The sequence below is a fragment of the Streptomyces sp. NPDC022552 genome, from assembly GCF_055561875.1.
Genome location: NZ_JBVHGJ010000012.1, coordinates 34130 through 91800, shown reverse-complemented (window position 1 = coordinate 91800; position 57671 = coordinate 34130). Strand labels below are relative to the sequence as shown.

Genomic DNA, 57671 nt, shown 5'->3' with positions numbered 1-57671 from the left:
GCCGTCGTTGGAGACGGCCACGACACGCAGTTCGGGCATGGGGACCTCCCGGGTGGTGCCTGCCGACGTCACGTGCGTCGCTGCTTCCGCTAGTCGAGTGTGGCCTGCCCGGGTGCAGCCTGCCACAACCTTGCCGAGTTGCCCGGCGTGTCGGGCCTGGACCCTGGAACGCCGTTATGGCACGGTTACCCATCTGCGACGCAGAGTGACCGACGGTCACGCTCCGCAGCGGGCTACCGCGCGATGCCTTGGCGCCGCCGGTTCGAGTGCCGCTTTCGGCCCCCTCCCCGCGTCCCGGCACCCATGAGGGAGCCGTGACCCAGGGATCGCCACAGTACTCCATTCGGGCCACCTGGGTGGACCGGCGCGCCGCCCAACTTCTCCGGGGGTACGGGAGTTGAGTCTCCGCGATCTCCGCCTCCGCGTGGCGCTCTTCACAGAAACAGCAGAAACGGAACTTTTCCCTTCGCCCATTTGTCCCTTGTGGGTATGGAGCAGGAGAAGAACGGTGGGAAGAAGAAGCTCGATCTGAGCATCGCTCAGGTCTCGGGCTCCGCGGTCGCCGCGGTCGTGGCGGCCAAACTCGCCTCCACGCTCGGCGTGTACGGGACGATCCTGGGCGCGGGTGTGATCAGTGTCATCGCGACCTGCGGCGGCTCGGTCTTCCAGCACCTCTTCAAGCGCACGGGGGAGCAGATACGGGAGGTCGCCGTTCCCGTCGAGCCGTCGAAGGCCCCGGCGCGCCGGGCGGCCCCCGACCGCACCCAGGTGCTCATGACCGTCGGCGGGCCCGCCGCGCCCCCGTACGACGAGGAGTTCGGCCGGGCGACCACGCACGGCACGCGCGTCCGGGGCTGGAAGCGCTCCGCCGTCGGCGCCGCGCTCGTCTTCCTGGTGGCCATGGGAGGCATCACCGCCTACGAACTGATCTCCGATCAGGACTTCAGCGGCACGAAGGGGCGGACCACCTTCGGCTCCGTCGTCCGGGGCGACGGGGAGACCCGGAAGGAGACGCCGTCCGGCGACGAGCCCTCGCTCCAGCAGGGGCGACAGCGGCAGGAGGGCGGCGCCACCACCCCCGTCGGCGACGCGACGCCGGGCGCAGGCGAGAGCACCCCCGACCCCACTCCGACCCCGTCGGGCTCCACCGGCGGCGACCCGATGCCCACGCCGACCCCCACTGCGCCCGCGACGACGACACCGTCCGACCCGACGCCGACCCCGACCCCGCCCGCGACGACGGGCACGCCGTCCACCGGCGCGGGCGCTCCGGAGACCGGGGCGCCCGCCGAATGACCGTCAGGCGCCCAGCACGCGCCGCAGATAGTCGTTGGCGAAGAGCCGGCCGGGGTCGAGCCGGTCGCGCAGCGCCGTGAACTCGGCGAAGCGCGGATAGACCTCGGAGAAGTAGGCCGCGTCCCGGGTGTGCACCTTGCCCCAGTGCGGCCGGCCGCCGTGCGCGGTCATGATGCGCTCCACCGCGGTGAAGTACGCGCGGTGGGGCGTGCCCTTGTAGAGATGCACGGCGATGTACGCCGTCTCCCGGCCCGAGGCCGTGGAGAGCGCGATGTCGTCGGCGGGAGCCGTCCGCACCTCCACCGGGAAGCTCACCTTCAGCGGCGAGCGCTCGACCATCGCCTTCACCTCGCGCAGGGCCGCGACGGCCGCCTCGCGCGGCAGCGCGTACTCCATCTCCACGAAGCGCACCCGGCGCGGGGAGGTGAAGACCTTGTACGGGATGTCGGTGTACGTACGGGCCGACAGCGCGCGGCTGGAGACCTTGGCCAGCGAGGGGATGACCGGCGGTACCGCGCGGCCCAGCGAACAGGCCAGCTGGAAGACCCCGTTGGAGAGCAGCTCGTCGTCGATCCAGGAGCTGACCTTCCCGGGCGGGGCGGCGGGGCCCGCGCTGCGGTTGTTGCGCTTGGTGTTGCAGTTGTCCGTGTGGGGGAACCAGTAGAACTCGAAGTGCTCGTTCTCCGCGTGCAGCGCGTCGAACTCTGCGGTGACCCGGTCGAAGGTCATCGGCTCCTCGCGCGCGGTGAGCAGGAAGACCGGCTCCACGGCGAAGGTGATCGCCGTGACCACGCCGAGCGCGCCGAGGCCGATCCGGGCGGCCGCGAAGACCTCCGGGTTCTCCTTCTCGGAACAGGTCAGCAGCTGCCCGTCCGCGGTGACCAGCTCCAGCTCCCGGATCTGCGCGGCGATCGAGGCCGAGTCGCGACCGGTGCCGTGCGTCCCGGTGGAGGTGGCCCCGGCGACCGTCTGCTCCATGATGTCGCCCATGTTCGTGAGCGACAGGCCCTCACGGGCCAGCGCCACGTTGAGCCGCTTGAGCGGAGTACCGGACTCCACGGTCACGGTCATCGCCTCGCGGTCGATCCGCCGGATGCCCGTCAGCAGGTCGGGGCGGATGAGCACCCCGTCCGTGGCGGCGATGGAGGTGAAGGAGTGGCCGGTCCCGACCGTCTTCACCCGCAGCCCGTCCGCCGCGGCCTTCCTGAGGGCCTCGGCCAACTCGTCGGCCGAGGCGGGGCTCACCTCCCGCGCGGGGCGGGAGGTGACGTTCCCCGCCCAGTTACGCCACGGGCTGCTCGTCGCCCTCGTGCTCGTCCACCGCGTCGTCGGCGTACTGCTCACGCTGCCCCTCCCCTGTCGGCACCGGCCTCCGCAGCCGGCGGTAGCCCAGGAGACCCACCAGGACCGCGAGCGCGCCCGAGACCACGGGCACCACATACGCCGCTTCCGCGCCCGACGCGTCGACGACCCAGCCGGCGGCCGAGGAGCCGAGCGCCACTCCGATGGCCATCCCGGTCCCTGTCCAGGTCATGCCCTCGGTCAGCTTGGTGCGAGGTACGTGCGCTTCGACGAGGGACATCGTGATCACCATCGTCGGTGCGATGGAGAGGCCCGCGACAAAGAGCGCCACGGCCAGCAACGGCAAGTTCCCGGCCAGTAGGAGGGGGATCATACTCACGGCCATCGTGCAGACACCCAGGAGCCATGCGCGGGACGGCTCGCCCTTCAGGTGCAGCAGACCGAAGACGGCGCCGGCCAGGCACGAGCCCAGCGCGTAGACCGCGAGCACCAGGCTGGCGGCGGCCTTGCTGCCCTGTTCCTCGGCGAAGGCCACCGTCACCACGTCGATGGAGCCGAAGATGGCGCCGGTGGCGACGAAGGCGAGGGCCAGGACCTGGAGGCCGGGAGAGCGGAGCGCCGAACCGCCGGAGCTTCCGTCGTGGGGGTGCGGCTTCGGCTCGGTGGCGGTCAGCGAGGTCAGCCAGAAGACGCCGATGGCGAGGAAGACGGCCGCGAAGAGCGGTCCCGCCTCGGGGAACCAGATCGTCGACAGACCGATCGAGATGATCGGGCCGAAGATGAAGCACACCTCGTCGACGATCGACTCCCAGGAGTACGCGGTGTGCAGCCGGCGGGCCTCGCCGCGGTATATCTCCGCCCAGCGGGCCCGGGTCATCGCGCCGAGGCTCGGCACACAGCCGATCACGGCGGTGAAGGCGAACAGGGTCCAGTCGGGGGCGCCCTGCTGGACGCAGAGCAGCAGCCCGGCGGCCGCGGCCAGCGAGACGAGGGTGACCGGGCGCAGCACGCGCCGCTGGCCGTACCGATCGACCAGCCGGGACACCAGCGGGCCCAGCGCGGCGGCGGACATGGCCATGGTCGCCGAGAGTGCGCCCGCGAGGCCGTACCGCCCGGTGACCTGGGAGATCATCGTGACGACGCCGATGCCCATCATGGACAGCGGCATCCGGCCGATGAAACCGGCGACCGAGAACGACCGGGTGCCGGGCGCCGCGAAGATCGCGCGATAGGGACTGGGCAAGGGGATCTCCGGGCGTTTGCTCAACACGTGTAATTAATAGCTAAAGCCTACGGTGTTGAACTCGATGCCGCACCGGCTTTTTCGGCCGGGGCGGGCCGCCCGTCGTCAGCAGGGGTCTCCCCGCCGTAGGCAGGGGAAGGGTGGGAGGATCTGTGCCATGTCCGATCAGCACGATCCCGCACCGTACGACGCCCTCCTGCTGCTCTCCTTCGGCGGCCCCGAGGGCCCGGACGACGTCGTCCCGTTCCTCGAGAACGTCACCCGCGGCCGAGGCATCCCCAAGGAGCGTCTGAAGGAAGTGGGGCAGCACTACTTCCTCTTCGGCGGCGTCAGCCCGATCAACGACCAGAACCGCGCGCTGCTCGACGCGCTGCGTGAGGACTTCGCGGAGGCCGGCCTCGGCCTCCCGGTCTACTGGGGAAACCGGAACTGGGCGCCGTACCTCACCGACACCTTGCGGGAGATGGTCACCGACGGCAGGCGTCACATCGCCGTCCTCACCACCAGCGCCTACGCCTCGTACTCCGGCTGCCGGCAGTACCGCGAGAACCTCGCCGACGCGCTCTCGGAGCTGGAGGCGGAGGGGCTCCCGCTGCCCCGGGTCGACAAGCTCCGGCACTACTTCAACCACCCGGGCTTCGTCGACCCCATGGTCGAGGGCGTGCTCACCTCGCTCGCCGAGCTCGACGAGTCCGTCAGGGCCGGCGCGCATCTCGCCTTCACCACCCACTCCATCCCGGACTCGGCCGCCGACTCCTCGGGTCCCGTCGGTGAGCACGGCGACGGCGGGGCCTACGTGAAGCAGCACCTGGACGTGGCCCGGGTGATCGTCGACGAGGTCCGCCGGAGGACCGGCGTCGAGCACCCCTGGAAGCTCGTCTACCAGTCCCGCAGCGGCGCCCCCCACATCCCCTGGCTGGAACCGGACATCTGCGACCACCTGGAGGAGCTCCACGGCGCCGGGGTCCCGGCCGCCGTCATGGTGCCGATCGGCTTCGTCTCCGACCACATGGAGGTCCTCTACGACCTCGACACCGAGGCCACCGCCAAGGCCGCCGAGCTGGGCCTTCCGGTGCGGCGCTCGGCGACCGTCGGGGCCGACCCCCGGTTCGCCGCGGCCGTACGGGACCTCGTCCTGGAGCGCGCGGCGAGCGAGCGCGGTGTCCGCGTCGAGCGCTGCGCCCTCGGCGCCCTCGGACCCTCCCACGACCTCTGTCCGATCGGCTGCTGCCCCGCTCGGGCGGAGCGGCCCGCGGCGGCCGGCGCCGACAGCCCGTACGCCTGAGGAGCCCCTGTGACCGAGCCCGTGAACCCCGCCCCGACCGGCGCCCCGGACCCCGCCCTGCTGACCGAACTGCTCGACCTCGCCCTGGAGGCCGGGCGCCGGGCCGGCGCGCTGCTGCGCGACGGCCGGCCGGACGACCTGACGGTGGCCAGGACCAAGTCCAGTCCCATCGACGTCGTCACCGAGATGGACATCGCCGCGGAGAAGCTGATCACCGGCTTCCTCGCCGAGCACCGGCCGGACGACGGCTTCCTCGGCGAGGAGGGCGCCGCCAGCCCCGGCACCAGCGGGGTCCGCTGGGTGATCGACCCGCTCGACGGGACGGTGAACTACCTGTACGGCCTCCCCACCTGGGCGGTCTCCATCGCCGCCGAGCTGCACGGCGAGACCGTCGTCGGCGTGGTCGAGGCGCCGATGCGGAGCGAGACGTACCGGGCGGTGCTCGGCGGCGGAGCCCACCTCGGGGGCCGCCGCCTCGCGGTCCGTCCCGCGCCGCCGCTCGACCAGGCGCTGATCTCCACCGGCTTCGCCTACGTCCAGACCCGCCGCGCCCACCAGGCCGACGTCGCCCAGCGGATGATCCCGCGCCTGCGCGACATCCGGCGCGGCGGGTCGGCCGCGATCGACCTCTGCGACGTCGCCGCGGGCCGGCTCGACGGCTACTACGAGCGCGGCCTCAACCCCTGGGACCTCGCCGCCGGGGACCTGATCGCCCGGGAGGCGGGCGCCCTGACCGGTGGACGCCCCGGAGAGCGCCCCTCGGGCGATCTGGCCATCGCCGCCCCGCCCGGCGTCTTCGAGCCCCTCCAGCAGCTCCTGGAGGAGCTCGGCGCCTGGCACGACTGAGCCCACCGCGGCGGCCGCGGCCCCGCAGACGTGAAGAGGCCCCGGTGTCGGCGACACCGGGGCCTCTTCAGAGTCAGGGGTCAGGCGCTGGCGGCGCCGACCTCCACGCCGTGCTCGGCGGCGAGTCGGTGCAGGTCCTCGAGCTCGGCCTGCTCGACCTCCGCGAGGAAGTCGTCGCCCGTCTCGCGTGCCCGTGTGAGGTCGGTCTGCGCGGTCCTTATGCGCTGCAGCAGTCCTGCGGTGAAAGCGTCCATCGTGCGCCCCCTCGTCATGGGTCGGTGGCACGGGGGTGTGCCGAGGGTGGGTGGATCACACGCTGCTACCTCTGGGGGGACAGAGCGGGCATGTGGCGTGCCACGTACGTGCCACATACAGGGCGTGATCACGGGGTGTGCAGACGTCCTCCCCAGGAGTTTCCTCACAGAAACCTCAACTGGCCCGTGAAGTCAGGTGAATTCTTCGCACGCCCCCTCCGACCCCGCCCGCGCTTCCACGCGCCCCCGGCCCTTCCAGGAGCCCCTCCCTCCCCGCCCGTACGCCGCCTTACAGCCGGTTTACGCGCGTACCGGGCAGGATGGACACGCACAGTCAGTGCTCACCATCGCCCGGTCCGCATCAGTGGCAGGGGCCCGTAGGAAGGAATGACCGACGTGCGCGTACTCGTCGTCGAGGACGAGCAGCTGCTCGCCGATGCGGTGGCCACCGGACTGCGCCGGGAGGCCATGGCCGTCGACGTCGTGTACGACGGCGCCGCAGCCCTGGAGCGGATCGGGGTGAACGACTACGACGTGGTCGTCCTCGACCGCGACCTCCCGCTGGTCCACGGTGACGACGTCTGCCGGAAGATCGTCGAGCTGGGCATGCCCACCCGCGTCCTGATGCTCACCGCCTCCGGTGACGTCAGCGACCGCGTGGAGGGTCTGGAACTGGGCGCCGACGACTACCTCCCGAAGCCCTTCGCCTTCACCGAGCTCACCGCGCGCGTGCGCGCGCTCGGCCGGCGCACCACCGTGCCGCTGCCGCCCGTCCTGGAGCGCGCCGGCATCAAGCTCGACCCGAACCGCCGCGAGGTCTTCCGCGAGGGCAAGGAGGTCCAGCTCGCCCCGAAGGAGTTCGCCGTCCTGGAGGTCCTGATGCGCAGCGAGGGCGCGGTCGTCTCGGCCGAGCAGCTCCTTGAGAAGGCCTGGGACGAGAACACGGACCCGTTCACCAACGTCGTACGGGTCACGGTGATGACCCTGCGCCGGAAACTGGGCGAGCCGCCGGTCATCGTGACCGTGCCCGGCTCCGGCTACCGGATCTGACCCCGTGGCCGCTACCCCGGCGCCGCCACAGGCGCCCCCGAAGCCGACCTGGGACCCCCGGGACCCTGTCAGGCCCCTGCTCCGTCCGACGATCCGCATACGGCTCACGCTGCTGTACGGCGGAATGTTCCTGATCGCCGGCATCCTGCTGCTGTCGATCATCTACCTCTTCACCGCGCAGGCGCTCGGCGACAGCGCCTCCGAGCTGCCCTTCAAGGTCGTCAAGGGCGAGGTCCAGCCGACCACCTCCTGGTGCCAGCTGCCCGCCACGGGCACCGGGGAGCAGCTCAACGAGGCCGTCTCCGCCTGTCTCCAGCACCAGCGGGACCTGGCCCTGGACGACCTCCTGCGCCGCTCGCTCTTCGCTCTCCTGGGCCTGAGCATCATCGCCTTCGCCTTCGGCTACGCCATGGCGGGCCGGGTGCTCTCTCCGCTGGGCCGGATCACCCGGACCGCCCGCCAGGTGGCCGGATCCGACCTCGCCCGCCGGATCGAGCTGGACGGCCCGGACGACGAGCTGAAGGAGCTCGCCGACACCTTCGACGAGATGCTGGAGCGCCTGGAGCGCGCCTTCACCGCCCAGCAGCGGTTCGTCGCCAACGCCTCGCACGAGCTGCGCACGCCGCTGGCGATCAACCGCACGCTCCTGGAGGTCCACCTCTCCGACCCCGGCGCGCCCGTCGAGCTCCAGCAGCTCGGCAAGACCCTGCTCGCCACCAACGAGCGCAGCGAGCAGCTGGTGGAGGGCCTGCTGCTGCTGGCCCGCAGCGACAACCAGATCGTCGAGCGCAAGCCGGTCGACCTGGCGGAGGTCGCCTCGCGCGCCGTCGACCAGGTGCACGCGGAGGCCGAGTCCAAGGGCGTGGAGATCCGCGGCGAGTGCGGGCCTGCCGTCGTCCAGGGCAACGGCGTCCTGCTGGAGCGGATCGCCCTGAACCTGGTCCAGAACGCCGTGCGGTACAACGTGGCCGAGGGAGGCTGGGTCGAGGTCACCACCGAGACCGAGCACGGCCAGGCGCTCCTGGTCGTCTCGAACACGGGTCCCGTCGTTCCCGCGTACGAGATCGACAACCTCTTCGAGCCGTTCAGACGGCTGCGGCAGGAGCGCACCGGAAGCGACAAGGGCGTCGGTCTCGGCCTGTCGATCGCGCGTTCCGTCGCGCGCGCCCACGGTGGCCGTATCATCGCGGAGCCCCGCGAAGGCGGCGGTCTCGTGATGCGTGTCACTCTCCCGATCTGACACACTTCGGGTACCAGCCGGTTCCGTTCGCTTTGCGCGGAATTTCGGATCCCGTTCCTGAGACGCTCATGTGTGATCGATCACAGGGGCGCGCATCCGGCGCTCCACTCTCCGTGATCGAGAAATCCATGGGAAAACCCGGAAAAGTCCGGGTTTCCGGGGCTCTGGATGACGGGAAGTACACGGGGTGGCGCCCGTGAAGGACGGCAGGAGGACCGTGTACGGTCCCGTTCGCCACCCAAAGCCGATCACTCGTGAGAGGGCCGGTTGGGTGTCGATTGAGTAACAGACCTTGATGTGAGGCAAAATCTCCGCCTCAGGTCGGGCACAAGTCCGGCCTCTCACGCGTTACGTGCGCTGGAGACACCGCAACCACCCAGAGGGGGAGAGCGACATGGCAACGGATTACGACACCCCACGCAAGACCGACGACGACGTCGATTCGGACAGCCTTGAGGAACTGAAGGCCCGCCGGAACGACAAGTCGACCTCGACGGTCGACGTCGACGAGTTCGAGGCCGCCGAAGGCCTGGAGCTGCCCGGCGCGGACCTCTCGAACGAGGAGCTCGCCGTACGGGTCCTGCCGAAGCAGGCCGACGAGTTCACCTGCATGAGCTGCTTCCTCGTGCACCACCGCAGCCAGCTGGCTCGTGAGAAGAACGGTCAGCCGATCTGCCGCGACTGCGACTGAGACCGGTCGGCCGTGGCAGGCGACGACACACCTTCTCGGAAGCGTCGCTTCCGGCTTCCCAGGAAGCCGGAGGCGAACCAGGGCGGCAACGAGGCGGCGGAAGGTGCCCAGGAGGCACCGGAAGCCGAGGAGACCGCCCTCCTGCCCTCTCTCGGCGCACGTGACGACGAGCGAGGCCGCTCGGCCTCGCTCGAAGCGGCCACGCCCGGCACACCCGTGTCCGGTACGTCCGCGACCGAAGCATCCGCGACACCGGTACCGGTGGAGCGGGGCGGACGCCGTCGCGGCGCCGTGAAGCGCGTCGCCGATCCGGCGCGCGCCCAGCTGGACCGTATGAAGCTCGACCGCGCGCGGATCGACGCCGTCAAACGCGGCGTGAAGCGTGGCGGTGAGAGCGCCAAGGCCGGCATCGGCTATCTCGCCGACCGGATCATCGAGATCGCCCCCCGCGTACCGGTCCGGGACCTGGCGACCCTGCGCAAGCACTTTCCCGGGCTCGGCCCCGAGCAGATCGCCGACAAACTCATCGCGGGCGCCTGCAACGCCAGCTCGACCGTCGGCGCCGGCATCGGAGCGGCCGCGATGCTGCCCGTGCCCCCCGCCATGCCCGCGGAACTCGCCGCGGAGATCACCGGAGTCGCCGCGATCGAGCTCAAGCTCGTCGCCGAGCTGCACGAGGTGTACGGGCTCAGGCCGCCCGGCGCGCTCACACAGCGGTCGACGGCCTATCTGACGTCCTGGACCGAGGAGCGGGGCATCGACCCCGCGAAGCCGATGACGGTCAACGCGGCACTGGGCGGGCAGTTCAAGCGCGAGCTGCGCCAGCAGATCATGAAGCGCATGGTGCGCAACCTGCCCAACCTGATGCCGTTCATGGTCGGCGCGGCCGTGGGCGCGGTGATGAACCGCCGTGACACCAGGAAGCTCGCCGAGCACGTCCGCAAGGACCTGCGCGCGCGCCAGGTGCCCTGGGAGGCCCTGGAGGGGCTGCCCCCGCTGGAGCAGCCCGAGAACCCCAAGGAGATCGGCTTCTAGGCCTCGGTGCGGGCTCAGGACCCGGTGCGGGCCCAGGACCTGGTGCGGGCCCAGGACCCGGCGCGGGCTCAGGCCTCGTCGCGGGCCGCCTCGACGGCCGCGGCGAGACCCTCCGGGTCGCGGCTGGAGAGGTACACGTACGGCGTCGGGTCCTCGGGGTCCGTGACCTCGATCCGGACCGCCCGCGGCACATAGCTGCGCAGCACCATGAAGGCGCGCGGATCGGCCTTGAACGTGCGCCAGGCCCGCGCCTCCTCCGCGTCGAGCACCTCGGGCGTCCCCAGCGCCGAGACCGGGATCCTGGCCTCACCCGCGACCAGCGAACCGGACACCACCCGGATCCGGGCGGAGCCGTACGAGGAGACGCCCACGGCCGCCAGCGCGCCCGCGGCGATCAGCCCGCCCAGCGCCGGGACCGTACCCAGCGGGAACATGACCAGACCGCCACTGAGGCCCAGCAGAACCGTGATCACCCACCAGGAGCCGGGGGCGGTCAGCCGCTCGTCGAAGCGCGGTGCGGCGGTCGGAGCGGGGGACGAGGGGGAAGGCTGCATGCGTCCAAGCTTGGCACGGCGCGACCTGCGCCTGGCCTCGCGGGTAAGGTCTGCGGCTGTGACCGCAACATCTCCTGCCCTCACCCCGCCGACCGACGCCATACCGCCGGTACGCCACCCCGACGCGCCCGCCCCCGGCGAGCTGCTCGGCGCGCACTATGAGCACTGCTTCGGTTGCGGCGGCGGGCAGCCCCACGGGCTCCATCTGGAGGCCCGGGCCGGCGAGGGCGTGACCGTCACCGCCGAGTTCACCGTGACCCCCGACCACCAGGGCGCCCCCGGCCTCGCGCACGGCGGCGTCCTCGCCACCGCGCTCGACGAGACCCTCGGCTCCCTGAACTGGCTGCTGCGCGTCATCGCCGTCACCGGACGTCTGGAGACCGACTTCGCCCGGCCCGTCCCGGTCGGCACCGTCCTGCACCTGGAGGCCGAGGTCACCGCCGTGCACGGGCGCAAGATCTACTCGACCGCCGTCGGCCGGATCGGCGGGCCGGAAGGCCCCGTCGCGGTCCGTGCCGACGCCCTCTTCATCGAGGTCAAGGTCGACCACTTCATCGACAACGGCCGCCCGGAGGAGATCCGCGCCGCCATGTCCGACCCCGACCAGGTCCGGCGCGCCCGCGCCTTCGAGGTGAACCCCTGATGAGCAACCCTGTCGACGTACTGATCCGCCGTGTGGACCCGGACGTACCGATCCCCGCCTACGGCCACCCCGGCGACGCCGGCGCCGATCTCGTGACCACCGAGGCGGCCGTTCTGGCCCCCGGGGAGCGGGCCGTGCTGCCCACCGGGATCTCCATCGCCCTGCCCGACGGCTACGCCGCGTTCGTGCACCCGCGCTCCGGGCTCGCTGCCAGGTGCGGAGTCGCCCTCGTGAATGCCCCAGGGACGGTGGATGCCGGGTACCGTGGAGAGATCAAGGTGATCGTGGTCAATCTCGACCCGCGTGAGAGCGTGCGGTTCGAACGGTTCGACCGGATTGCCCAACTGGTCGTCCAGCAGGTCGAGAAGGTGCGCTTCCACGAGGTGGCGGAGCTTCCCGGCTCGGCGCGGGCCGAGGGGGGCTTCGGGTCCACCGGCGGTCATTCCGCTGTGGACGGCACAACGGGTGGGAATCGATACGCTTCGGTCGTATCCGACCGGGAAGGACAGTGACGTGTTCGGACGTCGCAAGAAGAGCGGTGCCGCTGAGGACGCAGCGGGCGAGGCCGAGCAGGTCGTCGACGAGGTCGACACTGACGACACGGCCGGAGCGCCGCGTCGGGTGAACCTTCCGCCGGCGCCCCGGCCCGACGGGCCGTGGGACATCTCCGAGGTCTCCAAGCCCGAGGACGGGCGCGTGGATCTCGGTGGCATCTTCGTGCCCGGAGTCGAGGGCATGGAGCTCCGGGTCGAGGTCGCGGGCGACGCGATCGTCGCGGCCACCGTCGTGCTGCGCGACAGCGCGGTACAGCTGCAGGCATTCGCCGCACCGAAGAAGGAAGGCATCTGGGGCGAGGTCCGCGAGGAGATCGCCTCCGGCATCACCCAGCAGGGCGGTGTCATCGACGAGGTCGAGGGGCCGCTGGGCTGGGAGCTGCGGGCCCAGGTCCCGGTGCAGCTGCCCGACGGCACCGGCGGCGTGCAGCTGGTGCGCTTCGTGGGCGTCGACGGCCCGCGCTGGTTCCTGCGCGGAGTCATCTCCGGCCAGGGCGCGGTGCAGCCCGAGGCCGCCGGTCTCCTGGAGCAGATCGTCCGGGACACCGTGGTGGTCCGTGGCGAGGGCCCGATGGCCCCGCGCGACCCGATCGTCCTCAAGCTGCCCAACGACGCGCAGATGGTGCCGGACGGCGTGCAGCAGGAGGAGCAGGAGGGCTCGCGCTTCTCCGGCGGCATGGGCCAGCTCCAGCGCGGACCGGAGATCACCGAGGTCCGCTGACCCCGTTCCGTACCGCAGGCAGATCGAGGCCGGTGGGCCGCATTCCGAACAGCTTGTCCGGAATGCGGCCCACCGGTGCGTTCCGGACCCTGGCCGGACGGCCCCTCGGCGACCGATACTGACGGGCACGCCGACGGGCGCACACGTTCGACGAGGGGGAGCAGAGGGATGAGCGAGAGCAGCGCGCGGTCCGCCACGGCGGTCGCCGAGGACCCGGCCGGCGGACCCATGGTCCGCGTCGAGGGCCTGCGGCGCTCGTACGGTACGGACGCGGCGGCCGTCCACGCCCTGCGCGGGGTCTCCTTCGACGTCCACCGCGGCGAGCTCGTCGCGCTCAAGGGCCGCTCGGGCTCGGGCAAGACCACCTTGCTCAACCTGGTCGGCGGCCTGGACAGCCCGGACGGCGGCCGGATCACCATCGACGGGACGGACCTGGCGGACCTCGGCGAGGACGGGCTCCTGGAGCTGCGCCGGGACCGTATCGGCTTCATCTTCCAGTCCTTCGGACTCATCCCGATCCTGACCGCCGCGGAGAACGTGGGAGTGCCGCTGCGGCTGCGCAGGGCGGACCCGAAGGAGCGGGAGGAGCGGGTCGCCCTCCTCCTCGCCCTGGTCGGCCTCGCCGACCACGCGGCGCAGCGGCCCGGCGAGCTCTCCGGCGGCCAGCAGCAGCGCGTCGCCATCGCCCGGGCCCTCGCCAACAGGCCGGCCCTGCTGATCGCCGACGAGCCGACGGGGCAGCTCGACGCGGAGACCGGGCTCGCGGTGATGGAGCTCCTGCGCGCGGTGGTCCGCAGCGAGGGCGTCACGGCGCTCGTCGCCACGCACGACGCCCAGCTCCTGGGGCTCGCGGACCGCGTGCTCGAACTCAGCGACGGCGAGATCGTCGAACACGCTCGGTGACACGGGCGCGGGGCGGCTCGGCCGGTCCCGACGCCCGACCCATCAGAATCGCGTCAATACGGCTCGTCGCCCTTGCCCCTTGTGCGGAATGTCCGATTCGCTGGACGTAAGGTCATGGCATGGGACGGGGCAAGCTACGGATCTACCTCGGCGCGGCACCGGGTGTCGGCAAGACCTACGCGATGCTCTCCGAGGGGCACCGCCGGGTCGAGCGCGGCACGGACTGCGTCGTCGCCTTCGTCGAACACCATGACCGGCCGCGTACGGAGGTCATGCTGCACGGCCTCGAACAGGTTCCGCGCCGCACTCTCGCGTACCGCGACACCTCCTTCACCGAGATGGACGTGGACGCGGTCCTGGCGAGGAAACCGGTCGTCGCCCTCGTGGACGAACTGGCCCACACGAACGTGCCGGGCTCCCGCAACTCCAAGCGCTGGCAGGACGTCGAGGAGCTGCTCGCCGCGGGGATCGACGTCATATCGACGGTCAACATCCAGCACCTCGAATCGCTGGGCGACGTCGTCGAGTCGATCACCGGCGTACGGCAGCAGGAGACCGTCCCCGACGAGGTGGTGCGGCGCGCCGAGCAGATCGAGCTGGTCGACATGTCGCCCCAGGCCCTGCGCCGCCGCATGGCCCACGGCAACATCTACAAACCCGACCGGATCGACGCCTCCCTCGCCAACTACTTCCGCCCCGGCAACCTCACGGCCCTGCGTGAGCTGGCGCTGCTCTGGACCGCCGACCGGGTCGACGAGTACCTCCAGCAGTACCGGGGCGAGCACGGCATCCGCTCCACCTGGCAGGCCCGCGAGCGGATCGTCGTCGGGCTCACGGGCGGCCCCGAGGGCCGCACGCTCATCCGGCGCGCCGCGCGGCTGGCCGAGAAGGGCGCGGGCGGCGAGGTCCTCGCCGTCTACATCGCCCGCAGCGACGGCCTCACGGCCGCCTCGCCCAAGGAGCTCGCGGTCCAGCGAACCCTGGTCGAGGACCTCGGAGGAACGTTCCATCACGTCATAGGCGACGACATCCCCTCCGGCCTCCTCGAGTTCGCACGGGGCGTCAACGCCACCCAGGTCGTCCTCGGCTCCAGCCGCCGCAAGACCTGGCAGTACATGTTCGGCCCCGGCGTCGGCCAGACCGTCGCCCGCGAGTCCGGCCCCGACCTCGACGTCCACATCGTCACCCACGAGGAGGTTGCCAAGGGCCGCGGGCTGCCCGTCGCCCGCGGCGCCCGCCTCGGGCGCTCCCGGATCATCTGGGGCTGGCTGGTCGGCGTCGGGGGCCCGGCACTGCTCACCGTGGTGCTCACGCATGTCGACGCGGACCTCGGCCTGGCCAACGACATGCTGCTGTTCCTGGCGCTGACCGTGGCCGCGGCGCTGCTCGGCGGACTCCTGCCGGCGCTGGCGTCGGCCGCCTTCGGCTCCTTCCTGCTGAACTGGTTCTTCACCCCGCCGCTGCACCGGGTGACCATCGCCGACCCGAAGAACATCGTCGCGATCGCCGTCTTCTTCGGCGTCGCCGTGGCCGTGGCCTCGGTGGTCGACCTGGCCGCCCGCCGGACCCATCAGGCGGCCCGGCTGAGGGCCGAGGCCGAGACCCTCTCCTTCCTCGCGGGCAGCGTGCTGCGCGGCGAGACCAGCCTGGAGTCCCTGCTCGAACGGGTCCGCGAGACCTTCGCCATGGAATCCGTCGTGCTCCTCGAACGGGAGAGCGACGTCGAGCCGTGGACCCGCGCGGCGAGCGTGGGGGCGCGCCCCGTCGCCCGGCCGGAGGACGCCGACGTGGACATGCCCGTCGGCGAGCACCTGGCCCTCGCCCTCACCGGCCGGGTGCTGCCGGCCGAGGACCGGCGCGTGCTCGGCGCCTTCGCCGCCCAGGCGGCCGTCGTACTGGACCGGCAGCGGCTCGTCGGAGAGGCGGAGGAGGCCCGCAAGCTGGCCGAGGGCAACAAGATCCGCACCTCCCTGCTCGCGGCCGTCAGCCATGACCTGCGTACCCCGCTCGCCGGCATCAAGGCGGCCGTCTCCTCCCTCCGCTCCGACGACGTCGAGTGGTCCGAGCAGGACCGCGCCGAACTCCTCGAAGGCATCGAGGACGGCGCCGACCGCCTCGACCACCTCGTGGGCAACCTCCTCGACATGTCCCGGCTCCAGACCGGCACCGTCACCCCCCTGATCCGCTCCATCGACCTCGACGAGGTCGTCCCGATGGCGCTCGGCGGGGTGCCCGACGGCAGCGCCGAGCTGGACATCCCCGAGACGCTGCCGATGGTCGAGGTCGACAAGGGGCTCCTGGAGCGCGTCGTCGCCAACATCGTCGAGAACGCCGTGAAATACAGTCCGGAGCGTGTGCCGGTCGTCGTCTCCGCCAGCGCTCTGGGCGACCGGGTGGAACTGCGCGTCGTCGACCGGGGGCCCGGGGTGCCTGACGAGAGCAAGGAGGGCATCTTCGAGCCGTTCCAGCGGTTCGGCGACGCCCCGCGCGGCTCCGGTGTCGGCCTCGGCCTCGCGGTCGCCCGCGGCTTCGTGGAGGCCATGGGGGGCACCATCACCGCGGAGGACACCCCCGGTGGCGGCCTGACCATGACGATCACCCTCAAGGCCGTGACGGGACGGCCACCGCCGCCCCCGGCCGCCGACGTGCCCGCCCGGGTGGCCACGCGACCCGGTGCACGTGCGGCCGGGTGACTCGTCCGCCCTTCGACCTGGGCGCCCTTGGACCAGGTGGTGGCCTTGTGTGACCTCGTGACCCACGGGTTCCCCCGCACTCCCCGACGTACGCAGCAGAGAGAAGGAAGCCCTCGATGACCCGGGTTCTCGTCGTCGACGACGAGCCGCAGATCGTCCGCGCGCTGGTGATCAACCTCAAGGCGCGCAAGTACGAGGTGGACGCGGCGCCCGACGGCGCCACCGCCCTTCGGCTCGCCGCCGAACGCCATCCCGACGTGGTCGTCCTCGACCTCGGCCTGCCGGACATCGACGGTGTCGAGGTCATCAAGGGGCTGCGCGGCTGGACCCGCGTGCCGATCCTGGTGCTCTCGGCCCGGCAGACCTCCGACGAGAAGGTCGAGGCCCTCGACGCCGGGGCCGACGACTACGTCACCAAGCCCTTCGGCATGGACGAGCTCCTCGCCCGGCTGCGTGCCGCGGTCCGCAGGGCCGAGCCGGTCGGCGGCGACGACAGCGTCGTCACGGTCGAGACGGAGGGCTTCACGGTCGACCTGGCCGCGAAGAAGGTCCACCGCGACGGCCGTGACGTCCGCCTCACACCCACCGAGTGGCACCTGCTCGAGGTGCTCGTCCGCAACAGCGGGCGCCTGGTGAGCCAGAAGCAGCTCCTCCAGGAGGTCTGGGGGCCGTCGTACGGCACGGAGACCAACTATCTGCGGGTCTACATGGCGCAGCTGCGGCGCAAACTGGAGGTCGACCCCTCGCACCCGCGCCACTTCGTCACCGAACCGGGCATGGGCTACCGCTTCGAGCGCTGAATCGACCGGGCGGGAGCCCGGCGGTGCTCCCGAGGGCGTTCCAGGGCCTGCCGAGAGGCCAGTGTGGTCCGGAGAGGCCTCGTGAGGGTCCGTCCGGAGGGCCGGTTCCCCAGTCGGCGGGGGCCGGTACGCTTTCTGTATGAGTGCTGCACCGCGTACAGAGAAGCCGGCCGGACGCTTCCGCCGGATGCTCGACCGGCTGTCCACCTCGCAGGAGGAGCTGGAGTCCGTCGAGCTCCAGGAGGACGCCGAAGCGTCGGGCTGCACGCGTATCTCCGACTGCTCCGACCGCCAGATAGTCAAGGTGACTGGTACCTTGCGCACGGTCACGCTGCGCCCCCGGGCGGGAGTGCCCGCCCTCGAGGCCGAGCTGTTCGACGGCACGGCCCCGCTGGACGTGGTGTGGCTGGGCCGGCGGTCCATCGTGGGCATCGAGCCGGGCCGCAAGCTGATCGCCTCCGGCCGGATCTCCATGAGCCACGGCCGGCGGGTCCTCTTCAACCCCAAATACGAGCTCCGACCGCTCGGACAGGAGTAGCCGGTGACGTCGCTCGACAAGCCGACGACGGATCAGGACGCCCCGGACAGCAAGGGCGCTCAGCAGAGCCAGGCCTCGAAGGAGGTCACCGAGGCCGCGTTGTTCGAGGCCTTCGGCGGCCTGCGGGGCATGATCGAGACGGTCGTCCCCGGCCTGCTCTTCGTCACGATCTTCACGATCAACAAGGACCTGCACATCTCGGCGATCGCGGCACTCGCGGTCTCCCTGGTCCTGGTCGCCGTCCGGCTGATCCGCCGGGACACCGTGAAGCACGCCTTCAGCGGCGTCTTCGGTGTGGCGTTCGGTGTGGTCTTCGCGATGATGACCGGCAACGCCAAGGACTTCTACCTGCCGGGCATGCTGTACACGCTGGGCCTCGCCCTCGCGTACATCATCACCACGCTCGCGGGCGTCCCGCTGATCGGCCTGATCCTCGGCCCGGTCTTCAAGGAGAACCTCTCCTGGCGGACCCGCAACCCCGGCCGCAAGAAGGCCTACGCGAAGGCGAGCTGGGCGTGGGGCCTGATCCTGCTCGGCAAGTGCGCGATCCTCTTCCCGATGTACTGGTGGGCCGACACGACCAAGTTCGGCTGGGTCCTCGTCGCACTGAAGATCCCCCCGTTCCTGCTCGCGGTGTACCTGACGTGGGTCTTCCTGGCGAAGGCCCCGCCGCCGATCGACGTCTTCGCCGAGATGGAGGCGGAGGAGGAGGCCGAGAAGGCCCGTAAGGCCGCCGCGGCGCGCCCGCCGGAGGCGTGACGAGGAGCAGCCGGTAGCTGGTACGACGGAACCGGGGGCGTAACCGGTACGACGAAGGGCCCGGGACCTGTCGAGGTCCCGGGCCCTTCGTCGTACCGGCAGGACTCAGCCGGCGGCGCCCTCGTCGCGGCGGACCGACAGCAGGTCCTCCAGTTGCTCCTCGCGGGCCTGGGCGGCCACGAAGAGGAGCTCGTCGCCCGACTCCAGGGTCTCCTCCGGGCTCGGGGTCAGCACCCGCGAGCCCCGGATGATGGTCACCAGGGAGGTGTCCTGCGGCCAGGCGACATCGCCCACGGCCGTCCCCGCGACCGCCGACTCCGGCGGGAGCGTCAGCTCCACCAGGTTCGCGTCGCCGTGGCTGAAGCGCAGCAGCCGGACCAGATCGCCGACGCTCACCGCCTCCTCCACCAGGGCCGACATCAGACGCGGGGTCGACACGGCGACGTCGACGCCCCAGGACTCGTTGAAGAGCCACTCGTTCTTGGGGTTGTTCACCCGGGCGACCACGCGCGGCACGCCGTACTCGGTCTTCGCGAGCAGCGAGACGACCAGGTTCACCTTGTCGTCACCGGTGGCCGCGATCACCACGTTGCAGCGCTGCAGCGCCGCCTCGTCCAGCGAGGTGATCTCGCAGGCGTCGGCGAGCAGCCACTCCGCCTGAGGCACCCGCTCCACCGAGATGGCGGTGGGGGCCTTGTCGATCAGCAGGACCTCGTGGCCGTTCTCCAGGAGCTCGCCCGCGATGGAACGGCCCACCGCACCCGCGCCCGCAATTGCGACACGCATCAGTGACCGCCCTCCTCAGGACCCTCGGCGAAGGCCTCCTCGACCTTCGCGATCTCGTCCGTACGCATCATCACGTGCACGAGGTCGCCCTCCTGCAGCACGGTCTGCGAGGAGGGGATGATCGACTCGCCCAGCCGGGTGAGGAACGCCACGCGCACGCCCGTCTCGTCCTGCAGCTTGCTGATCTTGTGGCCGATCCACGCGGCGGACGTGTGCACCTCGGCGAGCTGCACCCCGCCGCTCGGGTCGGTCCACAGCGGCTCCGCGCCGGACGGCAGGAGGCGCCGAAGCATCTGGTCGGCGGTCCAGCGGACCGTTGCGACGGTCGGGATGCCCAGACGTTGGTAGACCTCGGCGCGCCGCGGGTCGTAGATCCGGGCGGCCACGTTCTCGATGCCGAACATCTCGCGGGCGACCCGCGCCGCGATGATGTTCGAGTTGTCGCCGCTGCTCACCGCGGCGAAGGCACCGGCCTCCTCGATCCCCGCCTCGCGCAGCGTGTCCTGATCGAAGCCGACGCCGGTGACACGCCGTCCGCCGAAGCCGGAGCCGAGACGGCGGAAAGCCGTCGGGTCCTGGTCCACGACGGCGACGGTGTGCCCCTGCTGCTCCAGGGTCTGCGCGAGAGCGGCTCCCACTCGCCCGCAGCCCATGATGACGATGTGCACGTCCCCTTACCCCGCACTCCTGATCGTCTTACTGACCTGCGAATACACCCTGCTCACAACTTTCCTCACCCGACTGGCCCGGGCCGTGGCGGGCAGCGCCCTGCCGTGCTGCCCGATCCGAGCTTATGCGGCAACACCTTGGGGGACCGCATCCGCGGTCCCCGCCAGGGAGATTCCGTGCGGATTGGGGGTCGCGGTGAGCATGGCTGTTTTCGAACGCTTACGATCCTCTCCGTGTCCAAACTGACCGACCTGCCCAAACGGATCCTGATCGGACGGGCTCTGCGCAGCGACAAGCTCGGGGAGACCCTGCTTCCGAAGCGCATCGCCCTCCCTGTCTTCGCCTCCGACCCGCTGTCCTCGGTGGCGTACGCACCCGGCGAGGTGCTGCTCGTCCTGTCGATCGCGGGTCTGTCGGCCTACCACTTCAGCCCGTGGATCGCGCTGGCCGTCGTCGTCCTGATGTTCACGGTCGTCGCGTCCTACCGGCAGAACGTCCACGCCTACCCGAGCGGCGGCGGCGACTACGAGGTCGCCAACACCAACCTCGGCCCGAAGGCCGGACTGACCGTCGCCAGCGCCCTGCTCGTCGACTACGTCCTGACCGTCGCCGTCTCGATCTCCTCCGGAATCGAGAACCTCGGCTCGGCCATCCCGTTCGTCGTCGAGCACAAGGTCCTCTGCGCGGTCGGCGTCATCGTGCTGCTGACGCTGATGAACCTGCGCGGGGTGAAGGAGTCGGGCAGCCTCTTCGCCATCCCGACGTACGTCTTCGTCGCCGGGGTCTTCATCATGATCGCCTGGGGCGCCTACAAGGGGATCGTCCTCGACGAGACCATGAAGGCCCCCACCGCCGACTTCGAGATCAAGCCGGAGCACCAGGGTCTGGCCGGCTTCGCGCTGTTCTTCCTGCTGCTGCGCGCCTTCTCCTCCGGCTGTGCCGCCCTCACCGGCGTCGAGGCGATCTCCAACGGCGTCCCCGCCTTCCGCAAGCCGAAGTCGAAGAACGCGGCCACGACGCTCGCGCTGATGGGCGCCCTCGCCGTCACCATGTTCTGCGGCATCATCTTCCTGGCCCTCGCCACCGACGTACGGATGGCCGAGAACCCCGCGCACGACCTGCTCCAGAACGGGGTGCCGGTCGGTGCGAGCTACGTCCAGGACCCGGTGATCTCGCAGGTCGCGGCCGCCGTGTTCGGCGACGGAACGTTCTTCTTCGTCCTCCTCGCCGCGGCCACGGCGCTCGTCCTCTTCCTGGCCGCCAACACGGCGTACAACGGCTTCCCGCTCCTCGGCTCGATCCTCGCCCAGGACCGGTACCTGCCGCGCCAGCTGCACACCCGCGGCGACCGGCTCACCTTCTCCAACGGCATCGTGCTCCTCGCCGGCGCCGCCGCGCTCCTGGTCTGGGTCTACGGGGCCGACTCGACGAAGCTGATCCAGCTGTACATCGTCGGCGTCTTCGTCTCCTTCACCCTCAGCCAGACCGGCATGGTCCGGCACTGGAACCGGCACCTGAAGACCGAGAGGGACCCGGCCAAGCGCCGCCACATGATCCGCTCCCGCGCGATCAACACCTTCGGCGCCTTCTTCACCGGCCTGGTCCTGGTCGTCGTCCTCGCCACCAAGTTCACGCACGGCGCGTGGGTCGCGCTGCTCGGCATGGTGATCTTCTACGGGACGATGACGGCGATCCGCCGGCACTACGACTCGGTCGCGGACGAGATCGCCGCCGCCGAGGAGCGCCCCGACGAGTACGTACGCCCGTCGCGCGTCCGGTCCGTCGTCCTCGTCTCCAAGCTGCACAAGCCGACGCTGCGCGCGCTCGCGTACGCCAAGCTGCTGCACGCGAACGAGCTGGAGGCGCTGAGCGTCAACGTCGACCCGGCGGAGACCAGGGCGCTGCGGGACGAGTGGGAGCGGCGCGGGATCAACGTACCGCTGAAGATCCTCGACTCGCCGTACCGCGAGATCACCCGGCCGGTGATCGAGTACGTGAAGAACATCCGCCGCGAGAGCCCGCGCGACGCCGTCTCGGTCTACATCCCCGAATACGTCGTCGGCCACTGGTACGAGCACCTGCTGCACAACCAGAGCGCCCTGCGCCTCAAGGGCCGCCTGCTCTTCACCCCCGGCGTGATGGTGACGTCCGTCCCGTACCAGCTGCAGTCCTCCGAGGCCGCGCGGAAGCGGGCGCGGAAGCGCCAGGACTGGAACGCACCGGGTTCGGTGCGCCGTGGTCCGGTCGAGAAGCGCGCGAAGGAACCGACCGGCAAGGGCACGTAGACTGGTGGGCTGCCGCTAGCGGCAGCCCACCTCTCTCTTTCTCTGGAGTCACCCCGTCATGCAGAACGCACCTGTTTCTTCGTTGGTCGGGGAAGAGTACGAGGTCGAGGTCGGCCCGGTGGCCCACGGCGGTCACTGCATCGCGCGCACGGAGGGCGGCCGGGTCCTCTTCGTCCGGCACGCGCTGCCGGGAGAGCGGGTCGTCGCGCGGGTCACGGAGGGCGAGGCGACGTCCCGCTACCTGCGCGCGGATGCGGTCACGATCCTGGAGGCGTCCAAGGACCGGGTGGAGGCACCCTGCCCGTTCGCGGGCCCGGGCAGGTGCGGCGGCTGCGACTGGCAACACGCCAAGCCGGGCGCCCAGCGCCGCCTCAAGGGCGAGGTCATCGCCGAGCAGCTCCAGCGACTGGCCGGCCTCACGCCCGAGGAGGCCGGCTGGGACGGCACCGTCATGCCGGCCGAGGGCGACAAGCTGCCGGCGGGCGAGGTCCCGCAGTGGCGCACGCGCGTCCAGTACGCGGTGGACACAGAGGGGCACGCGGGCCTGCGCCGGCACCGCTCGCACGAGGTCGAGGTGATCGACCACTGCATGATCGCGGCGCCCGGCGTCTCCGAGCTCGGCATCGAGAAGCGCGACTGGGAGGGCATGGCCTCGGTCGAGGCCATCGCGGCCTCCGGCTCCGGCGACCGCCAGGTGATCCTGACCCCGCGACCGGGGGCCCGCCTTCCCCTGGTGGAGCTCGACAAGCCGGTCTCGGTCCTCCGTGTCGATGAGAAGGACGGCGGTGTCCACCGCGTCCACGGCCGCCCCTTCGTCCGCGAGCGCGCCGACGACCGCACGTACCGCGTCGGCAACGGCGGCTTCTGGCAGGTCCACCCGAAGGCCGCCCAGACGCTGGTCCTCGCCGTGATGCAGGGCCTGATGCCCCGCAAGGGCGACACGGCCCTCGACCTCTACTGCGGCGTCGGCCTCTTCGCGGGCGCGATCGCCGACCGCGTCGGCGACCAGGGCGCGGTGCTCGGCATCGAGTCCGGCAAGCGCGCGGTGGAGGACGCCCGCCACAACCTGGAGGCCTACGACCGGGTCCGCATCGAGCAGGGCAAGGTCGAGACCGTCCTCCCGCGCACCCGCATCTCCGAGGTCGACCTGATCGCCCTGGACCCGCCCCGCGCGGGCGCCGGCAAGCAGACGGTCAAGCACCTCGCCGGCCTGGGCGCCCGCCGCATCGCCTACGTCGCCTGCGACCCGGCGGCCCTGGCCCGCGACATCGCCTATTTCAAGGACAACGGCTACCGCGTCCGCACGCTGCGCGCGTTCGACCTCTTCCCGATGACGCATCACGTGGAGTGCGTCGCGATCCTTGAGCCTGCCGAGAAGGGCCGCTGACCTGGCGTTTCTCCGAGTGTGCGTTGCGGGCGTTACGTGCGTTAGGTGCGATATCTTGACGCATATTCGACGCACGTGACGCACGTCTGACGCACGAGCGGCGCATTGCCTGATAGGTCGTCACGCGTGGCTCAAGGCTGCCGGCCGGGGCACGCGCTCGTGCGGAGGTGGCCCCCGCAGCGGGGTGGTGAGGCCGACTGCCGCGCGGTTGGTCGGCCCCGCCCCCTTCGCTTCTCGGTCGTGACGTTCCGTGATGCCGGGGCAGGCCGTCGACTCGTGGCTCGGGGATGTCGGGCAGTCGGGGTGGTGCGCTCAGCGGGTCAAGTCGTTCGACGCGGCGGTGATTGCAGTCGCCAGTAAGAGGTCCTGACAAGGCGTCGAACGTGTCGGTGGGTGATGGGGCAGGTGTCGAGGCCGAGGAAGGCTTCGAGGATGTCGTCCCGTCGTTCCCAGCGGATGCGTAGGCGGCGGAAGTGTGAAGCCAGGCGATGGTCCGTTCGACCATCCATCGGTGGACTCCGAGCCCAGATCCGTGCGGGGCACCGCAGCGTGCGATCACCGGTTTGACGCCTGTCTCCCGGACCAGGCGGCGGTACTTGTCGTAGCCGCGGTCGCCAAGCAGCGTGGCAGGCAAGCTTTCGTGGCCGTCCGACCAGGTCGGCGACCCGGGGAGTCTTCTTCAACAGCGGTATCAGCTGGGTGACGTCGTTCCGGTTGCCGCCGGTCAGTGGGACGGCGAGTGGGATGCCCTGGCCGTCGACGACAAGGCGCTGCTTCCTGCCCGGACGTGCGCGGTCGACCGGGCTGGGCCCGCTTCTGGGCCTTGTCGAGCGGTCCGGGCATGACTGGAGTCGATCACCGTCCGAGACCGGTCGAGCTGCTTTGCCGCCCGCAGCCTCTCGAGCGGAATCACGTGGAGCCCGTCCAGACTCTGGCCTCGTTCCATGCCTCGAGCCGGCGCCGGCAGGTCATGCCCGAACCGGAACCCGGCTCCAGGGACAGGTACTCCCACTGGATGCCGGTTGCAGCACGAACAAGATCCCACGCAAGGCCCTGGCAGCCACACCACAACCGGCATCTATCAGGGCCTGTCAATTCCGAGCACTCGGTCAATCGGTACGCCGAACGTTACTGGTCCGCTGGAATCGTCCCGCAGAATGTTCCGTTTCCTGGGTGGTCGGATCGGGTACTCAGTGCCGGGGCATGGAAGCCCGATACGAAAGTCATGATGCCTCTTTCGGAACATGGTGCGGAACGAGGGAGAGGATCGGTGTGTGCGAACACGAAGCAGCCCGGTACTAGTGACAGACGCGGGGTCATCGAGTTTGCGTCTGACGGTCTTCGGGGGCGGCGGTGAGGTCCTCAACGAACATCACAGCGACTCTCCTCCTGGCGAGGGCGCATTCGGTTCGCTGCGGCAATTGCTGAGTGAAGGGCCGGCTCCTGCAGCCGTGGGTCACCGCATCGTCCACGGCGGCTCGGAGATGCGCAGCCACACCCTGCTCGATGACGATGTGCGTCTCCGCTTGGATCGGGTGGCGGACCTCGCGCCATTGCACGTCCCGCAAGCGTTGACCGTTCTGGACGCGGCTCGGGATCTGCTGCCCGAGGTTCCGCACGTGGTCTGCTTCGACACCGTATTCCACTCCGGTCTACCGGCTGCCGCATGGGAGTATGCCGTACCTGCGAGCTGGCGCGAGGCGTACGGACTGCGCCGCTACGGCTTCCATGGTCTGTCCTACGCCTGGGCGCTGGCCCGCACCGCTGAACTCCTCGGCCGCCGCCCGGAGCAGCTGCAGCTGGTGATGGTGCACCTTGGCGGTGGCTGCTCCGCCTGCGCCGTGCGTGAGGGGCATAGTGTCGACACGACGATGGGCTTTACGCCGTTGGAGGGTTTGGTGATGAGTCGTCGCAGCGGCAGCGTCGACCCCGGCGCCCTGACCTGGTTGCTGAAACGGAAGAATTTGTCTGCGGACGAGATCGAAGACGCTCTGAACCGAAAGTCCGGTCTGCTCGCCCTCTCCGGCACTTCGGACGACACGCGCGACCTGGTCCGCAGCCGGGCGGCGGGCGATGAGCGTGCTGCACTCGCCCTTGATGTCTTCACCCACCATTGCCGTCGCGGTATCGCCGGGATGGCCGCATCCTTGAGCCGTCTGGACGCCCTGGTTTTCACCGGTGAGATCGGTGAGGATCAGCCTGAGGTACGTGAAGAGGTGTGCGCCCGGCTTTCTGTGTTCGGCCTCACGGGCGGTCTGCGACCTGTGGTCGCCGAACGGCCGGAGATCGTCAGCGCGCCCGACGCACGCGTTCCTGTCGTGGTCGTTCCTACCGGAGAGGCTCAGCAGATCGACCTTGAGACCCGGGCTCTCGTGGTTCAGGGTTGAGCGGGACTTACGCCACGGCCTCACCGGCAACCCAGGGAGGGTTCCGCGGGCCGGCCGGCTAGCAAAGCTGGTGTAAGGGCATCAGCCAGATCCGCCCAGCACGATCTTCCACACTCGGGTCGCCACCTGGAGGTTGAGCCGGTCTTCGACGTTCGCGAGATCGTTGCCGCTGATCTCGCGGATGCGCTGCAGCCTATAGCGCAGCGTGCTGCGGTGGATCGCGAGGGATGCGGCGGCCTCGTCGTAGTTGCCGCCGCAGTCGAAGTACCGGGAGAGGGTCTCCACCATGGCTGCGTGATGTCGGGAGTCGTAGTCGATGAGCCGCCCGAGCCACTCGTGGACGAACATCTCCAGTTCCTGATGATCGGCGCCAGGTCCCAGGATGCGGTACAGGCCGAGCTCGTCGAAGAAGGTCGTGCCGTACCGCTCGCGGGAATTGAGGCGCACTTCGAGGGCGCGCTGCGCCTCCTGGTAGCGGTGGGGGATGTCGGGCACGGAGTCGGAAGGGGCGCTCACCCCGATCGTCCCGGACGGTGTTCCAGTTTCCCGGGCGAGCGCCTCGTGCAGCGCGCTAGCGTGCGGCCTGTCGTCAGAGACCAGGACCACGTGGTCGGAGCGTTGGGTCACCAGCGAGCGCATGCCGACGGCAGAGGCCGCCCGGCCCACGGTCTGGGCGAACGAATCGTCCGCGGTCCGGTTCGACCACTTCACGACGACGACGTAGTGGCCACGGTGCAGGTCGTGTCCGACTGCCTCGGATCGGGCGTAGGCGCTCGTGGCGTCCGTCCCTGTCAGGAGGTCGTCGACCAGCTCGCGGTGCAGCCTCAGCTCCACTTCGGCCAGGTTGCGCAGGTGCTCCAGTTCCAGGGCGAGCGACGTGGCGGCGTGTTCGAGCGCGAACACGGTGTGTTCGTCGGCCTCATCCAAGGCATCGACGAGTCCCAGCACGCCCAGGATCTCGCCATGTGGGCGGACCAGAGCGATCAGCCGGTCCTTCATCCGTACGGGCCCCGCCGCCCGGGCGACGGCGTGCAGCATGTCGTTCTGGCGCACGGGGTCCGGTTCCGGGTAGGGGTCGGGTCGGCCGGGACCTGACCAGGACTTCAGCCGGCCGAAGCGGTCTTCGACCAGCGCGGGAAGTCCGGTGAGCTCGTGCAGTGCGCGGGTGGCGGCCTCCTCACCGCCGCCCGAGACGGCGATGTCGGCCATGAGCGCGTGAGTGGCCCGCTCGTACCCCAGCTCAGCCACCACGGAGATCAGCTGCTGCTGAAGAGTGGCGCGTTCCTCCCTGACCCGGTAAAGCTCCACCGCGTCCTCGCGTTGGCGGCGCTGCGCGAAAGCGACTGACAGAGCAGCAGCGGTGTGCCAGACGAGCGTGGCGAGCTGGGATCGCTGGGCCCCCGTGGGGCGGGTTCGGGACGTCACCACAAGGTAGCCGTGAAGTCTCTCCAGCCCGCGCAGCCCCAGGGCCCAGCCCCAGGGCCTGCCGGGGACGGTCACAGGGCCGTCCTGCCCCTCCAGCTCCCGGACCCTTCGGTCCACCGCTGCGGCATGGGTCCGACCGTTCCTGGGACTGGGGACCAGGTCCCCGTCCACCTCGAGGTATCCGGCTTCGGCACTGTATGGCCCGGCGGCGGCTATGTGGTGCATGGCCAGGCGTAGGATCTCGCCTTCGTTCGGGGTTTCGAGCAGGGCGCGGGAAAGCGCCACCAGCTCGTGGAGGGCATCGTCAACCGGGCTCGTAGCGGATGGGCGCAGCTCTCTCCGTGCATCCGTGGGATGCTGCCCGGCGCCACCCGGCGGAAGGCTGCCCTCCCAGTCGGAGCAGCGGCCGTACACGTTGTGTGCCCGGCTGCCGGCCATGGGATCACTCCGTTCTCCCCGGAGCTCCGGGGAGACGATCGCTTTTCGCCTAGCCACTCGGGGGCGGCTCATCCGCGACGTCCAGATTCTTCCCTCTCATACTCGCGGGGCTACCAGGACCGCGCACTTCTGACCCGTCAGGAGCAGGCGCGAAGCCACCCGGCTAGCGATCCTGGACAGTGTCTGGAAGGCTCCGCGGGCATCGGCAGGAAGGGCCGGGCGATGAGCGAGCGACCTCGCAGGCCGGTTGCCTCGTACAAGACGTACGAGGAAGCCGAACGCGCTGTTGACCATCTCTCTGACCAGGGGTTTCCCGTGGAACGGGTGGCGATCATCGGTCAGGACGTGCGCCTGGTGGAGCAGGTGATCGGCCGGATGGACTACGGCAGGGCCGCGCTTCAAGGAGCGGCGAGTGGTGCGCTCCCCGGTGTCCTGATCGGTTGGCTTTTCGGCCTTGTGAACTGGCTCGACCCCGTCGTCTCCGCACTGCTCCTCGCCGTGTACGGGCTGATCTTCGGAGCGATCGTCGGTGCGCTGTTCGGCATGCTGCTGCACGCGCTGCAGGGCGGTCGCCGGGATTTCGCCTCGCTTCGCTCGCTGCAGCCGAGCCGGTACGAGGTCGTCGCGGACGAGGTGGTCGCCGACGAGGCTGTACGGCTGCTCGGCGCGCTGCGTACCACCGGCGGAGATTCCACTCGTACCTGAACGAACGTGATCCGGAGAGTCAGCGCAGGACCGCGCACCGGGAGGAGATTTCTCATGGCCAAGGCAGTGGGTATCGACCTGGGTACCACGAACTCGGTGATCGCTGTGTGGGAGGGCGGCGAGCCGTCCGTGGTGCCTAACAGCGAGGGCAACCGCACGACACCATCTGTAGTGGCCTTCACCGACACCGGCGAGCGTCTGGTGGGCCAGATGGCCCGGCGCCAGGCGATTCTCAACCCCAAGGGGACCATTTACTCGGCCAAGCGGTTCATCGGCCGGCACTTCGATGAGATCTCCGACGAGGTCAGGGCGGTCGCGTACGACGTCGTCGAGGGCGACGGCGGGGCGGCCCGCTTCAAGGTGCGCGACAAGTTGTACGCGCCTGAAGAGATCAGCGCCCAGGTGCTGCGCAAACTCACCGAGGACGCCTCCAAACAGCTGGGGGAACGGGTCACGGAGGCGGTCATCACGGTGCCCGCCTACTTCAACGACGCCCAGCGCACGGCCACCAAGGACGCCGGTCGGATAGCCGGACTGGAGGTGCTGCGGATCATCAACGAGCCGACAGCCGCAGCCCTCGCATACGGCATGGACAAGCAGCAGCACGAGACTGTCCTCGTCTTCGACCTGGGCGGCGGGACCTTCGACGTGAGCATCCTCGACGTCGGCGACGGCGTGGTGGAGGTGCGCTCCACCGCCGGTGACAGCCACCTGGGCGGCGACGACTTCGACCGGCGCCTGGTGGATCACCTTGCGGACGACTTCCAGAAGGAGAACGGCATCGACCTGCGCAAGGATCCGCAGGCGCTGCAACGATTGTTCGAGGCGGCGGAAAAGGCCAAGACCGAGCTGAGTTCGGTGACACAGACGCAGGTCAGCCTGCCGTTCATCACCGCCGACGCCTCGGGCCCCAAGCACCTCACCGACTCGATCATGCGGTCTACATTCGAACAGATCACCAGCGACCTGGTGGATCGGTGCCTCGAACCGGTCCAGCAGGCCATGACCGATGCCAAGGTCGGCGAGAGCGACATCGACGAGGTCATCCTTGTCGGCGGCTCCACTCGCATCCCCGCCGTTCAGGCCCTCGTGCGCCGACTGACCGGCGGCAAGGAACCCAACATGAGCGTCAACCCCGACGAGGTCGTGGCCTTGGGCGCCGCGATCCAGGCCGGGGTGCTCAAGGGTGAGGTCAAGGACGTCCTGCTGCTCGACGTCACCCCCTTGTCGCTGGGTGTCGAGACACGCGGCGGCGTGATGACGAAGATCATCGAGCGGAACACCACCATCCCGGTGCGCCGCTCCGAGACCTTCTCCACCGCCGAGGACGACCAGCCCGCCGTCGACATCGTCGTCCTCCAGGGCGAGCGCGAGCTGGCCGCCGACAACCGGGTGCTGGGGCGGTTCCAGCTCACCGACATCCGACCGGCGCCGCGGGGCGAACCACAGGTCGAGGTCACCTTCGACATCGACGCCAACGGGATCCTCAACGTCACGGCCCGCGATCGGGACACCGGCAAGGAACAGGGCATCACGATCAGCGAGAGCTCCAACCTGGACCGCAGTGAGGTCGAACGCATGGTCCAGGAGGCCGAGCGCAACCAGGGCCAGGACCAGGCACTCCGCGAGGCCGTCGACGCCCGCAATGAGCTCGACGCCATCGCTTACCAGGTCGAGAAGCGCCTCATGGAACTGGGCGACGCGGCGCCCGCTCACGAGAAGGCACGCGCCGAGATGCTCGTGTCCGATGCCCGGGCGGCGGTCAAGGAAGAGGCAGGCGTCGAGCGCGTGCGGCCCCTGACCTCCGAACTCCAGCAGTTGCTCGCCGGGCTGGCGGCCCACCAGGGCGCCGCCGACACGGGCGGCCCCGGGCAGGACGCCACCACCGGCGGTCCCACGAGTGGCGGTGACGGTGACGACGACGTCATCGACGCCGAGTTCGACAAGGACTGAGGAACCGCCATGCCGATCCACCCCGAGAAACCTGACCCGGCCGTACCCGACCACACCGATCCGGCTTCGGAGGACGCCGCAGGTCCTCTTCCCGGCGCTCCGCCACTCTCGGGCCCGCCGACGGGGCGGGGGCCTGCCACGGACGGGCAACCCGGCCTCGGCGCGGCCGGCGGCGCCCCCGCACCGTCCGAGGACGAGTACACGGCCGAGCTCAAGGAACTGGAGGACCGCTGGCGTCGCGCGCTCGCCGACCTCGACAACCTGCGCAAGCGCCACGCCAGGGAATTGGAGCGGGAGCGGAAGGCCGAGCGTTCCCGGACGGCCGCCGCCTTCCTGCCTGTCCTGGACAACCTCGAACTCGCCCTGACCCATGCCGGCGCCGATCCCGGTGCCATTGTGGAGGGCGTCCAGGCGGTCCGCGACCAGGCGGTGAACGTCCTCGAACTGCTCGGCTACCCGCGGCACGCGGAGACCGGCGTCGCGTTCGACCCAGCCCGGCACGAGGTGATCGGCGTCGTCCAGGACCCCGACGCCTCGCCGGGCACGGTCGTCGACGTGCTGCGCCCGGGCTACGGGGACGGCGAACGGCAGCTCAGGCCAGCCGCCGTGACTGTCGCGAAGCGGGAGTGACCGGCGATGGCACAGGACTTCTACGAGGTGCTGGGCGTGTCGCGAACCGCGAGCCAGGACGAGATCCAGCAGGCATATCGCAAGCTCGCCCGCAAATACCACCCCGACGTCAACAAGGACCCGGGGGCGGAAGAACGCTTCAAGGACCTCAACGAGGCATACAGCGTCCTGTCGGACCCGAAGACCCGGGCCCGTTACGACCGCTTCGGCGAAGACTTCCGCCAGATCCCCGAGGACTTCGACGAACGGGTCGCGGCCGGCGCGGGCGGCGGCTTCCGCGCCCGGAGGACCGCGGGCGCGGGCGGCCCCCGAGTCCGGTACGCCACTGGCTTCGGCGACGACTTCGCAACAGACGGTGTCGACATCGAGGATCTACTCGGCTCGATCTTCGGAGCAGGCGCCGCCCGCGGCGTACCGGGAGCCGACCAGGAGGCCGAGCTGCCGCTCACCGTGGAGGAGGCGTTCAAGGGCGGCCGCCGCACCGTCACGCTCGCCGGGCCCACCGGGCAGCCGCGGCGGTACGAGGTCAACGTGCCGCCGGGCGTCACCGACGGACAGCGCATCCGGCTGGCGGGGGAGGGTGGTCGGGGGAGTGGTGACGCCCCCGGAGGCGACCTCTACCTGCGGGTGCGTATCCAGCCCCACCCACAGTTCCGGCTGGATGGCCGCGATGTCCACGTCCAGGTCCCCGTCACCCCCTGGGAAGCGGCCCTTGGTGCGACTGTGCCCGTGCCCACCCCTGGCGGTGGCACGGCCAAGGTCACAGTGCCCGCGGGCTCGTCCAGCGGTCGGCGACTGCGGCTGCGCGGCGAGGGCATGCCCAATCCGCGCGGCGCCGACGGCGACCTGTACGCCGAACTCCGCGTCATGGTGCCGTCCACCCTGGGCGACCGGGAGCGCGAACTGTTCGAGGAGCTCGCCGCCACCTCCTCCTTCGACCCCAGGAGGACACGATGAACGACCGACCCGCGGGAGCGGCAGGCATCGGCCGGGCCGGCATGGGCGACCGTCCGGTACGAACGGGCACCGGCCTCACCGCCGCGACGGCTGTCCGGTACGCGCTTGTGCCCGTCCGCAGACTCTCCCTGGACGACGTGGCCCGTCGCTCAGGCCTTCACCCCGACCTGATCCGCCGGTTTGTCGCCCTCGGACTGGTCGACGCCGACCGCGACGCCGCGGGGCACCTGGTGTTCGACCCCACGGCCCCGGCGGTGCTCGCCCGCATCCAGCGGCTGCGCTCCGGACTCTGCCTCAACTACGCCTCGATCGGCCTGGTGCTCGACCTGCTCGATCGCATCAGCCTGCTCGAAGCCGCCCTGCGAGGGCGCGGCACGACGAGTGGAAACCCCCCATGGACATGAATCGTCTCACCCAGAAGTCCCAGGAAGCCCTCCAGGAAGCCCAGACCGCAGCCGTCAGCATGGGGCAGACCGAGGTCGACGGGGAACACCTGCTGCTCGCACTCCTCGATCAGGAGGACGGTCTGATCCCGCGGTTGGTGCAACAGGCCGGTACCGAGCCGAACGAACTGCGCGCGGCCGTGCGCGAGGAACTCTCCCGCCGCCCGAGGGTCACCGGCCCCGGCGCATCCCCCGGCCAGGTCTTCGTCACCCAGCGTCTGGCCCGCCTGCTCGATGCTGCCGAACGGGAGGCCAAACGCCTCAAGGACGAGTACGTGTCTGTGGAGCACCTCCTGCTCGCCCTGGCGGAAGAGGGCTCGTCGACCACCGCCGGACGTCTGCTCAAGGAGGCCGGCATCACCAGGGACTCGTTCCTGAGCGCGCTCACCCAGGTCCGCGGGAACCAGCGCGTCACCTCCGCCAACCCCGAAGTGGCCTACGAGGCTCTGGAGAAGTACGGCCGAGATCTCGTCGCCGAGGCAAGGACCGGCAGCCTCGACCCGGTCATCGGCCGGGACGCCGAGATCCGCCGCGTCACCCAGATCCTCAGCCGCAAGTCCAAGAACAACCCGGTCCTCATCGGCGACCCCGGCGTCGGCAAGACCGCCATCGTCGAGGGTCTCGCCCAGCGCATCGTCCGCGGCGACGTGCCCGAAGGGCTACGTGACAGGACCGTGTTCGCCCTCGACATGGGCTCCCTGGTCGCCGGGGCCAAGTACCGCGGTGAGTTCGAGGAACGGCTCAAGGCCGTGCTCAGCGAGGTCAAGGCCGCCCAGGGGCGCATCCTGCTCTTCGTCGACGAACTGCACACCGTCGTCGGCGCGGGTGCCGCCGAAGGAGCCATGGACGCGGGCAACATGCTCAAGCCGATGCTCGCGCGCGGAGAACTCCACATGATCGGCGCCACCACCCTCGACGAGTACCGCAAGCACATCGAGAAGGACGCCGCCCTCGAGCGCCGTTTCCAGCAGGTGGTGGTCGACGAGCCGAGCGTGGAGGACACCATCTCCATCCTGCGAGGACTGCGCGAACGCCTGGAGGTCTTCCACGGAGTGAAGATCCAGGACACCGCGCTGGTCTCCGCGGCCACCCTCAGCCACCGTTACATCACCGACCGGTTCCTGCCGGACAAGGCCATCGACCTCGTGGACGAGGCGTGCGCCCGGCTGCGTACCGAGATCGACTCCATGCCCGCCGAACTCGACGAGATCACCCGCCGCGTCACCCGCCTGGAGATCGAGGATGCCGCCCTCTCGAAGGAGACCGATCCCGCCAGCGAAGCCCGCCTGGAAGAGCTGCGCAGGGAACTGGCCGATCTGCGCGCAGAGGCCGACTCCAAACACGCCCAGTGGGAGGCCGAGCGGCAGGCGATCCGCCGTGTGCAGGAACTGCGCCAGGAACTGGAGCAGGTCCGCCTCGAGGCGGAGGAGGCCGAACGCGCCTACGACCTCAACCGCGCCGCCGAACTCCGCTATGGCCGCCTCCAGGACCTGGAGCGCCGACTTGCCGCGGAGGAGGAGCAGCTGGCGGCCAAACAAGGGCAGAACCGGCTGCTGCGCGAGGTCGTCACCGAGGAGGAGATCGCCGAGATCGTCGCCGCCTGGACCGGCGTCCCCGTCGCCCGCCTCCAGGAGGGCGAACGCGAGAAACTGCTGCGCCTCGACGAGATCCTGCGCGAGCGCGTCATCGGCCAGGACGAGGCCGTCAAGCTTGTCGCCGACGCCATCATCCGCGCCCGCTCCGGCATCCGCGACCCTCGCCGCCCCATCGGCTCGTTCATCTTCCTCGGCCCCACCGGCGTCGGGAAGACCGAGCTGGCCAAGACCCTCGCCCGGGCCCTGTTCGACTCCGAGGAGAACATGGTCCGGCTCGACATGAGTGAGTACCAGGAGCGGCACACCGTGAGCCGGCTCATGGGCGCACCGCCCGGATATGTCGGCTACGAGGAGGGCGGCCAGCTCACCGAGGCCGTACGCCGCAAGCCGTACTCGGTTGTGCTGTTCGACGAGATCGAGAAGGCGCACACCGATGTCTTCAACACTCTGCTGCAGATCCTCGATGACGGCCGTATCACCGATGCTCAGGGCCGCACCGTCGACTTCCGCAACACCGTGATCATCATGACGTCCAACATCGGCTCCGAACACCTCCTCGACGGCGCCACCGCCGAGGGAGAGATCAAACCGGACGCCCGCGCCCTGGTCATGGGCGAACTGCGTGGGCACTTCCGCCCGGAGTTCCTCAACCGCGTCGACGACATCGTGCTGTTCAAGCCGCTCGGTGAGCGGCAGATCGAGCGGATCGTGGAGCTGCAGTTCGACGAACTGCGGCAGCGGCTCGCCGAGCGCCGCATCACCGTCGAACTCACCGATGTCGCGAGGGAGTTGATCGCCCACCAGGGCTACGACCCGGTGTACGGGGCCCGGCCGCTGCGGCGTTACATCTCCCACGAGGTCGAGACGCTCGTCGGGCGCGCCCTGCTGCGCGGCGACGTCCAGGACGGTGCGACGGTGCGCGTCGACGCCGAGCACGGAGAGCTGGTGGTCGCCTATGACCAGCAGGAGGGGGTCCGGGAAGCGAGGGCGGCGTGAACACCACCCGGACGACTACGGTGACCTGCCCGAACTGCGGGCGCGGCAACCGGATTCCCGTGGCCGCCGAGGGACGGCCCAGGTGCGGCCACTGCAAGCAGCCCCTGCCCTGGCTCGTGGACGCCGGCGACGACGACTTCGCCGAGGTCGTCGAGCGGGCCTCCGTGCCGGTGGTCGTCGACCTCTGGGCCACCTGGTGCGGTCCCTGCCGCATGGTCAGCCCCGCCCTCGAACAGGTCGCCCGCGACCTCGCCGGACGCATCAAGCTCGTCAAGGTCGACGTCGACGAGAACCCACAGCTCAGCCGGCGCTTCGAAGTGCAGGCTGTGCCGACCCTCCTCGTCCTGAACAAGGGAGAGACGATCGCCCGACAGGCCGGCGCGGCACCCGCGCACGTTCTGCGCTCGTGGGTCGAGCAGGCGATGGAGGGCCCGCAACCCACTGCAGGAGGGTGAGCACGACGATGCGGTCACCTTGGGAGCCCCATGAACCGCGATCCCGACATCGACCGGTCGTCGCCCTCGCGCAGCGGTTCCAGTCATGGCGGTGGGAAGGAAGACAGTCGCCGGCCGCGGCTGAGCATCCCATTCACGGAAGGAGAACCCTCATGGCCACGATTCCCGACCCGCACTTGGCGATGGTGCGCCCAGTGACGCCGCGTACGCCGGAGGGCTGCGAGGAGTGCCTCAGGGAGCATTCCCCGTGGGTGCACCTGCGCCTCTGCCTCACCTGCGGACACGTCGGCTGCTGCGACTCATCGCCCCTCAAGCACGCCAGGCGGCACGCGGGGAGCGACGGTCACCCCGTCGTGCAGTCCTTCCAGCCGGGAGAGGACTGGCGCTGGTGCTTCGTTCACGAGGCCCTGGTCTGATGAGCACGGCCGAGCACAACAATGGTGCGGTCCGCGAGACACCCGACCGGTACGGGGCGTTTCCGCGTCTGACACCGGAGCAGCTCCAGGACCTGACCGCGCACGGTGAACGCCGCAGGGTCGCCGAGGGTGAGGTGCTGTACCACGAGGGTGAGCCGTTCCGGGAGTTCCTCGCGATCCTCAGCGGCACCGTCGAGATCCTCCACGACCACGGTGGGCCCGAGGAGCGCACGGTGGCTGTGCAGGGGCCCGGCAGGTTCCTCGGTGAACTCGGGCTGCTGGAGGGCCAGGCGGCGTTCGACACCGCCGTGGTGCGACAGGCCGGCGAGATCCTGGCCGTGCCGGTGGAGCAGCAGCGCGCCTTGGTCGACCGCGACCCCGTCCTCGGCGACCTGATCCTCCGCGCCTACCTGGGCCGCAGGTACCTGCTCATCGGCCTCGGCGCCGGCTTCCGGATCCTGGGGTCGTGCTATTCACCGGACACGTTGCGGCTGCGTGAGTTCGCCGCCCGCAACCGGCTGCCCCACCGATGGGTGGATCTGGAGAAGGACAAGGAGGCTGATGCGCTGCTGCGTCGGTTCTCGATCCAACCTGAGGAGACCCCGGTGGTCCTCTGGAAGGGCGAGCGGGTGCTGCGCAATCCGAGCAACGCCGAACTCGCCCGGCTCATCGGGCTGCCCACCCCCGTCCCCTCGTCCGATACCGGACGGTGCGACGTGATGGTGGTCGGTGCGGGCCCCGCGGGACTCGCCGCCTCCGTGTACGGCGCTTCCGACGGCCTCACCACGGTCACCGTCGACGCGGTGGCCACCGGAGGCCAGGCCGCTACATCGTCCCGCATCGAGAACTACCTCGGCTTCCCGTCGGGCATCTCCGGGGGCGAGCTCATCGAACGCGCGGTGCTCCAGGCCCACAAGTTCGGTGCCCGCCTCATGGTGCCGGCCCAGGTCACGGGGCTCACCCCGCAGGACGACGGGTACGTCGTCACCTTCACAGACGGGTCCAGGGCGCGGGCGGGCGCCGTGGTGCTCGCCTCGGGCGTGTGGTACCGGAGGCTCGAAGTGCCCGGCCTCGACCGCCTGGAAGGCATCAGCGTCTACTACGCGGCGACGGTTCACGAGGCCAGTCTCTGCCAGGCGGATCCGGTGGCCGTGGTCGGCGGTGGGAACTCCGCCGGGCAGGCGGCGCTGTTCCTCGCCAACCACGCGTCCAGGGTCCACCTCCTCGTCCGGGGCGGTGATCTCAACGCGGACATGTCGCGCTACCTGGTGGACCAGGTGGAGCAGCACCCCAAGATCGAGGTGCTGCTCCACACCGAAGTCCGCGGCGTCTCCGGGGAGGAGAAGCTGCAGTCGTTGATCGTCGAGGACAACGCAAGCGGTGAGCGCCACGAGCTGCAGGCCGCGGCGCTGTTCGTGTTCATCGGGGCCCGGCCGCGCACGGAATGGCTCAGGGGCGTGCTGGCCCTGGACGAGAAGGGCTTCGTCCTCACCGGCGCCGACGCCCAGGCGGTGGCCGACGCGAATCGGTGGGCCTCGCTAGGCCGCGATCCGATGCTGCTGGAGACCACCCTTCCCGGGGTCTTCGCCGCCGGCGACGTCCGTAGCGGCTCGGTGAAACGAGTGACCTCGGCGACCGGTGAGGGTGCCATGGCGATCCGCCTCGTGCACGAGCACCGGGAAAGGAGGGGAAACCTGGTCGCCGCCGGCTCCGAGGGACATCAGCCGGTTGCGGGCGGGTCCGCGTCCTCGCGCTGACCCTGCCCTGCCAGGGCGGGGGAGAGGTACCAGCTGGCGGGCCGGTGCCCGCCGGGCCCGACGACTCCGGAGCGCCACCGAGTGCCACCGAGCGATCTCCGCACTCGGTCGGCCCCGCCGTTCGTGGTCGACGAGCAGCCCATGAAGGTGACCCGCAAGAACAGCGTGTCACCGCGGCTTCGACTCCGCCCCAGGGCATCCTGTGAACCCTTGCAATCGCGGAGGGGCAGCGGAGGAGGATGGTCCGGTCGTGCGGGTGTCGTCGCAGGACGTTACGGTCGTGGTCCTCCTGGCGGATCCGGACGCGCCCACGGACATCGCGCAGCGCGTGGCCCGGATACTTCCTGATCGGCTCGCCGAAAAAGCGGGCCGGGGACGACAGTTCGACGTCAAGGTGGTCAGTGAGCCATTCACCTCGGGGACCGAGGACCCGCCCACCTTGATGCGCCGGATCATGGACCGCGGACGCAAGGAGAACTGGGACATCGTCGTGGCCCTCACAGACCTTCCGCTGCACTCACACGGGCGCAAGGTCGCGGTGGATCTGAGCCACGAACACGGCTTGGCGCTGCTGTCACTTCCTTCCCTGGGGGGTTTGCGGCTGCAGACGAGGGCTCGGCGGGCCGTGGAAGAAGCCGTGCTCGGCTTGGCCGGTCCGCAGGCCACCGGGGCTGAAGGGCTTCCGCGGAGTCAGCCGCTCCTGGGCCCTTTTGCCGGTCGTCTCGCGCCTGTCCATCGGGGCCAGGTCGCTGACGAGGAGACTGCCGATCTCCGGTACGTCGTCAGCGGGCCGCGCGGCTACCTGCGGGTACTCGTCGGTATGGTCCGCGCCAACCGGCCTTGGCGCTTGGTGTCGGGCCTGTCGAAAGCCCTGGCGGCCGCACTCGCCACGGGGGCCATCGCCACCCTGGACTCCACCACCTGGAGCCTCTCCGGAGCCCTGAGCGCGCCACGCCTCGTGATCGCCATGGTCGGGTCCGTCGGGCTCATGATCGGCTGGCTCATCGTGGACGGGGAACTATGGCATCGATCGCCAGAGAGCTCGCCGGAGGCGAGGCAGAGGGCGCGGCTCTACAACACCTCGACGGTCCTCACCGTAGGAATCGGGGCGCTCGTCTGCTACGCGGGTTTGATGGTCATCAACTTGGTGTGGGCGCTGTTCATCCTCAACGACCGAGTGTTCGCTTCCACGACAGGAACCCCGCTGCACGCCACGGAGTACTTGACGTTGTCCTGGTTCGTCGCTTCGGTCGCCACGGTGGCCGGCGCGCTGGGATCAGGTTTGGAGAGCGACGAGGCGATCCGCGCAGCCGCCTACTCCACGCGCGAAAAGGAACGTCGCCACATGCTCCAAGGCGACCAGCTGGTGACCTGAGTCGGAGATGCGTCGGTGGTTGGTGGTCGTCCGGTTCCAAAGATATCGACGGTCGATCGGCGCCCCCGAGGACTCCAGCATCATGCTCAACGGACTCGGCGGCGTGGCCGGCGCGACCCGGTAGGGGGTCGGGCTAGGCTCCTGCCCGTGACGTGGCTGCGGGCCCTCCGGGAAGTCGTGCGATCCGGGCTCACGATCGAGGAGGCGCGACTGGAGCCCCTGCTCGCGCTGCGCACAGCAGTGGGGATGGCGATCATCATCGGGTCGGCGCTGTCGCTGGCCTCCCCAGCGTACGCCGCGTCCGCCGCCCTCGGTGCCTATTCCGCGGGCGCAGCCACTTTCCAGCGCACCTGGCGTCCACGCAAGGTGATCGCGCTCGGCGCGGGCGCCGGTCTGGCGCTCAGCACCTTCGTAGGCTATCTGGCAGCGGGGCGACTCGTGACGTTCCTCCCACTGCTGGCCGTATGGGCCTTTGTCGCGGGGATGGCGTGGGCCGTCGGATCGACCGCCGGGATCGTCGCAGCGACGACGGTCGGCAGCATGCTGGTGACCATCACCCTGCCCACGAGCGCCGGGCGAGCTCTGGAGCACGCCGGGGTCATCGCGCTCGGGGGCGTGGTGCAGGCCGCACTGATTCTGCTGTTCCCGATCCGCCGATGGGGGGCGCATCGTGACGCGCTCGCCGATGCCCTGGCCGCCGTGGCGGACTACGCCCGTCGGCTGCGGCACGACCCGACCGCCGCGTTCGACCCGGAGCCGTTGATGACGGCCCGGGACGCGGCTGCCGTGACGCCGTCACAGGCGCGCACCCGTCCCACCGTCCTCCACGGCCCCCGGGGACTCGCCGAGCGCATTCTGCCGGCCGTCGCGGCGCTCGCCGACCCGGACGTCGGCGCCCCGGCGGAGGGAGCCGGGCGGGACCGCGCGCGGGAGTTGCTCGGCGCGGCCGCCAACGTGTTGGATGCGGCCGCCCGTTCGATCCGCCGTGGCACTCCGGCAGAGGTACCGCCCGGAAGCGCGGACGTCCTGCGCGTCGACCAGGAGCACGAGGTACTAGAGGGTCCCGCGCGGCAGGCCGCCGAGCGGCTCGTGAAACTTCTCGGCGAGGCGCTCGAGATCGCTGGGAGCGGCAGCACGCGTGGGACGAAGCCCATCCCGCACGGCACTGCGGGCGCCCAGTTCCTGGTGCGCCCGACGATGCTGCGGCTGGTCCCGGTTGTCGTGCGGGCGGTCCGCCGGGAGCTCCGCCGGGACTCGCCCGTGTTCCGGCACGCCGTCCGCCTGGCGGCGGTAGCCATGCTCGGATATCTCATCGCCACCCGGCTGCCCCTGGGCCACGGCTACTGGGCGCCCATCGCCGCGGTGATGGTGATGCGGCCGGACTTCCACCAGACGTACGCGCGAGCGGTCGCCCGTCTCGCCGGGACCCTGGCGGGGGTCGCGCTCGCCACCGGGATGGCGCGGGCCCTGGGCCCGGACGCCCAACTGTTCGGCGTGCTGGCAGTGGTCTCGGCAGGTCTGTCCTACACGCTGATCCGTACCGGCTACGCCTACTCGCAGTGCTTCACTGCCGCGTATGTCGTCTTCCTGCTCGCCATGGGCGGCCAGGCATGGGAGCAGACGGTCCCGGAGCGGGTGGTGCTCACTCTGCTGGGCGGGGCCCTGGCAATGCTGGCGTACGTGGTGTTTCCCGCGTGGGAGACCCCTCGGCTGCCGGGCCGGCTTGCGGACTGGCTCGCCGCGAACGGCCGCTACGCGGCCGCAGTGCTCCGCAGCTACGCCGAACCAACCAAGGAGCATCGCGCCGACATGCGCCGGGCCCAACTGGCGAGCAGGGAAGCACGAGCCGCCTGGCACGAGGCATACGACCAGGCAAAACAGGAACCGGTTCCCCCCAGGGGTCTTACCTCGCGCGAGGCGGAGGAGGCGCAGGAGGCGCTCAAGGGGTTCGACAGGGCGGCGATGCTCATGGAGAGCCTCGTCCCGCGAACCGGCAGCCCGTTCGCCCCCGAGGCGGAGCGGCTCGCCGAGGCCCTGGAAGCGGACACCGCGCAGGCTGCGGTCGACATGCGCGAGCACAGGAATCCGGACTGGGGGCGCGTGGAGGAGGCGCTCCGCGAGTGGCCGGACGCCGCTGTGGACCGTAGCCCCGTGGTGCGGCGCGGTGCGGAACTGCAGAAGCAGGCCTTGGAGGACCTCGCGACGGCCGTGAGCCGTACACCCCTGGAACGGGACATCGGCTCTGCTCGCGAGCAGCGGCGGGCGCGAGCGGCCTTGGCAGCGGAAGGTGACGAATCAGCACACGCGCACCGGGGTGGGTGACGGCTCCGGCGACGGTCAGTGTCGCGCCTTCTGGGGCGCAGAGGCCGCCCGTAGCGCCCATGGTGCACGTAAGCCACATTGATCTTGAGTCCGTTTTGCGATCCACGTGCGGCTGACCTGTGGTTTTTCTGTGACCTGTCCTGGCTCTGCGGCTCATCGGCGCGGCGTGGCCGTGTCGAGGAGCAGCTTCGCTGCCACCGCCGCGCCGTCGGTGCGGACCGTGCCGGCGACGGCCTTCGCCCGGCTGCCGGTCTCCGGGGCCAGGGCTGTCCGGAGCGCGGCCGACAGGGACTCGACGGTCGGAACCGGGCCGTCGTGGGCCACGCCGATGCCGAGATCGGCCACCCGGGCGGCCCAGTACGGCTGGTCCGCCAGCTGGGGTACCACCACCTGCGGTGCGCCGGCCCGGGCGGCCGTCGTCGTCGTACCCGCACCGCCGTGGTGCACGACGGCAGCCACGCGTCCGAACAGCTGCTGATGGTTGACCTCGCCGACGGCGAAGCAGTCGTCCCGGTCGTCGATGAGGCCCAGTTCCGCCCAGCCACGCCCGACGAGGACCCGGCGGCCCTTCGAGCGGACCGCCTCGATGGCAACCCGGGCCGCCTCCTCACCCGCGCGTACGGCCATGCTGCCGAAGCCCACGTACACGGGCGGCGCGCCCGCGTTCAGGAACGTCTCCAGGTCGGCGGGCAGCGGGCGTTCGTCGGGCAGCACCCATGCGCCGGTCTGTACGACGTCGAGGTCCGGCGTCTCCAGCCACGGGTCCAGCGCGGGGTCCGTCGCCAGCCACGGCCGGTCGCCGAAGCCGTAGTCGCGGACGTTGTCCACCGGGGGCAGGCCGATCGACGCCCGGTTGGTGTTCAGCGCCTCACCGAACAGTGCGTCGATGCTCCGGGCGTCCAGTTCCCACAGTGCCCGGTTGTCGGTCACTTCCGGCGGGAAGGGCCGCCCGGGGTATGCCAGCGGCGGGCGTCGGGGCGACGGCAGGGTCAGCTGCTGGAAGATCGCGGACACGTAGCGGATGCCCAGCTTCTCGGCCACCGACCGCGCACCGGCGATGGCCGGCATCGCCCCGGTCGCCAGCAGCACGTCGCACCCCTCTGCCGCCGCGGGCATCACCTTCAGCTGACTGGCGATCAGGTCTGCCGCGCGCTGGGGCAGATTGCCCTTCGACGGCGGCGGAGCCGCGGTCGTCAGTGCTCGTGCCGACTGTCCGACACCCACCACGGACACGCCGACCCCGGCCAGCCGTTCCGCGAAGTCCTCGTCCGGCGGCGCGCACACCCGCACCTCCGCGCCGAGCTCCCGCAACCGCACCGCGAGCCCCACCAGCGGTTCGACGTCCCCGCGCGACCCATATGTCGACAACAGCGCACGCACGTTGTGATTCTCCTGTCTCTGTTGCTTCTGTTGCTTCTTCAGCTGTGTCTGTTGAACTACCTGGCCCAGGGCAGTTCCCGGGTGCCCTCCGTGCCGGGAACGGAGGCGACCCCGTCGGCGGGCATCGAGACGTGGGCCTCGGCCCGTTCCGGGGCGTGGATCCGGCGGAGGCTGCCCGACGGCAGGATCAGGGTCTGGCCGGCCGCGACCTTCTCCGTACGGCCGAGGCAGGTCACCTCCAGCGCGCCCGCGGTGACCGTCCAGACCTGCTCACGGCTGATGGAGTGCTCGGGGCCGGTGGCGCCGGCGTCCATCGTGACCGTCCAGGTGCTGAGTTCGGTGCTGCCGCGGCTGGGGGCCGCCAGACCTGCCATGGTGGCGTTCGGGGAGATGGTGACGTGGTCGGTGGAGGGCGTGATCACGAGCATGGCGGCGCTCTCGTCGTCGGCCGGGTCGCCGTCGGCGGTGGCCGCCCATTCGACGAGCTGGACGACGACACCGTTCGGGTCGGTCATCTGGAACAGCCGCTCGCCCCACGGCTCTTCGCGCAGCGGCATGGTGATGGGGGCGCCCGCCGCGCGCAGCCGGGCCTCCTCCGCCGCGAGGTCGGTGACGGTGAGCGCCAGGATCAGACCGGCCGCCCGCTGGTCGCGCTGCTCGGGCGGGAGGACGTCCGTACCTCCGCGGAGGAGGACGACGTCGACGGCTGCGTCCCCGCGTGTGAGGGACACGAAGCCGTCGTCGGCCATGGCCACCTCGTAGCCGAGGTGGGTGCACAGGAACGCGCGCGAGGCGTCCACGTCGGCGACGGTCAGGGAGAGGGTGGAGGCGGTGACGTTCATGACAGCACCTTCGCGAAGTGAGTGAGGGCGAACCCGGAGTCGAAGGTCCGCGTGGCGACCGGGGTGAACCTCGTCGGAGTGAAGGGCCCGTCGAACAGGGGGATGCCGGATCCGATGAGGATCGGGTGGCGCTTGATGACCAGTTCGTCGATCTCGTCGCGCAGGACGGCCGCCAGCTTGCCACCGCCGCACAGCCAGATGTCCATGCCCTCCTGCCCCTTGAGCTCACGGACGAGCGCGACCGGGTCGTCGACGACCGTCACCGCCGGGTCGGGGCTGACGAGCGTGCGGGAGACGACGTACTGCGTCAGGTGGGCGTACGGGCTGGTGAGCCCGGCCTTCAGGCCCGGGTCGTAGGTCGCGCGGCCCATGATCACCGTGTCGAACCGCTGGGCGGCCCGGTCGGCGACGCCGAACGGCTCACGTGCGGGCGTGGGCATGGTCTCGGGGAAGTCCGCCAGGATGGCCGCGGCTTCCTCGCCCTCGAAGGGGAGGAAGTCGTACTGGCCCTCGGGACCCGCGATGTAGCCGTCGAGGGTCGCGGATATGTAGTAGATCAGCTTGCGCACGTCTTCTCGCTTCTTCGTGTGGGAGGTGCGGTGGAGGCGGTACGGATCAGGTCGCGGGCACGTCGAGCTGGAACTCGCGCGTGCGCCGGTAGGAGCGATACCCCAGTCGGTGGTTGACCGCCAGCATGTGGACGTTGTCGTCGGCGTTGTCCGTCTCGATCTCGACGACGCCGGGGTACTCGGCGCGCAGCCGGCGCACCATGGCGGCCTTGACCCACAACCCCAGCCCGTGGCCCCGGTGCGCGGGCACGACCGCCGTGTCGTACTGCTGGGCGCGCGGCGCCGAGCCCTGGGGGAGCAGGATCTCGGTGTAGCCGGCCATCGTGCCGTCGTCGTGGACGGCGGCGACGGTCAGCAGCGTGTCCCCGCGGTCGGCGACCACCGCGGCCATGGCGCGGACGCGGTCCGCGTCCCACGCCACACTGCCGTAGTCCAGGTCTCCGACGGGCATGTCGTTCATCGCGTTCTTGGCCGCGGCGAAGGCGGTGGCGAGGTCGTCGGGAACCGTTCCGGTCCAGCCGGTCAGCCGGTAGCCGGGGTGCGCGGCATCGGCGACCTGGAGCAGTTCGGCCTGGTCCGTCCCGTCGAGGCGCAGCGTGAGATGACTCAGCGTCAGCGCTCGGCGGAATCCCCACCGCTCGCTGAAGGCTTCGCCCGGACCGTCGGCCGCGGCCGTGGCGATCAGGCTGCGCCGGTTTTCGGTGCGGCAGGCCGCCACGACCGCCGACAGCAGGAGGGAGCCGGTTCCCAGGCGGCGGTGTGCGGGGTCGACGTGGAGTTCCAGTTCGGCCAGGTGCTCCTGGCCCGGGGAGGTGAACACCCGCAGGCCGGCGACTCCGACGGGGACGCCGGCCGCGCCGGTGGCCAGCCAGTTCAGCCGGTGGCTGCCCAGAGCGGGCCCGGTGAGCTGGGCGTGGATCTGTCCGGGGTCGGGGGCCGGTACTCCGGGCAGGTCATGCGCCGTCGAGGCCGCGACGACCTGATGCCACGCGGCGGCTTCGGCGGCCGAGACGTGCTGGAGCGGGTGGACGTGTACCGATGTGGTCAAGGTGATGTCTTTCGTCGTCGAGGTGTTCGTACTTCGGGATGGTGCGAGGGTGCGCTCTCGTCGGCCGAGGCGCCGCGACGGAGGGGGCCGGGTAACCCGGTTCGGACGACCCGGCTCCGACCGGGTCATCGCGTTCGCGTTCCTTCAGTCGGTGTGGCGTACGAGCGGCCAGTCGATGTCGACCCGGGCTGCCGTGGCGAGGTAGTTGGTGAACACGTTGAGTGCGACATGGGCGACGACCTCGACGATCTGTCCGTCGGACAGACCGGCGCGCCGGGCCGCGGCCAGTTGCTCGTCGGCAAGGGTTCCGCGGTCACGGACCATCACGGCGGCCAGCTCCAGGACTGCGGCGGCCCACGGGTCGTCGGCCTCGCCCCGCCGCGCGCGGGTGGCCTCGGCCGCACTCAGCCCGGCCACTTTCGTCCCGCGGAACGCATGCACGGAGAGGCAGTAGTCGGACCTGTTCTCCTGTGCCATCAGCAACGCGATGCGCTCGCGTACGTCCGTCGACAGGGTTCCCTCCGCGTTCAAGGTGGTGACGAGGCCCACGTACCCCTTCAGCACGGCCGGGCTGTTGGCCATCACCCTGGCCAGGTTGGGGACGACCCCGAGGGCCCGGTGCGTGGCGGTGAACAGAGCTGCGGCTTCACCGGTCGTGACCTCCGGTTCAACGGTGTGGAGTCCTTGCATGCCGGTAACCATGCAGGTTGATCTTGATACATTCCCGATGCTTCCTCGATGCACGCGCTGGTGACCTCTGGAGTGACGGCATGCGGTTCAAGATCCTCGGCTCGGTGGAGGCCGTGGCTCCGGGTTCGGATGCCCCCGGCCTGGCACCCCGTCACCGCGCGGTGCTCGCCTATCTGTTGCTGAATGCCGGGGTCGCGATCAGTACGGATCGCCTGATCGACGCGATGTGGGGGCCGCTGCCGCCGGATTCCGCCCGCGCGCAGATCCAGACCACGATCGCCGCGATCCGCCGCATGCTGCGCGCATCGGAAGCCGACGGGATGCTGGCCACGCGGCCGGCCGGGTACGTGATCAGCCCCGAGCCGGGACAACTCGATCTGGACGAGTTCACCAGCCTGACCGCCAAGGCACCGGCCGTCTCCGACGACCCGGGAGACACCGCGGACCAGATACGTGCGGGGCTGGCGCTGTGGCGGGGAGAGCCGCTGGCCGGCATCACCGCCCATTACGTCCAGAGCGCCAGAGCACGGCTGAACGGGCAGCTGCTGACCGCCGTCGAGCGGCTGGCCGAGCTGGAACTGGCCCGGGGGCGGCACGACGACCTCATCGACGAACTGTCCGTCCACGCGGCGTCCAACCCCCTGCGGGAACGGCTCTGCTGCCAGCTGATGCTCGCCCTGCACCGTGCCGGACGCCAGACCGACGCGTTGCACGTGGCGAGGACCTTCCGGGAGACCCTGGCCGACCAGCAGGGCCTGGACCCCGGCCACGCGTTCAGCAAGCTCGAACAGGACATCCTTCGGGACGCCCCCGATCTGCGGCCGCCGGTCACCGCGCCCGCGAAGCCGCAGGGGATCAACTTCCTGCCCTACGACGTCCCGGACTTCACCGGACGCGAGGACGAGCTCGACGGGCTGATCCGCATGTGGTCGGGCAACAACGGCGGTGTCGTGACGATTTCGGCGATCGACGGGATGGCCGGGGTCGGCAAGACGACGCTCGCGGTCCACGCGGGTCACCGTCTCGCGGACCACTTCCCGGACGGACAGCTCTTCATCGACCTGCAGGCACACACCGCCGGCCAGGCGCCGCTCGACGCCGGTGCCGCGCTCGAGGTCCTCCTGGGCCAACTCGGCGTACCCGCACAACAGATACCCGCGTCGGCCGCCGACCGCGCAGCGCTGTGGCGGTCCGAACTCTCCGGCCGCCGCGTGCTGGCCGTGCTGGACAACGCCCTCGGCGCCGAACAGGTGCGCCCGTTGCTGCCCGGAGCCTCCCGCGCCCTCGTCCTGATCACCAGCCGCCGACGGCTGACCGACCTGGACGGGGCACACGCCCTGTCCCTGGACGTGCTGCCCGCCGCGGAGGCCGTGGAGTTGTTCACGGCGATCGTCGGCGAACGCGCGGCCGCCGAACCCCTGGCGGTCCTCGATGTCCTGCAGTTGTGCGGATTCCTGCCACTGGCCGTCCGCATCGCCGCCGCCCGTCTGCACCATCGCCCCCGCTGGACCGTCGCCTACCTGGCCGACCGGCTCCGCGACCAGCGCCGCAGACTCTCCGAGCTGGCCACGTCGGAGCGAGGAGTGGCAGCGGCGTTCACCCTGTCCTACGAGCAGCTGACCGAGGCTCAGCAACGCATGTTCCGGCTCCTGGGGCTCCAGCCGGGCCGTGACATCAGCCCCGAGGCGGCGTCCGCGCTGGCCGACCTCTCGCTGGACGATGCCGAGACGCTCCTGGAAGACCTCCTGGACGCCCACGTCCTGACCCAGCACCAGCTCGGCCGCTACACCTTCCACGACCTGCTGCGCGAACACGCGCTCGCCACCGCGGCCTCCCAGGAACCCCCCAACGCCCGGCGCGAGGCCCTCGGCCGGCTGTTCCACCACTATCTCCACACGGCGAGCACGGCCATCGACCACCTCTACCCCGAGGGAAAGAACCGCAGGCCACGCATTCCCGCGCCGGACGCCCAGGCCTGGCCCCCGCAGGACGAGGCCGAGGCGATCACCTGGCTGGACAGCGAACGCGCGAACCTCATGGCGACCGCCCAGTACGCGGCCGAGCACGACTGGCTTCCGCACACCAGCCAACTGGGCGCCACCTTGCACCGCTACCTGCTGGGCCACGCCCACCAGGCCGACGCGCTGGCCCTCAACGGCCTGGCACTGCGAGCCGCCCGCCGGAGCGGCGACACAGCAGCCGAAGCCCGCGCGCTCATCGACCGCGGCCAGGTGCACTTCTGGTGGCACGGCGCCTACGAGCAGGCGGCCGAGCACTACCGGAACGCCCTGGACCTGGCGCGCGGGATCGGCGACCAGAACGCAGCGGCCGGCGCGTTGCAGGCCCTCGGCGCCGTCTCCAGGCGGCGGCGGGAGTACGACCAGGCTCACGACCACAGCGCGCAGGCCCTCGCGCTCTTCCGCGAGCTCGGCGACCGCGCCGGCGCGGCCAGGTGCCTGACCGACCTCGGCATCGTCCACGAACGCCAAGGACGGTACGAGGACGCCCACGAGCACCATCGGCAAGCGCTGCACGTGCACCGCGAGACGGGATCCCGTATCGGCCAGACCGTCGTGCTGAACAACATCGGGCTGGTCTACCAACAGCAGGGCCGCTACGACGAGGCCCGGCACCATCATCAGCAAGCCCTGGAGCTGAGCCGCAGATTCGACTTCCCCGGAGACGAGGCCGAGTCGCTCAACGCCCTCGCGGAAGCCGCCCGGTCCATGGGTGACCTCGCCCGGGCCGCGGCCGAGCACGACACCGCGCTGACCCTCGCCCGCGAGTTCAGCTACCGCCCCGAGCAGGCCCGCGCCCACGACGGCCTGGCGCACGTCCACCGCGACCTCGGCCGCATCGACCTCGCCCACGACCACGCCCGACAGGCCCTCGACCTCTACACCGCCCTCGCCGTCCCCGAGGCCGACGAGATCCGCGCCTTTCTCACCGGGCTGCCGTCGGCCCCGAACGAGCCCGAGCAGCCGGGGATTTCCCCCGCCGACCGGCCGTCGTGAACGCCGTCGCCCGGCATGACTTCTGGACTATTCCGATTCCGACTCCGCCTACGAGAGGCTGCCTCCGCCGCTGATGTCGCACGTCTCGGTCGCCTTGGCAGTCGCGAATTCCGGAGCCGGCCATGGAGGCCGCCTGAGCCCGGGTTCGTCCGGGGCGTCCAGCGCTCCGCGGGGGGTCGGGCCGGTCAGCGGACCAGGACTGGCCTGGTGCGGGGGGTGGGGGTGGGCTCCTCGTGGAGGATCACGCGGAGCGTGTCCTTGAGGCGGCGGGAGGGCTCGATGCCCAGGTGGTCCGTGAGTTGGCGGCGGGCGCTGTGGTAGGTCTCCAGCGCTTCTGCGCGGCGGCCCACGTGGTAGAGGGAGAGCATCAGCATCTCGGTGATCTTCTCGCGCCAGGGGTGGACCACGCTGATCGCGCGTAGCTCGCCTATGGCCTCCTCCGTGCGGCCGCAGTGGAGTTTCAGCTCCAGGCGGGTCTCCTGGGCGGTGAGGTACTCCTCCTCCAGCTGGACGGCCATGCTGTGGCAGAGGGGGCTGTTGCCGACGTCCTGGAGGGGTTTGCCGCGCCAGAGGGCGAGGGCCGAGTCCAGGAGGTCGACCGCGCGGCCCGGGTCCGTGTCGGCGACGCGTCTCGCCTCCGTGGTGCGACACCGGAAGGTGTGCATGTCGACGGCGCTCGGGTCGACCTTCAGGACGTAGCCGGCCGAGTGCGTGACCACGGGCGGGGTGTCGTCGGAGGAGGCGGAGAGCCGGCTGAGGGTGCGGCGGAGGCGGGACACCTGGGCCTGGAGGGCGTTGTGGGCCGTGTGCGGCGGATCGTCGCCCCACAGTTCGTTGTAGAGCTGCTCGTTGGTGAGGAGCCGTCCGTCCGCCAGGAGCAGGGAGGCGAGGAGGATGCGCTGCCGGTGACCGGCGACAGGGGTCAACTCGTTGTTCGTGACGATTCCGACCGGTCCGAGGATGGTGAATCTCATGGGGGAAGCCTCACACGGCACCGGGAGCCGGCACTTGAGACGCGTCTGATGCCCCTCTGGGCTTTCGCTGGAGTCGAGATCCAGCCAAAGCGATCACGTTGCCGTTCACGGCCGATTGGTGACCGGATCACTACTGGAATTTTGTCGTCCCTGCCAGCATCGAGGTGCTTACTGGTCGGGGGGGAGTTGGCTTAGTGGAGATCAAGTTGCTGGGGACGTTGGCCGCGCATCTGGGTGGTACGGCGTGGACACCCAGCGCTGCCAAACACCGTCAGGTGCTGGCCCTGCTGGCACTGAGGGCCGGGCACACGGTGCCGATGTGGGAGCTGATCGACGAACTCTGGGGCGACAGCCCACCGCGCAGCGCCCAGGCGACGTTGCAGACGTACATGATGCAGTTGCGGCGTGCGATCACCGCCGCCGGTGTGAAGAGCGGAACGGAGTGCCGCGTCAAGGAGATCCTCGCGACCACGCACGGTGGGTACGTCCTCAACATCGGTCCCGGGTACGTGGACGCGCTGGAGCACGAGAGCCTGGCCGCGGCCGGCCTTGCGGCGGCACGCCGCGGAGACCACCCGCGCGCCTCCGAACTACTCAACCAGGCCATCTCCCTGTGGCGGGGCAACGCCCTCTCGGATGTCGCCCAGGGCCCGCCGCTCAGGGTCGAGACGCTGCGGCTCGAGGAGTCGTGCCTCAGCGTCCTGGAGACCTGCGTCGCCGTCGACCTGGCCTCCGGGCACACCGCCGAAGTCCTGAGCAGGCTGACGGAGCTGACTGCCCGCTATCCGATGCACGAGCGGTTCCATCTTCAGCTGATGGTCACGCAGTACCAGGTCGGGCGGATCTGGCAGGCCCTGGAGACCTACCGCCGGCTGCACACCCGGCTCGTGACCGAGCTCGGGCTCGAGCCGTCCGAGGCCGTTCGTGACGCGCACCAGCGGATGCTCCGCCGGGACCCCACCCTCACGCTCGACGTGGCCGGAAACGGGGGCGCGGTCGTGCGGGGAGAGTCGCCGTTCGGCCAATTGCGCAGCGCTTGAACCTCCGCCTCGCGTTGAAACGGACCGGTGAACCCCACCGGTCCGTTTCTCCGTTCCGCCCGCCGGCGGCGACCGCTCTTCGGTCGGTCAGCGCACGGTCAGTGGCGTGTGACCGGCCTCGCCTAGCGTGCCGCGCGCGGCGGAACCTCCCGTCGCGCGAGGGACCCAGGAGGTGCCGGATGCCCGTCGGCCGCATGCTCGCCCCGCAGGGTCCGCACGGTCCGCACGCCACGCCCTTCGTAGGTACGGTGGGTTCGGACGGGACGGCCCTGCTCCTGGTGGCCCACGGCAGCCGCGACCCCCGCCACTCGGCGACCCTGCGCACGCTCGCCGACGGCGTCCGGTCCCTCGCCGGCCCGCGGACCGGGATCGCGTTCCTGGAGTTCGACCGGCCGGGAATCGCCGAGGCGTTGGGCGACAGCGTCGCCGCCGGCGCCGATCGGGTCGTCGTCGTCCCCCTTCTCCTCTCCCGCGCCTACCACGCGACGACGGACCTCCCCGCGGCCCTGGCCGGGGACTGGGCCGTGCCCGTGCGCAGGACCGAGGTCCTCGGCGGATCGCCTCTGCTCGTAGCCGCGCTCGAACGGAGGCTTCTCGAAGCCGGGTCGGACCCCGCCGACCGGGAATCGACCGGCGTCGTCGTCGCCGCGACCGGGTCGAGGGACGCCGACGCCCGCGGGTCCGTCGCCGTCGTCGCCGGAGCGCTGCGGCGGGCCGGCTGGCGCGACGCCCTCCCCGCGTACGTCACCGGTCCCGGGCAGCGTCCCGGCGACGCCGTACGGGAACTGCGCGCCCGGCGGGTGCGGCGGGTGGCCGTCGCGCCGTACGTCCTCGCGCCGGGCCTGCTTCCCGACCGGATCGCCGCCGAGGCGGCGGCCGCCGGGGCGGACGTCCTGTCCGCGCCGCTGGGCGCCGCTCCGGAGCTCGTACGGCTCGTCGTCGAGCGGGGGGTGGGGGCGCCCGCCGGGTGAGGTGCGCTCGTCCGTCCGCCTCCTTGCCCGTTGTCGCGCGCGTTCCCGGTCCGAGGAATTCAGTCACCTGTCGACGAGGTTTTGTCGACGGGGCATCCCGCTCCGCGGCGCGAGCTGTGACCGCCCGCCCAGGACGAGTTTTCGCTCGCATTCTGTCGGGTCTTCTTCGACTCCCGGAGCGAAGGTCTGGTGAGGGATTCCTTGCCTCTCGGATACCTGGACGTCACGCAGTCGAAATCATATGTGCCGCAGTACAGCCGAATTGATGAGACGGGGGCCGCGCCGAGGGTGCATCGCGCCCCGACGAGTGATTCGGATCTCCGCTGAGAGAGATTAATGGGGCATGGAATTCGATTGGCCCTTTCCTCATCATACGAAAGCGCCCGGACGGCGCGCTGAGCTGCTTCTGACGCGCCGCTGACATTCCGAAAGAGCTTCGGACCAGGCTCGTTGGGGTCGCCGAAGCCGTTTCCGCCGACTCGCCCGCGTACGGAGGGGTGGGCCGTGGGGGTGCGCGGGGCGGAATCCCGGTGTCGTTCCTGGTCGGCCCGGCTGTGCCGCTCCGCTGCCCTCTCCGGGCCGGCCGCAGTCGGTGCTTCCGAAATGGGAAGTCGTTTACCAAGGGGCGTGTTGCACAATCGGTGACGCTCTCCCTAGGCTTTCGAACTGCGAGCGGAGGCCTGACCGCTCATTGTTCTCTCACGTACACCTGTGCACCCCGGAAGCCTGATTCAGTGGCGTCCGGGGTGGCAGGTGCGTGCAGGTTCTAGAAAGGAACAGGTAATGGTCAAGGTCACGGCCGGCGAGGTTCAGGAATGGCTTGTGCAGAAGATCGCGGACCGGCTCGGTGAAGACCCGTCGAGCATTTCTCCCGGACAGTATTTCGACGAGCTCGACCTCGACAGCACCGAGGCGCTCGTCATCGCCGGCGAGATGGAGAACTGGCTCGGGTTCGAGCTGGGCACCACGGCGCTGTGGTACCACCCGACCATCGAGGCCCTGTCGGCACACATCGCCGAGGAGAGTGCTCAGCGTGGCGCCGCGGCCTAGCAGAGCGGCCGCCGCACAGGTGCTGGTACGTCACCGGGCGACCCCGCCCGGTGGCCGTACCGTCTACGCCCTTCACCCCGGTGCCCTGCCGGTCGCGACCTGGGCCAACCTGGCCGGAGCGCTGCCGCAGGACACGGGGTTCGTGGTGCTCGACGTCGGCGCCGTCCCCGCGTACGTGGAGGCGGCGCTGGATCCCGGCGCGTCCGACCTGACCGTCGGCCGCCTGGTCGACATCCTGATCGACGCCTACCGCGCGGACATCGGCACCACAGCCGCCGGTGCGGCCGGCGGTGCGGAAGCGGCGGCCGGCGGTGCGGGCCCGGCGGGGGACGGTGGAGCGGAAGCAGCGGGCGGCCCGGCCGGGCCCGTCACCTTCGTCGGCTGGTCCTTCGGCGGGGTCCTGGCACACGGGATGACGGAGCGGCTGAAGCCCGAGGAGAGGCCGGACGGCATCGTGCTGCTCGACAGCATCGCGCCGACGGAGACGTACACCTACGCGGAGGACGACTTCGTCGACCCCAGGATCGTCCTGCGCTGGTTCGCGATGTTCCTCGGCGCCAAGCGCGGCACGGACGTTCCCTTCCGTACCCCGTCCGTCCCCCCGGCCGCGACGTCGTCCGAGGTTCCGTCCTCGACCGTCGGCGCCGACCATGTCCTCGCCGGACTGGAGCAGCTGCTCCAGGACGCCGTGGCGTGCGGCGCGCTGCCCGAGGGAACGCCGGTCCAGAGCATCCGGAAGCTCTTCGACGCCTACACGGCGGGGCTCCTGCGCAACAACCGGCTGACCTCGCCTTACCGTCCGCTGCCCGCCACCGTGCCCCTCACCCAGATCAAGGCGCAGCACAGCCTCATCCCCTCTGACCCGACCCTCGGTTGGGCCGAACTGGCCGATCGCACGGTGGAGGCGCACTCCGTGCCCGGCGACCACTACACCATGCTGATCCGCCCGGACGCCTCGCGGGCCATCGCCGGTCTGATCCCGGACGCCCGGCCTCCACAGCTCGTCACCACCCGGAGGGACACGCAGTGAACGAATTCCAGGAACGGATGCTCGACCGCAGACTGGCCCGGGACCCCATCGCCATCGTCGGCCTGTCCGGGCTCTTCCCGAAGTCGCAGAACGTACGGGAGTTCTGGGCCAACGTCGTGGCCGCGGCCGACTGCACCACCGACGTGCCCGCCGGGCACTGGGACGTCGACGAGTTCTACGACCCCGACCCCTCGGCCCCCGACAAGACGTACGCCAAGCGCGGTGGCTTCATCCCCGACGTACCCTTCAACCCCCTCGAGTTCGGCCTCCCGCCGAACACGCTCGAAGTGACCGACGTGCTCCAGCTGTTGAGCCTCACGGTCACCCGCGACCTCCTCAAGGACGCCGGAGCCGACCAGGGCTGGTACGACCCGAAGCGCACCGGCGTGGTCCTCGGCATCACCGGCGCCAACCAGCTGACCCAGCCGCTCACCGCCCGCCTCCAGAGCCCCGTGCTCAAGGAGGTGGTCAGAAGCTGCGGGCTCTCCGAGCGCGACGCCGAGGAGGTCGCCGCCAAGTTCCGTATGGCGTACGCCCCGTGGGAGGAGAACTCCTTCCCCGGCATGCTCGGCAACGTCGTCGCCGGCCGCATCGCCAACCGGTTCGACCTCGGCGGCATCAACATGACGATCGACGCCGCCTGCGCCAGCTCGCTCGGCGCGGTCCGCACGGCCGTCAGCGAGCTTCTCGAGGGGCGCGCCGACACCATGCTGACCGGCGGCTGCGACGCCGAGAACACCATCTTCATGTACCTCTGCTTCAGCAAGACGCCCGCGCTCTCCAAGTCCGGGCGGATCCGCCCGTTCGACAGCGAGGCCGACGGAACGCTGATCGGTGAGGGCATCGGCATGCTGGCCCTGCGCCGCCTCGCCGACGCCGAACGCGACGGCAACCAGGTGTACGCCGTCCTCCGCGGTCTCGGCACCTCCAGCGACGGACGCTTCAAGTCCATCTACGCCCCCCGCAAGGAGGGCCAGATGGAGGCGCTGCGCCGCGCCTACCAGGACGCCGACGCGGCCCCCGACAGCATCGAGCTGTTCGAGGCGCACGGCACCGGTACGGCCGTCGGCGACGCGACCGAGCTGAGCGCGCTCACCGAGGTGGTCGCCAAGGACGGCGGTGAGCGGGGCTACGCCGCCATCGGCAGCGTCAAGTCCCAGATCGGCCACACCAAGGCGGCGGCCGGGGCGGCCTCGATGATCAAGCTCGCCTTCGCGCTGCACCACAAGGTCCTGCCGCCCACCATCAACGTGGACCGGCCCAACGCCGCCTTCGGTACGGACAGCCCGTTCTACGTCAACACCAGGACCCGGCCCTGGATCCGCGACCCGAAGCGCCCGCAGCGCCGGGCGGCGCTCTCCGCGTTCGGCTTCGGCGGCACCAACTTCCACGCCGTGCTCCAGGAGCACGGCGACGGCGACGACCTGGCGGTCCGCTTCCCGGTCGCCCGCGTCCACCTCTGGCACGCCGCGGGACCCGAGGCCCTCGCGGAGGCCCTCGCCGCGAAGACCCCGCCCACCGGCGGACCCGTCCCCGCGGCCCATGCCCGGGTGGCCTTCGTGGCCCGCGACGAGGCCGAGGCCGACGCGCTGCGCGACATCGCGGTCGTTGAACTGCGCGCCCGTACGGACCGCGACGCGTGGTCCCACCCCAAGGGGGTCCACTACCGGCGGTCCGCCGGCGACACGGGCAGGGTGGCCGCGCTCTTCGCCGGACAGGGCAGCCAGTACGTCGACCCGGGCCTGAGCGCCGTCCTCGCGCTGCCCCCGCTGCGCTCCTCCTTCGACCGTGCCAACCAGCACTTCCGTGAGGACACCCCGCTCTCCAGGGTGGCGTTCCCGCCGCCGCTCGTCGACGACGAGGGCCGGGCAGCCCAGGAGGCCGCCCTGCGGGCCACCGCCTACGCCCAGCCGGCCATCGGCGCCCTCTCCGCCGGCCACTTCCGGTACCTCACCGAACTCGGCTTCGAGGCCGAGGGATTCCTCGGCCACAGCTTCGGCGAACTCACCGCGCTGTACGCGGCCGGAGCGTACGACGAGGACACCCTCCACCAGCTGGCCCGCGCCCGCGGCCGGGCCATGTCGCCCGCCTCCGGGCAGGCCGCCGAGGACACCGGCGCCATGGCCGCCGTCCTCGCCCCCGAGGAGCGCGTCGCCGAACTCCTCGCGGAGCGCGAGGGCCTGCGCGTCTGCAACCGCAACGCACCCGACCAGATCGTGATCGGCGGCGCGACCGCCGAGGTCGACCGCCTGGTCGAGGCCGCGGGCCTCGCCGGGGTGCGGGCCCGGCGGCTGCCGGTCTCCGCGGCCTTCCACACCCCCTTCGTCGCCCATGCCGTGGACGACTTCCGGGCCGTCGTCGACACCGTCGACATCGGCGTGCCGCGCGGGCGGGTCTACGCGAACAGCCCCGGCGCCGTCTACGGCACGGATCCCGCCGGCAACCGTCGTGTCCTCGCCGAACAGCTCATCAACCCGGTGGAGTTCGCGACGCGCGTCGAGGAGATGTACGCCGACGGGTTCCGGGTCTTCGTCGAGTTCGGCCCCCAGTCCGTCCTCACGGGGCTGGTCGGCCGCATTCTGGGCGACCGCCCGCACAGCGCGATCGCCCTCGACGGGGGGCCGGGCAAGGACGCCGACCTCACCCTGAAGCAGTCCGTGGCGCGGCTCGCGGTGCTCGGTCTCCCGGTCGCCGTCACCGACCGGTATGCCGCCGCCGTGGAGGAGCCCGTCCCCACCAAGGGCATGTCGCTGATGCTGAACGGCATCAACTACGTGTCCCCGGAGCGCCGGGCCGCGTACCAGGACGCCCTGTCCAACGGCTACCGGGTGCCCGCGGCGCTCGCACCGGCCGTGGCCGCCGCGCCGGCTTCGGCCGTCGTGCCGGTGGCCGCCGCGCCCGCCGTCGTACCTGCGGCGCGCGGAGCGGAGCAGGCGGTCGTACGCACGGAACTCCCGGCTCCGAGCCTCCCGCAGGCCGCCCCCGTACGGGCCACGGAGCAGCCCCTCCCCGAACCGACCCGGGCCGTCCCGACGGTCACCGGTACCGCAGCGGGGGACGTCCGGATCCCTCTGGACACCCAACCCCCTGCTCAGGAGAACGAGCACATGCCCAGTGATCGCTTCACCGAACTCCTCTCGGATCACCTCTCCCTCCACGACGAGTACCTCAACGGTCAGCTGCAGAGCGTCGAGCGCCTCACCCACATCCTGGAACGGGCAGCCGATCAGGGGCAGCTGGACCAGGTCATGCCGGGTGTGAGCTCCGTCAAGGAGCACGGCCTCGCGATCGGGCGCACCCACGCGCACGCCAACGACGTGCTGCGACAGCTGGCCCAGCTGGAGATGGGCGGTGCCGCCACCGCGGCCCCCGCGCGCTCCGCCCCCGCGCCGTCCGTTCCCGCGCCGAGGCCCGCCGTCCAGGCGCCGGCGCTGCCGGAGCCCCCGGTCGTCCCGGCGCTGCCCCCGGGCTGGACCCCGCCCGTACCGGTCGGGGCTCCGGCCCCGGAGGCCGCCCCGGCCCCGGAGGCCGCCCCGGCCCAGGAGCCCGTTTCCGCTCCTGAGCCTGCCCCTGCTGCTGCGTCTGCTGGTGTGGACGTGGAGACGGTGCGGTCGGTGTTGTTGGAGGTGGTGGCGCAGAAGACGGGTTATCCGGCGGAGATGCTGGAGCTCGACA

49 protein-coding genes and 1 pseudogene (1 of these 50 cut by a window edge) are annotated in these 57671 nt (G+C 70.7%); 35 read left to right on the top strand and 15 right to left on the bottom strand.

Annotated elements, in window-relative coordinates; translation table 11 throughout:
* Positions 1 to 72 carry the start of a septation protein SepH gene (gene sepH / locus ACZ3OF_RS27330; protein ID WP_467307356.1) on the bottom strand. Its footprint begins 993 nt before the window's first position, so the window shows 72 of its 1065 coding nt (coding positions 1–72); the start codon lies at positions 70 to 72; its stop codon lies beyond the left edge, outside the window.
* A gap of 417 nt (positions 73 to 489) precedes the next feature.
* Here sepH and ACZ3OF_RS27325 point away from each other — a divergent pair, with 417 nt between their 5' ends.
* Complete coding sequence (locus tag ACZ3OF_RS27325; RefSeq protein WP_467307354.1) at positions 490 to 1296, top strand: hypothetical protein; 807 nt, start codon at positions 490 to 492, stop codon at positions 1294 to 1296.
* A gap of 3 nt (positions 1297 to 1299) precedes the next feature.
* On the opposite strand, the gene ACZ3OF_RS27320 is transcribed toward ACZ3OF_RS27325, so the two are convergent.
* Positions 1300 to 2640 (bottom strand): D-arabinono-1,4-lactone oxidase, encoded by a 1341-nt coding sequence (locus ACZ3OF_RS27320; RefSeq protein ID WP_467307352.1) that lies wholly within the window; start codon positions 2638 to 2640, stop codon positions 1300 to 1302.
* The gene (locus ACZ3OF_RS27315; protein WP_361680452.1) at positions 2579 to 3841 is read right to left on the bottom strand and encodes an MFS transporter; all 1263 of its coding nucleotides are present in this window, start codon (positions 3839 to 3841) and stop codon (positions 2579 to 2581) included. The genes ACZ3OF_RS27320 and ACZ3OF_RS27315 overlap by 62 nt, the downstream gene beginning before the upstream one ends.
* Positions 3842 to 3998: 157 nt before the next feature.
* Here ACZ3OF_RS27315 and ACZ3OF_RS27310 point away from each other — a divergent pair, with 157 nt between their 5' ends.
* Both ACZ3OF_RS27310 and ACZ3OF_RS27305 read left to right on the top strand, forming a co-directional pair.
* The gene (locus ACZ3OF_RS27310; protein ID WP_361680455.1) at positions 3999 to 5126 is read left to right on the top strand and encodes a ferrochelatase; all 1128 of its coding nucleotides are present in this window, start codon (positions 3999 to 4001) and stop codon (positions 5124 to 5126) included.
* Between the two features lie 9 nt (positions 5127 to 5135).
* Positions 5136 to 5972, top strand: coding sequence for an inositol monophosphatase family protein (locus ACZ3OF_RS27305; protein ID WP_467307349.1), 837 nt, complete (start codon positions 5136 to 5138; stop codon positions 5970 to 5972).
* 80 nt (positions 5973 to 6052) lie between these two features.
* On the opposite strand, the gene ACZ3OF_RS27300 is transcribed toward ACZ3OF_RS27305, so the two are convergent.
* Positions 6053 to 6226 carry a hypothetical protein gene (locus tag ACZ3OF_RS27300; RefSeq protein WP_260226051.1) on the bottom strand — a complete coding sequence of 58 codons (174 nt, stop codon included), beginning with the start codon at positions 6224 to 6226 and terminating at the stop codon, positions 6053 to 6055.
* A 396-nt stretch (positions 6227 to 6622) separates the two neighbouring features.
* On the opposite strand from ACZ3OF_RS27300, the gene ACZ3OF_RS27295 reads away from it, so the two are divergent.
* From ACZ3OF_RS27295 to ACZ3OF_RS27280, 4 genes are all read left to right on the top strand, one after another.
* Positions 6623 to 7276: a response regulator transcription factor gene (locus ACZ3OF_RS27295; protein WP_024758527.1), complete on the top strand. Its 654-nt coding sequence runs from the start codon at positions 6623 to 6625 to the stop codon at positions 7274 to 7276.
* A gap of 4 nt (positions 7277 to 7280) precedes the next feature.
* A complete protein-coding gene (locus ACZ3OF_RS27290; RefSeq protein ID WP_361441823.1) occupies positions 7281 to 8516 on the top strand; it encodes a sensor histidine kinase in 1236 nt (411 codons plus the stop codon).
* Positions 8517 to 8910: 394 nt separating this feature from the next.
* On the top strand, positions 8911 to 9207 hold the full coding sequence (locus ACZ3OF_RS27285) for a DUF4193 domain-containing protein (protein WP_003955561.1): 297 nt from the start codon (positions 8911 to 8913) through the stop codon (positions 9205 to 9207).
* A gap of 12 nt (positions 9208 to 9219) precedes the next feature.
* Complete coding sequence (locus ACZ3OF_RS27280; protein WP_361680461.1) at positions 9220 to 10242, top strand: hypothetical protein; 1023 nt, start codon at positions 9220 to 9222, stop codon at positions 10240 to 10242.
* A 68-nt stretch (positions 10243 to 10310) separates the two neighbouring features.
* Here ACZ3OF_RS27280 and ACZ3OF_RS27275 read toward each other — a convergent pair whose 3' ends face one another.
* A complete protein-coding gene (locus ACZ3OF_RS27275; RefSeq protein WP_361680464.1) occupies positions 10311 to 10796 on the bottom strand; it encodes a DUF3093 domain-containing protein in 486 nt (161 codons plus the stop codon).
* Between the two features lie 58 nt (positions 10797 to 10854).
* Here ACZ3OF_RS27275 and ACZ3OF_RS27270 point away from each other — a divergent pair, with 58 nt between their 5' ends.
* The 8 genes from ACZ3OF_RS27270 to ACZ3OF_RS27235 all read left to right on the top strand — a co-directional run bounded on the left by ACZ3OF_RS27270 (position 10855) and on the right by ACZ3OF_RS27235 (position 18407).
* On the top strand, positions 10855 to 11439 hold the full coding sequence (locus ACZ3OF_RS27270) for a PaaI family thioesterase (protein ID WP_361680467.1): 585 nt from the start codon (positions 10855 to 10857) through the stop codon (positions 11437 to 11439).
* Complete coding sequence (dut, locus tag ACZ3OF_RS27265; protein ID WP_361680470.1) at positions 11439 to 11951, top strand: dUTP diphosphatase; 513 nt, start codon at positions 11439 to 11441, stop codon at positions 11949 to 11951. The genes ACZ3OF_RS27270 and dut overlap by 1 nt, the downstream gene beginning before the upstream one ends.
* Position 11952: 1 nt before the next feature.
* On the top strand, positions 11953 to 12714 hold the full coding sequence (locus ACZ3OF_RS27260; RefSeq protein WP_260226045.1) for a DUF3710 domain-containing protein: 762 nt from the start codon (positions 11953 to 11955) through the stop codon (positions 12712 to 12714).
* 168 nt (positions 12715 to 12882) lie between these two features.
* Positions 12883 to 13617, top strand: a complete 735-nt coding sequence (locus ACZ3OF_RS27255; protein WP_361680472.1) for an ABC transporter ATP-binding protein — start codon at positions 12883 to 12885, stop codon at positions 13615 to 13617.
* Between the two features lie 119 nt (positions 13618 to 13736).
* Complete coding sequence (locus ACZ3OF_RS27250; RefSeq protein ID WP_467307339.1) at positions 13737 to 16310, top strand: ATP-binding protein; 2574 nt, start codon at positions 13737 to 13739, stop codon at positions 16308 to 16310.
* A 116-nt stretch (positions 16311 to 16426) separates the two neighbouring features.
* Complete coding sequence (locus ACZ3OF_RS27245) at positions 16427 to 17110, top strand: response regulator (RefSeq protein WP_361441844.1); 684 nt, start codon at positions 16427 to 16429, stop codon at positions 17108 to 17110.
* Positions 17111 to 17249: 139 nt separating this feature from the next.
* Entirely contained in the window at positions 17250 to 17648 is a 399-nt protein-coding gene (locus ACZ3OF_RS27240) for an OB-fold nucleic acid binding domain-containing protein (protein WP_361441847.1), read from the top strand.
* A gap of 3 nt (positions 17649 to 17651) precedes the next feature.
* A complete protein-coding gene (locus tag ACZ3OF_RS27235) occupies positions 17652 to 18407 on the top strand; it encodes a DUF3159 domain-containing protein (RefSeq protein ID WP_361441849.1) in 756 nt (251 codons plus the stop codon).
* 105 nt (positions 18408 to 18512) lie between these two features.
* Here the strand turns inward: ACZ3OF_RS27235 and ACZ3OF_RS27230 are convergent, their stop codons facing one another.
* Together ACZ3OF_RS27230 and ACZ3OF_RS27225 are read right to left on the bottom strand one after the other, a co-directional pair.
* On the bottom strand, positions 18513 to 19193 hold the full coding sequence (locus ACZ3OF_RS27230; protein ID WP_361680478.1) for a potassium channel family protein: 681 nt from the start codon (positions 19191 to 19193) through the stop codon (positions 18513 to 18515).
* On the bottom strand, positions 19193 to 19861 hold the full coding sequence (locus ACZ3OF_RS27225) for a potassium channel family protein (RefSeq protein ID WP_361680481.1): 669 nt from the start codon (positions 19859 to 19861) through the stop codon (positions 19193 to 19195). The genes ACZ3OF_RS27230 and ACZ3OF_RS27225 overlap by 1 nt, the downstream gene beginning before the upstream one ends.
* A 234-nt stretch (positions 19862 to 20095) precedes the next feature.
* On the opposite strand from ACZ3OF_RS27225, the gene ACZ3OF_RS27220 reads away from it, so the two are divergent.
* Both ACZ3OF_RS27220 and ACZ3OF_RS27215 read left to right on the top strand, forming a co-directional pair.
* Positions 20096 to 22147, top strand: coding sequence for an APC family permease (locus ACZ3OF_RS27220; protein WP_361680483.1), 2052 nt, complete (start codon positions 20096 to 20098; stop codon positions 22145 to 22147).
* Positions 22148 to 22205: 58 nt separating this feature from the next.
* Positions 22206 to 23534, top strand: a complete 1329-nt coding sequence (locus tag ACZ3OF_RS27215; RefSeq protein WP_467307332.1) for a class I SAM-dependent RNA methyltransferase — start codon at positions 22206 to 22208, stop codon at positions 23532 to 23534.
* A gap of 320 nt (positions 23535 to 23854) precedes the next feature.
* Here the strand turns inward: ACZ3OF_RS27215 and ACZ3OF_RS27210 are convergent.
* Positions 23855 to 24583 (bottom strand): annotated as a pseudogene (locus ACZ3OF_RS27210) (IS5 family transposase); the annotation flags it as partial.
* 276 nt (positions 24584 to 24859) lie between these two features.
* Here ACZ3OF_RS27210 and ACZ3OF_RS27205 point away from each other — a divergent pair.
* Positions 24860 to 25921: an acetate/propionate family kinase gene (locus ACZ3OF_RS27205; protein ID WP_467307329.1), complete on the top strand. Its 1062-nt coding sequence runs from the start codon at positions 24860 to 24862 to the stop codon at positions 25919 to 25921.
* Positions 25922 to 26002: 81 nt separating this feature from the next.
* Here ACZ3OF_RS27205 and ACZ3OF_RS27200 read toward each other — a convergent pair whose 3' ends face one another.
* Entirely contained in the window at positions 26003 to 27784 is a 1782-nt protein-coding gene (locus ACZ3OF_RS27200) for a PucR family transcriptional regulator (protein ID WP_467307327.1), read from the bottom strand.
* A 222-nt stretch (positions 27785 to 28006) separates the two neighbouring features.
* Here ACZ3OF_RS27200 and ACZ3OF_RS27195 point away from each other — a divergent pair, with 222 nt between their 5' ends.
* The 11 genes from ACZ3OF_RS27195 to ACZ3OF_RS27145 all read left to right on the top strand — a co-directional run bounded on the left by ACZ3OF_RS27195 (position 28007) and on the right by ACZ3OF_RS27145 (position 41388).
* Positions 28007 to 28489 (top strand): general stress protein, encoded by a 483-nt coding sequence (locus ACZ3OF_RS27195; protein ID WP_467307325.1) that lies wholly within the window; start codon positions 28007 to 28009, stop codon positions 28487 to 28489.
* Positions 28490 to 28543: 54 nt separating this feature from the next.
* Positions 28544 to 30442, top strand: a complete 1899-nt coding sequence (dnaK, locus tag ACZ3OF_RS27190) for a molecular chaperone DnaK (protein WP_467307322.1) — start codon at positions 28544 to 28546, stop codon at positions 30440 to 30442.
* Between the two features lie 9 nt (positions 30443 to 30451).
* Positions 30452 to 31072 (top strand): nucleotide exchange factor GrpE, encoded by a 621-nt coding sequence (locus tag ACZ3OF_RS27185; RefSeq protein ID WP_467307320.1) that lies wholly within the window; start codon positions 30452 to 30454, stop codon positions 31070 to 31072.
* A gap of 6 nt (positions 31073 to 31078) precedes the next feature.
* Positions 31079 to 32029: a DnaJ C-terminal domain-containing protein gene (locus ACZ3OF_RS27180; protein ID WP_467307318.1), complete on the top strand. Its 951-nt coding sequence runs from the start codon at positions 31079 to 31081 to the stop codon at positions 32027 to 32029.
* On the top strand, positions 32026 to 32433 hold the full coding sequence (locus tag ACZ3OF_RS27175) for a chaperone modulator CbpM (protein WP_467307316.1): 408 nt from the start codon (positions 32026 to 32028) through the stop codon (positions 32431 to 32433). The genes ACZ3OF_RS27180 and ACZ3OF_RS27175 overlap by 4 nt, the downstream gene beginning before the upstream one ends.
* Positions 32424 to 35063 (top strand): ATP-dependent chaperone ClpB, encoded by a 2640-nt coding sequence (gene clpB, locus ACZ3OF_RS27170; protein ID WP_467307315.1) that lies wholly within the window; start codon positions 32424 to 32426, stop codon positions 35061 to 35063. Before ACZ3OF_RS27175 ends, clpB begins: the two co-directional genes overlap by 10 nt.
* Positions 35060 to 35518: a thioredoxin gene (trxA, locus tag ACZ3OF_RS27165; protein ID WP_467307312.1), complete on the top strand. Its 459-nt coding sequence runs from the start codon at positions 35060 to 35062 to the stop codon at positions 35516 to 35518. The genes clpB and trxA overlap by 4 nt, the downstream gene beginning before the upstream one ends.
* A 152-nt stretch (positions 35519 to 35670) precedes the next feature.
* Positions 35671 to 35934, top strand: a complete 264-nt coding sequence (locus ACZ3OF_RS27160) for a UBP-type zinc finger domain-containing protein (protein WP_391801213.1) — start codon at positions 35671 to 35673, stop codon at positions 35932 to 35934.
* On the top strand, positions 35934 to 37691 hold the full coding sequence (locus tag ACZ3OF_RS27155; protein WP_467307309.1) for an FAD-dependent oxidoreductase: 1758 nt from the start codon (positions 35934 to 35936) through the stop codon (positions 37689 to 37691). The genes ACZ3OF_RS27160 and ACZ3OF_RS27155 overlap by 1 nt, the downstream gene beginning before the upstream one ends.
* Positions 37692 to 37947: 256 nt before the next feature.
* The gene (locus ACZ3OF_RS27150) at positions 37948 to 39066 is read left to right on the top strand and encodes a hypothetical protein (protein WP_467307307.1); all 1119 of its coding nucleotides are present in this window, start codon (positions 37948 to 37950) and stop codon (positions 39064 to 39066) included.
* Between the two features lie 147 nt (positions 39067 to 39213).
* Positions 39214 to 41388 carry an FUSC family protein gene (locus tag ACZ3OF_RS27145; RefSeq protein WP_467307305.1) on the top strand — a complete coding sequence of 725 codons (2175 nt, stop codon included), beginning with the start codon at positions 39214 to 39216 and terminating at the stop codon, positions 41386 to 41388.
* A 153-nt stretch (positions 41389 to 41541) separates the two neighbouring features.
* On the opposite strand, the gene ACZ3OF_RS27140 is transcribed toward ACZ3OF_RS27145, so the two are convergent.
* The 5 genes from ACZ3OF_RS27140 to ACZ3OF_RS27120 form a co-directional block, all read right to left on the bottom strand.
* Positions 41542 to 42768 (bottom strand): glycosyltransferase, encoded by a 1227-nt coding sequence (locus ACZ3OF_RS27140; protein ID WP_361679480.1) that lies wholly within the window; start codon positions 42766 to 42768, stop codon positions 41542 to 41544.
* Between the two features lie 56 nt (positions 42769 to 42824).
* A complete protein-coding gene (locus tag ACZ3OF_RS27135) occupies positions 42825 to 43610 on the bottom strand; it encodes a VOC family protein (protein WP_467307303.1) in 786 nt (261 codons plus the stop codon).
* Positions 43607 to 44179 carry a dihydrofolate reductase family protein gene (locus ACZ3OF_RS27130; protein ID WP_361679474.1) on the bottom strand — a complete coding sequence of 191 codons (573 nt, stop codon included), beginning with the start codon at positions 44177 to 44179 and terminating at the stop codon, positions 43607 to 43609. Before ACZ3OF_RS27130 ends, ACZ3OF_RS27135 begins: the two co-directional genes overlap by 4 nt.
* A gap of 46 nt (positions 44180 to 44225) precedes the next feature.
* The gene (locus ACZ3OF_RS27125; protein ID WP_467307301.1) at positions 44226 to 45227 is read right to left on the bottom strand and encodes a GNAT family N-acetyltransferase; all 1002 of its coding nucleotides are present in this window, start codon (positions 45225 to 45227) and stop codon (positions 44226 to 44228) included.
* Positions 45228 to 45371: 144 nt separating this feature from the next.
* Positions 45372 to 45917 carry a carboxymuconolactone decarboxylase family protein gene (locus tag ACZ3OF_RS27120; RefSeq protein WP_361679468.1) on the bottom strand — a complete coding sequence of 182 codons (546 nt, stop codon included), beginning with the start codon at positions 45915 to 45917 and terminating at the stop codon, positions 45372 to 45374.
* A gap of 80 nt (positions 45918 to 45997) precedes the next feature.
* On the opposite strand from ACZ3OF_RS27120, the gene ACZ3OF_RS27115 reads away from it, so the two are divergent.
* On the top strand, positions 45998 to 48931 hold the full coding sequence (locus tag ACZ3OF_RS27115) for an AfsR/SARP family transcriptional regulator (RefSeq protein WP_467307300.1): 2934 nt from the start codon (positions 45998 to 46000) through the stop codon (positions 48929 to 48931).
* 185 nt (positions 48932 to 49116) lie between these two features.
* Here ACZ3OF_RS27115 and ACZ3OF_RS27110 read toward each other — a convergent pair whose 3' ends face one another.
* On the bottom strand, positions 49117 to 49905 hold the full coding sequence (locus tag ACZ3OF_RS27110; protein WP_361679462.1) for an AfsR/SARP family transcriptional regulator: 789 nt from the start codon (positions 49903 to 49905) through the stop codon (positions 49117 to 49119).
* A 194-nt stretch (positions 49906 to 50099) separates the two neighbouring features.
* Between ACZ3OF_RS27110 and ACZ3OF_RS27105 the strand changes: the two genes are divergently transcribed.
* From ACZ3OF_RS27105 to ACZ3OF_RS27085, 5 genes are all read left to right on the top strand, one after another.
* Positions 50100 to 50945 (top strand): AfsR/SARP family transcriptional regulator, encoded by an 846-nt coding sequence (locus ACZ3OF_RS27105; protein ID WP_361679459.1) that lies wholly within the window; start codon positions 50100 to 50102, stop codon positions 50943 to 50945.
* A gap of 179 nt (positions 50946 to 51124) precedes the next feature.
* Positions 51125 to 51916 (top strand): sirohydrochlorin chelatase, encoded by a 792-nt coding sequence (locus ACZ3OF_RS27100; protein WP_467307297.1) that lies wholly within the window; start codon positions 51125 to 51127, stop codon positions 51914 to 51916.
* 783 nt (positions 51917 to 52699) lie between these two features.
* The gene (locus ACZ3OF_RS27095; RefSeq protein ID WP_071369419.1) at positions 52700 to 52966 is read left to right on the top strand and encodes an acyl carrier protein; all 267 of its coding nucleotides are present in this window, start codon (positions 52700 to 52702) and stop codon (positions 52964 to 52966) included.
* The gene (locus ACZ3OF_RS27090; RefSeq protein WP_361679453.1) at positions 52950 to 53996 is read left to right on the top strand and encodes a thioesterase domain-containing protein; all 1047 of its coding nucleotides are present in this window, start codon (positions 52950 to 52952) and stop codon (positions 53994 to 53996) included. Before ACZ3OF_RS27095 ends, ACZ3OF_RS27090 begins: the two co-directional genes overlap by 17 nt.
* A partial coding sequence (locus tag ACZ3OF_RS27085) for a beta-ketoacyl synthase N-terminal-like domain-containing protein (protein WP_467307294.1) occupies positions 53993 to 57671 on the top strand: 3679 nt, incomplete at its 3' end. The genes ACZ3OF_RS27090 and ACZ3OF_RS27085, both read left to right, overlap by 4 nt.

Coding starts and splice junctions, on each gene's coding strand:
- ACZ3OF_RS27135 (WP_467307303.1), bottom strand. CDS start 43,610: ATGAACGTCACCGCCTCCACCCTCTCCCTGACCGTCGCCGACGTGGAC.
- ACZ3OF_RS27285 (WP_003955561.1), top strand. CDS start 8,911: ATGGCAACGGATTACGACACCCCACGCAAGACCGACGACGACGTCGAT.
- ACZ3OF_RS27160 (WP_391801213.1), top strand. CDS start 35,671: ATGGCCACGATTCCCGACCCGCACTTGGCGATGGTGCGCCCAGTGACG.
- ACZ3OF_RS27155 (WP_467307309.1), top strand. CDS start 35,934: ATGAGCACGGCCGAGCACAACAATGGTGCGGTCCGCGAGACACCCGAC.
- ACZ3OF_RS27275 (WP_361680464.1), bottom strand. CDS start 10,796: ATGCAGCCTTCCCCCTCGTCCCCCGCTCCGACCGCCGCACCGCGCTTC.
- ACZ3OF_RS27230 (WP_361680478.1), bottom strand. CDS start 19,193: ATGCGTGTCGCAATTGCGGGCGCGGGTGCGGTGGGCCGTTCCATCGCG.
- ACZ3OF_RS27325 (WP_467307354.1), top strand. CDS start 490: ATGGAGCAGGAGAAGAACGGTGGGAAGAAGAAGCTCGATCTGAGCATC.
- ACZ3OF_RS27100 (WP_467307297.1), top strand. CDS start 51,125: ATGCCCGTCGGCCGCATGCTCGCCCCGCAGGGTCCGCACGGTCCGCAC.
- ACZ3OF_RS27215 (WP_467307332.1), top strand. CDS start 22,206: ATGCAGAACGCACCTGTTTCTTCGTTGGTCGGGGAAGAGTACGAGGTC.
- ACZ3OF_RS27310 (WP_361680455.1), top strand. CDS start 3,999: ATGTCCGATCAGCACGATCCCGCACCGTACGACGCCCTCCTGCTGCTC.
- ACZ3OF_RS27110 (WP_361679462.1), bottom strand. CDS start 49,905: ATGAGATTCACCATCCTCGGACCGGTCGGAATCGTCACGAACAACGAG.
- ACZ3OF_RS27175 (WP_467307316.1), top strand. CDS start 32,026: ATGAACGACCGACCCGCGGGAGCGGCAGGCATCGGCCGGGCCGGCATG.
- ACZ3OF_RS27200 (WP_467307327.1), bottom strand. CDS start 27,784: ATGGCCGGCAGCCGGGCACACAACGTGTACGGCCGCTGCTCCGACTGG.
- ACZ3OF_RS27250 (WP_467307339.1), top strand. CDS start 13,737: ATGGGACGGGGCAAGCTACGGATCTACCTCGGCGCGGCACCGGGTGTC.
- clpB (WP_467307315.1), top strand. CDS start 32,424: ATGGACATGAATCGTCTCACCCAGAAGTCCCAGGAAGCCCTCCAGGAA.
- dnaK (WP_467307322.1), top strand. CDS start 28,544: ATGGCCAAGGCAGTGGGTATCGACCTGGGTACCACGAACTCGGTGATC.
- ACZ3OF_RS27240 (WP_361441847.1), top strand. CDS start 17,250: ATGAGTGCTGCACCGCGTACAGAGAAGCCGGCCGGACGCTTCCGCCGG.
- ACZ3OF_RS27185 (WP_467307320.1), top strand. CDS start 30,452: ATGCCGATCCACCCCGAGAAACCTGACCCGGCCGTACCCGACCACACC.
- ACZ3OF_RS27095 (WP_071369419.1), top strand. CDS start 52,700: ATGGTCAAGGTCACGGCCGGCGAGGTTCAGGAATGGCTTGTGCAGAAG.
- ACZ3OF_RS27300 (WP_260226051.1), bottom strand. CDS start 6,226: ATGGACGCTTTCACCGCAGGACTGCTGCAGCGCATAAGGACCGCGCAG.
- ACZ3OF_RS27195 (WP_467307325.1), top strand. CDS start 28,007: ATGAGCGAGCGACCTCGCAGGCCGGTTGCCTCGTACAAGACGTACGAG.
- ACZ3OF_RS27115 (WP_467307300.1), top strand. CDS start 45,998: ATGCGGTTCAAGATCCTCGGCTCGGTGGAGGCCGTGGCTCCGGGTTCG.
- ACZ3OF_RS27245 (WP_361441844.1), top strand. CDS start 16,427: ATGACCCGGGTTCTCGTCGTCGACGACGAGCCGCAGATCGTCCGCGCG.
- dut (WP_361680470.1), top strand. CDS start 11,439: ATGAGCAACCCTGTCGACGTACTGATCCGCCGTGTGGACCCGGACGTA.
- ACZ3OF_RS27180 (WP_467307318.1), top strand. CDS start 31,079: ATGGCACAGGACTTCTACGAGGTGCTGGGCGTGTCGCGAACCGCGAGC.
- ACZ3OF_RS27255 (WP_361680472.1), top strand. CDS start 12,883: ATGAGCGAGAGCAGCGCGCGGTCCGCCACGGCGGTCGCCGAGGACCCG.
- ACZ3OF_RS27120 (WP_361679468.1), bottom strand. CDS start 45,917: ATGCAAGGACTCCACACCGTTGAACCGGAGGTCACGACCGGTGAAGCC.